Annotated in this window: 52 protein-coding genes and 1 riboswitch (1 of these 53 only partly in view); of the genes, 21 read left to right on the forward strand and 31 right to left on the reverse strand. The window is 71.5% G+C overall.

Annotated features, from left to right (window positions below):
- On the reverse strand, positions 1-436 hold a 436-nt coding region (locus ACWER9_RS16620; protein ID WP_452302645.1), incomplete at its 3' end, for a Phenylacetic acid catabolic protein.
- A 372-nt stretch (positions 437-808) separates the two neighbouring features.
- Here ACWER9_RS16620 and ACWER9_RS16625 point away from each other — a divergent pair.
- On the forward strand, positions 809-1,798 hold the full coding sequence (locus ACWER9_RS16625; RefSeq protein WP_452302646.1) for a hypothetical protein: 990 nt from the start codon (positions 809-811) through the stop codon (positions 1,796-1,798).
- The gene (locus tag ACWER9_RS16630; RefSeq protein WP_452302647.1) at positions 1,798-2,760 is read left to right on the forward strand and encodes a hypothetical protein; all 963 of its coding nucleotides are present in this window, start codon (positions 1,798-1,800) and stop codon (positions 2,758-2,760) included. The genes ACWER9_RS16625 and ACWER9_RS16630 overlap by 1 nt, the downstream gene beginning before the upstream one ends.
- Before the next feature lie 40 nt (positions 2,761-2,800).
- On the opposite strand, the gene ACWER9_RS16635 is transcribed toward ACWER9_RS16630, so the two are convergent.
- From ACWER9_RS16635 to ACWER9_RS16645, 3 genes are read right to left on the reverse strand one after another with little or no spacing between them, the layout of a single operon-like run.
- On the reverse strand, positions 2,801-3,652 hold the full coding sequence (locus ACWER9_RS16635; RefSeq protein WP_452302648.1) for a menaquinone biosynthetic enzyme MqnA/MqnD family protein: 852 nt from the start codon (positions 3,650-3,652) through the stop codon (positions 2,801-2,803).
- Positions 3,604-4,995, reverse strand: a complete 1,392-nt coding sequence (locus ACWER9_RS16640) for an MFS transporter (protein ID WP_452302649.1) — start codon at positions 4,993-4,995, stop codon at positions 3,604-3,606. Before ACWER9_RS16640 ends, ACWER9_RS16635 begins: the two co-directional genes overlap by 49 nt.
- A 42-nt stretch (positions 4,996-5,037) precedes the next feature.
- Entirely contained in the window at positions 5,038-5,622 is a 585-nt protein-coding gene (locus ACWER9_RS16645) for an ArsR/SmtB family transcription factor (RefSeq protein ID WP_452302650.1), read from the reverse strand.
- Positions 5,623-6,087: 465 nt separating this feature from the next.
- On the opposite strand from ACWER9_RS16645, the gene ACWER9_RS16650 reads away from it, so the two are divergent.
- Complete coding sequence (locus tag ACWER9_RS16650; protein WP_452302651.1) at positions 6,088-8,229, forward strand: HelD family protein; 2,142 nt, start codon at positions 6,088-6,090, stop codon at positions 8,227-8,229.
- On the opposite strand, the gene ACWER9_RS16655 is transcribed toward ACWER9_RS16650, so the two are convergent.
- Genes ACWER9_RS16655 through ACWER9_RS16670 form a run of 4 tightly spaced genes read right to left on the reverse strand, consistent with a single transcriptional unit; the run spans position 8,218 to position 10,501 of the window.
- Positions 8,218-8,829 carry a hypothetical protein gene (locus ACWER9_RS16655; protein ID WP_452302652.1) on the reverse strand — a complete coding sequence of 204 codons (612 nt, stop codon included), beginning with the start codon at positions 8,827-8,829 and terminating at the stop codon, positions 8,218-8,220. The two genes, ACWER9_RS16650 and ACWER9_RS16655, sit on opposite strands and share 12 nt — an antisense overlap.
- Complete coding sequence (locus ACWER9_RS16660; protein ID WP_452302653.1) at positions 8,826-9,173, reverse strand: YbaB/EbfC family nucleoid-associated protein; 348 nt, start codon at positions 9,171-9,173, stop codon at positions 8,826-8,828. Before ACWER9_RS16660 ends, ACWER9_RS16655 begins: the two co-directional genes overlap by 4 nt.
- Before the next feature lie 9 nt (positions 9,174-9,182).
- Positions 9,183-10,109: a WXG100 family type VII secretion target gene (locus tag ACWER9_RS16665; protein ID WP_452302654.1), complete on the reverse strand. Its 927-nt coding sequence runs from the start codon at positions 10,107-10,109 to the stop codon at positions 9,183-9,185.
- Positions 10,106-10,501, reverse strand: a complete 396-nt coding sequence (locus ACWER9_RS16670; protein ID WP_452302655.1) for a type VII secretion target — start codon at positions 10,499-10,501, stop codon at positions 10,106-10,108. The genes ACWER9_RS16665 and ACWER9_RS16670 overlap by 4 nt, the downstream gene beginning before the upstream one ends.
- A 134-nt stretch (positions 10,502-10,635) precedes the next feature.
- Between ACWER9_RS16670 and ACWER9_RS16675 the strand changes: the two genes are divergently transcribed.
- The 5 genes from ACWER9_RS16675 to ACWER9_RS16695 all read left to right on the forward strand — a co-directional run bounded on the left by ACWER9_RS16675 (position 10,636) and on the right by ACWER9_RS16695 (position 14,126).
- Complete coding sequence (locus ACWER9_RS16675) at positions 10,636-11,274, forward strand: transporter (RefSeq protein WP_452302656.1); 639 nt, start codon at positions 10,636-10,638, stop codon at positions 11,272-11,274.
- Entirely contained in the window at positions 11,271-11,582 is a 312-nt protein-coding gene (locus ACWER9_RS16680; RefSeq protein ID WP_452302657.1) for a transcriptional regulator, read from the forward strand. Before ACWER9_RS16675 ends, ACWER9_RS16680 begins: the two co-directional genes overlap by 4 nt.
- Complete coding sequence (locus tag ACWER9_RS16685; RefSeq protein ID WP_452302658.1) at positions 11,579-12,520, forward strand: ABC transporter ATP-binding protein; 942 nt, start codon at positions 11,579-11,581, stop codon at positions 12,518-12,520. Before ACWER9_RS16680 ends, ACWER9_RS16685 begins: the two co-directional genes overlap by 4 nt.
- A gap of 10 nt (positions 12,521-12,530) precedes the next feature.
- Positions 12,531-13,268 (forward strand): ABC transporter permease, encoded by a 738-nt coding sequence (locus ACWER9_RS16690; protein WP_452302659.1) that lies wholly within the window; start codon positions 12,531-12,533, stop codon positions 13,266-13,268.
- Positions 13,269-13,361: 93 nt separating this feature from the next.
- Positions 13,362-14,126, forward strand: coding sequence for a VOC family protein (locus ACWER9_RS16695; protein ID WP_452302660.1), 765 nt, complete (start codon positions 13,362-13,364; stop codon positions 14,124-14,126).
- A 70-nt stretch (positions 14,127-14,196) separates the two neighbouring features.
- On the opposite strand, the gene ACWER9_RS16700 is transcribed toward ACWER9_RS16695, so the two are convergent.
- The 4 genes from ACWER9_RS16700 to ACWER9_RS16715 form a co-directional block, all read right to left on the reverse strand.
- The gene (locus ACWER9_RS16700) at positions 14,197-15,030 is read right to left on the reverse strand and encodes an ABC transporter ATP-binding protein (protein WP_452302661.1); all 834 of its coding nucleotides are present in this window, start codon (positions 15,028-15,030) and stop codon (positions 14,197-14,199) included.
- A complete protein-coding gene (locus ACWER9_RS16705) occupies positions 15,027-16,055 on the reverse strand; it encodes a FecCD family ABC transporter permease (RefSeq protein WP_452302713.1) in 1,029 nt (342 codons plus the stop codon). The genes ACWER9_RS16700 and ACWER9_RS16705 overlap by 4 nt, the downstream gene beginning before the upstream one ends.
- A 154-nt stretch (positions 16,056-16,209) precedes the next feature.
- The gene (locus ACWER9_RS16710; protein ID WP_452302662.1) at positions 16,210-17,139 is read right to left on the reverse strand and encodes an ABC transporter substrate-binding protein; all 930 of its coding nucleotides are present in this window, start codon (positions 17,137-17,139) and stop codon (positions 16,210-16,212) included.
- A gap of 90 nt (positions 17,140-17,229) precedes the next feature.
- Positions 17,230-17,371, reverse strand: a riboswitch (cobalamin riboswitch).
- 122 nt (positions 17,372-17,493) lie between these two features.
- Positions 17,494-19,374: a M14 family metallopeptidase gene (locus ACWER9_RS16715; RefSeq protein ID WP_452302663.1), complete on the reverse strand. Its 1,881-nt coding sequence runs from the start codon at positions 19,372-19,374 to the stop codon at positions 17,494-17,496.
- A 210-nt stretch (positions 19,375-19,584) separates the two neighbouring features.
- Between ACWER9_RS16715 and ACWER9_RS16720 the strand changes: the two genes are divergently transcribed.
- Positions 19,585-20,922, forward strand: coding sequence for a C39 family peptidase (locus tag ACWER9_RS16720; RefSeq protein ID WP_452302664.1), 1,338 nt, complete (start codon positions 19,585-19,587; stop codon positions 20,920-20,922).
- A 108-nt stretch (positions 20,923-21,030) separates the two neighbouring features.
- On the opposite strand, the gene ACWER9_RS16725 is transcribed toward ACWER9_RS16720, so the two are convergent.
- From ACWER9_RS16725 to mqnE, 3 genes are all read right to left on the reverse strand, one after another.
- Entirely contained in the window at positions 21,031-21,312 is a 282-nt protein-coding gene (locus ACWER9_RS16725; protein ID WP_452302665.1) for a DUF4229 domain-containing protein, read from the reverse strand.
- A 73-nt stretch (positions 21,313-21,385) separates the two neighbouring features.
- A complete protein-coding gene (locus ACWER9_RS16730; RefSeq protein WP_452302666.1) occupies positions 21,386-21,823 on the reverse strand; it encodes a hypothetical protein in 438 nt (145 codons plus the stop codon).
- A 23-nt stretch (positions 21,824-21,846) separates the two neighbouring features.
- The gene (mqnE, locus tag ACWER9_RS16735; protein WP_452302667.1) at positions 21,847-23,016 is read right to left on the reverse strand and encodes an aminofutalosine synthase MqnE; all 1,170 of its coding nucleotides are present in this window, start codon (positions 23,014-23,016) and stop codon (positions 21,847-21,849) included.
- Positions 23,017-23,255: 239 nt separating this feature from the next.
- Between mqnE and ACWER9_RS16740 the strand changes: the two genes are divergently transcribed.
- The 4 genes from ACWER9_RS16740 to ACWER9_RS16755 all read left to right on the forward strand — a co-directional run bounded on the left by ACWER9_RS16740 (position 23,256) and on the right by ACWER9_RS16755 (position 29,544).
- Positions 23,256-24,839, forward strand: a complete 1,584-nt coding sequence (locus ACWER9_RS16740) for an NlpC/P60 family protein (RefSeq protein WP_452302668.1) — start codon at positions 23,256-23,258, stop codon at positions 24,837-24,839.
- A 114-nt stretch (positions 24,840-24,953) separates the two neighbouring features.
- Positions 24,954-26,576, forward strand: a complete 1,623-nt coding sequence (locus ACWER9_RS16745) for a hypothetical protein (RefSeq protein WP_452302669.1) — start codon at positions 24,954-24,956, stop codon at positions 26,574-26,576.
- Between the two features lie 187 nt (positions 26,577-26,763).
- Entirely contained in the window at positions 26,764-28,821 is a 2,058-nt protein-coding gene (locus ACWER9_RS16750; protein ID WP_452302670.1) for a DEAD/DEAH box helicase, read from the forward strand.
- Positions 28,822-28,923: 102 nt separating this feature from the next.
- Positions 28,924-29,544: a putative glycolipid-binding domain-containing protein gene (locus ACWER9_RS16755; RefSeq protein ID WP_452302714.1), complete on the forward strand. Its 621-nt coding sequence runs from the start codon at positions 28,924-28,926 to the stop codon at positions 29,542-29,544.
- Between the two features lie 7 nt (positions 29,545-29,551).
- On the opposite strand, the gene ACWER9_RS16760 is transcribed toward ACWER9_RS16755, so the two are convergent.
- The 3 genes from ACWER9_RS16760 to ACWER9_RS16770 are packed head-to-tail and all read right to left on the reverse strand — an operon-like array spanning position 29,552 to position 32,006.
- On the reverse strand, positions 29,552-30,643 hold the full coding sequence (locus ACWER9_RS16760; RefSeq protein ID WP_452302671.1) for a PLP-dependent cysteine synthase family protein: 1,092 nt from the start codon (positions 30,641-30,643) through the stop codon (positions 29,552-29,554).
- A gap of 22 nt (positions 30,644-30,665) precedes the next feature.
- Positions 30,666-31,493, reverse strand: coding sequence for an SDR family NAD(P)-dependent oxidoreductase (locus ACWER9_RS16765; protein WP_452302672.1), 828 nt, complete (start codon positions 31,491-31,493; stop codon positions 30,666-30,668).
- A 54-nt stretch (positions 31,494-31,547) separates the two neighbouring features.
- Positions 31,548-32,006, reverse strand: a complete 459-nt coding sequence (locus ACWER9_RS16770) for an Lrp/AsnC family transcriptional regulator (RefSeq protein WP_452302673.1) — start codon at positions 32,004-32,006, stop codon at positions 31,548-31,550.
- Positions 32,007-32,276: 270 nt separating this feature from the next.
- Between ACWER9_RS16770 and ACWER9_RS16775 the strand changes: the two genes are divergently transcribed.
- Positions 32,277-32,543 carry a BldC family transcriptional regulator gene (locus tag ACWER9_RS16775; RefSeq protein ID WP_007454516.1) on the forward strand — a complete coding sequence of 89 codons (267 nt, stop codon included), beginning with the start codon at positions 32,277-32,279 and terminating at the stop codon, positions 32,541-32,543.
- 133 nt (positions 32,544-32,676) lie between these two features.
- Here the strand turns inward: ACWER9_RS16775 and ACWER9_RS16780 are convergent, their stop codons facing one another.
- Positions 32,677-33,306 (reverse strand): UbiX family flavin prenyltransferase, encoded by a 630-nt coding sequence (locus tag ACWER9_RS16780; RefSeq protein WP_452302674.1) that lies wholly within the window; start codon positions 33,304-33,306, stop codon positions 32,677-32,679.
- Positions 33,307-33,457: 151 nt separating this feature from the next.
- Here ACWER9_RS16780 and ACWER9_RS16785 point away from each other — a divergent pair, with 151 nt between their 5' ends.
- Positions 33,458-34,441 (forward strand): terpene synthase family protein, encoded by a 984-nt coding sequence (locus ACWER9_RS16785; RefSeq protein ID WP_452302675.1) that lies wholly within the window; start codon positions 33,458-33,460, stop codon positions 34,439-34,441.
- Here the strand turns inward: ACWER9_RS16785 and mqnP are convergent.
- Positions 34,430-35,341, reverse strand: a complete 912-nt coding sequence (gene mqnP, locus ACWER9_RS16790; RefSeq protein ID WP_452302676.1) for a menaquinone biosynthesis prenyltransferase MqnP — start codon at positions 35,339-35,341, stop codon at positions 34,430-34,432. The two genes, ACWER9_RS16785 and mqnP, sit on opposite strands and share 12 nt — an antisense overlap.
- Complete coding sequence (locus ACWER9_RS16795; RefSeq protein ID WP_452302677.1) at positions 35,341-36,801, reverse strand: menaquinone biosynthesis decarboxylase; 1,461 nt, start codon at positions 36,799-36,801, stop codon at positions 35,341-35,343. The genes mqnP and ACWER9_RS16795 overlap by 1 nt, the downstream gene beginning before the upstream one ends.
- Positions 36,802-37,076: 275 nt before the next feature.
- Here ACWER9_RS16795 and ACWER9_RS16800 point away from each other — a divergent pair, with 275 nt between their 5' ends.
- Entirely contained in the window at positions 37,077-37,952 is an 876-nt protein-coding gene (locus ACWER9_RS16800) for an alpha/beta fold hydrolase (protein ID WP_452302678.1), read from the forward strand.
- Between the two features lie 25 nt (positions 37,953-37,977).
- Here ACWER9_RS16800 and ACWER9_RS16805 read toward each other — a convergent pair whose 3' ends face one another.
- Complete coding sequence (locus ACWER9_RS16805; RefSeq protein ID WP_452302679.1) at positions 37,978-38,532, reverse strand: carboxymuconolactone decarboxylase family protein; 555 nt, start codon at positions 38,530-38,532, stop codon at positions 37,978-37,980.
- A gap of 82 nt (positions 38,533-38,614) precedes the next feature.
- Between ACWER9_RS16805 and ACWER9_RS16810 the strand changes: the two genes are divergently transcribed.
- Entirely contained in the window at positions 38,615-39,091 is a 477-nt protein-coding gene (locus tag ACWER9_RS16810; protein ID WP_452302715.1) for a MarR family winged helix-turn-helix transcriptional regulator, read from the forward strand.
- 121 nt (positions 39,092-39,212) lie between these two features.
- On the opposite strand, the gene ccsB is transcribed toward ACWER9_RS16810, so the two are convergent.
- The 6 genes from ccsB to hemL all read right to left on the reverse strand — a co-directional run bounded on the left by ccsB (position 39,213) and on the right by hemL (position 45,244).
- Positions 39,213-40,184, reverse strand: a complete 972-nt coding sequence (gene ccsB, locus ACWER9_RS16815) for a c-type cytochrome biogenesis protein CcsB (protein ID WP_452302680.1) — start codon at positions 40,182-40,184, stop codon at positions 39,213-39,215.
- The gene (resB, locus tag ACWER9_RS16820) at positions 40,184-41,809 is read right to left on the reverse strand and encodes a cytochrome c biogenesis protein ResB (RefSeq protein ID WP_452302681.1); all 1,626 of its coding nucleotides are present in this window, start codon (positions 41,807-41,809) and stop codon (positions 40,184-40,186) included. Before resB ends, ccsB begins: the two co-directional genes overlap by 1 nt.
- Positions 41,809-42,627: a cytochrome c biogenesis CcdA family protein gene (locus tag ACWER9_RS16825; RefSeq protein ID WP_452302682.1), complete on the reverse strand. Its 819-nt coding sequence runs from the start codon at positions 42,625-42,627 to the stop codon at positions 41,809-41,811. Before ACWER9_RS16825 ends, resB begins: the two co-directional genes overlap by 1 nt.
- On the reverse strand, positions 42,627-43,196 hold the full coding sequence (locus ACWER9_RS16830; protein WP_452302683.1) for a TlpA family protein disulfide reductase: 570 nt from the start codon (positions 43,194-43,196) through the stop codon (positions 42,627-42,629). The genes ACWER9_RS16825 and ACWER9_RS16830 overlap by 1 nt, the downstream gene beginning before the upstream one ends.
- Positions 43,196-43,843, reverse strand: coding sequence for a histidine phosphatase family protein (locus tag ACWER9_RS16835; RefSeq protein ID WP_357555879.1), 648 nt, complete (start codon positions 43,841-43,843; stop codon positions 43,196-43,198). Before ACWER9_RS16835 ends, ACWER9_RS16830 begins: the two co-directional genes overlap by 1 nt.
- A gap of 63 nt (positions 43,844-43,906) precedes the next feature.
- A complete protein-coding gene (gene hemL, locus ACWER9_RS16840; protein ID WP_452302684.1) occupies positions 43,907-45,244 on the reverse strand; it encodes a glutamate-1-semialdehyde 2,1-aminomutase in 1,338 nt (445 codons plus the stop codon).
- Positions 45,245-45,424: 180 nt separating this feature from the next.
- Here hemL and ACWER9_RS16845 point away from each other — a divergent pair, with 180 nt between their 5' ends.
- Positions 45,425-45,760: an STAS domain-containing protein gene (locus ACWER9_RS16845; protein ID WP_053652159.1), complete on the forward strand. Its 336-nt coding sequence runs from the start codon at positions 45,425-45,427 to the stop codon at positions 45,758-45,760.
- A gap of 14 nt (positions 45,761-45,774) precedes the next feature.
- Here the strand turns inward: ACWER9_RS16845 and ACWER9_RS16850 are convergent, their stop codons facing one another.
- Both ACWER9_RS16850 and ACWER9_RS16855 read right to left on the reverse strand, forming a co-directional pair.
- On the reverse strand, positions 45,775-46,329 hold the full coding sequence (locus ACWER9_RS16850) for a response regulator (protein WP_452302685.1): 555 nt from the start codon (positions 46,327-46,329) through the stop codon (positions 45,775-45,777).
- Entirely contained in the window at positions 46,326-50,693 is a 4,368-nt protein-coding gene (locus ACWER9_RS16855) for a HAMP domain-containing protein (protein ID WP_452302686.1), read from the reverse strand. The genes ACWER9_RS16850 and ACWER9_RS16855 overlap by 4 nt, the downstream gene beginning before the upstream one ends.
- Positions 50,694-50,977: 284 nt before the next feature.
- Here ACWER9_RS16855 and ACWER9_RS16860 point away from each other — a divergent pair, with 284 nt between their 5' ends.
- Complete coding sequence (locus ACWER9_RS16860) at positions 50,978-53,044, forward strand: SpoIIE family protein phosphatase (RefSeq protein WP_452302687.1); 2,067 nt, start codon at positions 50,978-50,980, stop codon at positions 53,042-53,044.
- A 242-nt stretch (positions 53,045-53,286) separates the two neighbouring features.
- On the forward strand, positions 53,287-53,721 hold the full coding sequence (locus ACWER9_RS16865; protein WP_452302688.1) for a hypothetical protein: 435 nt from the start codon (positions 53,287-53,289) through the stop codon (positions 53,719-53,721).
- Between the two features lie 11 nt (positions 53,722-53,732).
- On the opposite strand, the gene ACWER9_RS16870 is transcribed toward ACWER9_RS16865, so the two are convergent.
- On the reverse strand, positions 53,733-55,091 hold the full coding sequence (locus ACWER9_RS16870) for an FAD-binding oxidoreductase (protein ID WP_452302689.1): 1,359 nt from the start codon (positions 55,089-55,091) through the stop codon (positions 53,733-53,735).
- A 96-nt stretch (positions 55,092-55,187) separates the two neighbouring features.
- Between ACWER9_RS16870 and ACWER9_RS16875 the strand changes: the two genes are divergently transcribed.
- Positions 55,188-56,790, forward strand: partial view of a S9 family peptidase gene (locus tag ACWER9_RS16875; RefSeq protein WP_452302690.1) — the 5' portion only. The gene runs 494 nt beyond the window's last position; only the first 1,603 of its 2,097 coding nucleotides appear in the window; the start codon lies at positions 55,188-55,190; the stop codon falls past the right edge of the window.

Raw genomic sequence — 56,790 nt, forward strand, 5'->3', positions numbered from 1 at the left:
CCGACTGCGGTTCACCCCGGCCAGCCCGGCCGCAGCCGACAGCCTGGCCCCCGCGTACCGGCCGTCGAGTGTGCCGCTGACCCGGGTGCACCTTGGCCAGCAGGATGGCCTTGCGCTTGAGCGACGGCGCCCGACTGATCCAGTTGCCCTCCGGCTGCATGCCGATGATCTCGGAGTGGGCGTGCTGGGCGATCTGCCGGATCAGCGTCCGCCGGTACGCGTCGGGCATCCAGTCGCGGGGCTCGATCTTCTGCTCGGCGTCGACCACCGCAGTGAAGTAGGCCGCCAGGTCTTCGTCCGGCGCGGGCCCGCCACGCCGCCCGCGCGCTGCGGCTGCCCGCAGCTCGGCCTCGGCGGCCTCGACCTCACCCAGCAGGCCGCCGCCGGGCGTCTCGTCCGGAGCGCCGTTCGGGGCGGAGAAGTCGTTGCCATACATGAGGCTAAGTGTTACAGCTTGCGCCACGTTGCGCCAGGGGGTGTAACAGGAATCCGCGCATCCCATCCGTAGTCGATTGACTGCTTTGTGCCACCTGGGCGTCGGTACGTCGGCGTGACATGGGCCACGAAACAAAGATGAATGCCTGCAAAAACCTCATACCGGCCCCATATCCCGCCTTTATCGCAGGTTGCCTAGTGTCGAACCCTGGCGGGTCGCCGGTCCGGACGTAGACTTCTGCCGGACAACCGATCGGCTGCCAAACATCGACATCTCCACAGAGGCCACCTCCCCCGGCCTCGGCGATCGCACCCGATCAGTCCCGACGACAAGCCGGTCCCCCCGGCCCTGACACCTGGAGTTCACCCACTCATGCGATCTCGCGTGACCCTGGTGCTCGCCATCACGGCGGTCGTGCTCGGCGGCGTCCTACTGGTCCCCACCGCGTACGCCCGACTCGCAAGTGACGACAGCGGCGGAGGCGGTGGAGGCGCCACGTCGAGCGTCGCCGCGCCGGCACCCACCCCACCACCGCCGCCCACCCTGGCGGCCGGCCCGGTGTCGGTGAGCTTCAAGGGTGAGTTCTTCTCGTGGGCTCTGCTCGACCGGAAGACCGGCAAGATCGCCGGTTCACCGAACATGACCGCGACCAGCTCCACCGAATCGATGATCAAAGCGTGGATCGTCTCCGACTACCTGCGGCAGCTCGGCGACAAGGAGCCGTCCGCAGCGCTCAAGGAGGCGGGTCGAGTCGCCATCATCGACAGCAACGACGGGGCAGCCAACAGGGTCTACGCCGCTGCGGGCGGCTCCTACAAACCCTCGTCCAGCAGCACGCCCGACCCGGTCATCCAGCGCGCGATCAAGATCTGCGGGCTGACCGACACCAAGCGCGGCAACGTCCAGCCGTACACCGGCTTCTGGAGCTTCACCCGGATGTCTCCCCGCGACGCGGTCCGGGTCGGCGACTGCATCGCCGACGGTAAGGCTGCCGGCCCGAAGTGGACCAAGTGGGTGCTGGACCAGATGAGCAAGGTCAGGGGCACCACCGCCACCAAGGACCAGAAACCTTCGTCCGGTGGTGGCCGATGGGGGATCATCGACGGACTACCCAAGTCGATCACCGCCCAGGGCCCGGTCAGCATGAAGAACGGCTGGACCCCCATCTACGGCGACGGCGACTGGCACGTCAACTGCCTCGCCGTCACCAGCAAGTGGAGCCTCGCAGTGATGCTGCGCTACCCGATCAAGACCGGCCTGGACTACGGCGCGAAGGTCTGCGCCAGTGTGGCCACCCAACTGGTCACTCCGCAGCCGGGCGCGGCGCTCAAGGTGCCGCAGCAGCCGGTCGGGAAGCTCTGATGGCCGGCAACCGTCGGGGCGACCGGCGCAACGGCGGCGACGCCTCCCCGCTTCGGCTGATCGCTGTCGCGGTCATCCTGATCGGGCTGGTCCTGGTGTCGCTGCGACTGCTGCCCGGGTCGCCGTTCGAGTCGTCCGCCGCCGCCAAGTGGGGCGACGGCGGCTCCAGCGCGAGCGACCGCCCCACCGGCTCGGGCACCGACCGCAGCGCCCGCCAGCCGTCCGCGCCGTCGCCGAGCCCCAGCCCGTCGCTGGAGCCGCTGCCCTTCGTGGCCAAGAACCTCGACCTCGACATCGAGGGCTGGTATTCGTGGAGCGTCCTCGACCGCCGGACCGGAAAGATCATCGGTTCGAAGAACATGGGCGAGACCAGCACGACCGCCTCGATGATCAAGGCCTGGATCGTCGCCGACTACCTGCGCCGCGCGGCAGATGCCGGCCAGACCCCGAGCGACGCGAAGCTCGCCGACGCGACGCGGATCATCCGGGACAGCGACAACACCCGGGCCGAGCAGTTCTACAACCTCGTCGGCCGGGACGCCTCGATCAGGCGACTGATCTCCATGTGCAAGCTGACCGACAGCAGCGTCGCCCCGGACGGCGGCTGGAGCCGGACGGCGCTCTCCCCCCGGGACACTGCCCGGATGGGCAACTGCATCGTCACCGGCACCGCCGCCGGGCCGAAGTGGACCAAGTGGCTGCTCAACGAGATGAAGCTGGTTCGCGGCGCCGGCGACTTCGGCATCCGCAAGGCCTTCCCCGCCGCCGAGCAGAAGAAGATCGCCATCAAGAACGGGTGGATCGACCGGACCAGGGAGCAGGAGATGCACATCAACTGCCTGGCCATCGGTGACACCTGGACGATGGGCGTGATGGTCAAGTACCCGATCACCATGGGCTACGACTACGGCATGAAGAACTGCCAGAAGATCACCGAAGCGCTGCTCCGGCCCGGCACCTGAGCCGCGCCCCGTGCCAGGGGTCGGCCCGGCGACAGCGGGCTCAGCCGGCGAAGAATTCCGGGCCGTCGTGCGGCAGCGCCGGGGCCTCACCGATGGCGGCGGCCCGCCGGGCCCACTCGCGCAGCCCGGCGACCTGCCGGTCGCCGAGCGAGAAGTCGAGGGTCCGGAAGTACGTGGCAAGCGTCGCCTCGTCGAACGCCTCCCAGCGGGCCGCCGCTTCGGCGACCTGGTCCAGCTCGGCCAGGCAGAGGTCCCGCGAGCGCAGGAAAGCCTCGTGCACCTCCTTGACCAGGCCCGGGTGGGCGGCGGCGAAGTCGCGGCGGACCGCCCAGACGGCGAAGACCATCGGCAGCCCGGTCCAGTCCCGCCACGCCTGGCCGAGGTCGGTGACCGTGAGGCCCTTCTGCGGCGCCTCGTAGTACGCCCGCAGCGCCACGTCCCCGATCAGCACGGCGGCATCGGCCTCCAGCAGCATCTGGGTCAGATCGGGCGGGCAGCGGAAGTATTCGGGCCGCACCCCGTACTGCTCGGCGAGCAGCAGCTGCGCCGTCATCACCCCGGTCCGCGAGGTCGAGCCGAGCGCCACCCGCGCGCCGTCCAACTCGCCGAGGGGCCGGGTGGAGACCATGTTGACCGAGAGCACCGGCCCGTCGCTGCCCACCGCCAGATCCGGCAGGAGCAGCAACTCGTCGGCGTGCTTCAGATACTCCAACAGCGTGATCGGGCCGATGTCGAGGTCGCCGGCGACAAGCGCCGCGCTCAACCGGTCCGGCGAGTCCTTGTGCAGGTCGACGTCGAGCAGGGCACCGGAGCGCATCAGACCCCAGTAGATCGGCAGGCAGTTCAGGAACTGGATGTGCCCGACCCGCGGGCGTGCGATGCGCTCAGCCATGGCCCGACCGTATCCCCGGCGGCCGGCTCCGGCTCGGCGGGCCGGCCCGGAGTGGCCAAGCCCGCACCTGACCCGACTCGTACCGCCCTGGTCACGACCGGCACGAAGACCAGCACCACCACGAGCCCGACCAGCCCGGTCCCGGCGATCAGCGGCCGGGGCGGGACGGCCGCGAGCAACGCCCCGCCGATCAGGAAGCCCGCCATCGAGCCACCCTGCACCGCCGCGCCGTAGCTGGCGTACGCCCGGGCGCGCATCGCCTCCGGCACCCGCCGGGCGGTGAGCAGGTTGGCGAAGACGTTCTCGCCACCGTTCGCCGCACCACCGACAAGCCAGAGCGGCACCAACACCCCCGCCGCCGGCACCGTCGCCGCGAGCAGCACCATCAGGCTGCACACGCCAAGCGTGGCCAGCACTCCACGTACCAACGCCCCGTCGTCGTCGAGCCGCCTGGCGAGTCGCACGGCGAGCCAGCCACCCGGCAGCATGCCGGCCATCCACGCGGCGCTGACCAGGCCGTACGTGGTCGGCGACCCACCCAACGTCTCCCGGATGAAGAAGACCTCGATCACGTTGATGCCGCCGATCGCCGCGATCACCACGGCAGTGCTCACCACCATGACGAGCATCACCGGGTCGCGGCGCAGCCGCCAGCTGGCCTCCGTACCCCCGGGGCTCGCCACAGCGCCCAAGACGGCCGGACTGCTCCCGGCGGCCGGGCTGGCGGCGGCATCGCTACCCGCGACCGACCGGGCGGCGGCGGGCCGACGGCCGCCGCGTCGGGTCCGTAGCAGCAGGCCCGCGACCACAAGTGCCAGGTAGGTCACGGCATCGAGAAGCAGCGGTACGCGGACGCCGAACTGCCCCACCAACAGGCCGGCCAACACCGGGCCGCCGAGCGCACCGAGCGAGACGGCGGTCTGACTGATCGCGCTGGCCCGAGGCAGGTCGGCTGGACGGACCATCGCCGGCAGCAGCGCCGCCAGGCAGGGTTGCGTCACCGCGAGCCCGCAGGCCAGCAGGGTGACGAGCCCTACCACCGCCACCGGTTGCTCGACGACGGCGAGGAGCGCGCAGATCGCGGCCTGCCCGAGCCCGACGGTCACCAGCAGGGTGCGGCTGTCCGTCCGGTCGGCGAGTCGCCCCGCGAGCGGAGCGAGCACCACCAGGGGCAGGGTGGCTGCCAGCAGCAGCCCAGACACGGCCAGCCCACCAGCACCGGCACCCTGCAGGGCCAGCGCCAGGGCGGTCGCCGCAAGGAAGTCACCGCAGATCGTGGTGCCCCGGGCAGCGGCAGCGAGCCAGACGTCCGACCAGCGCGACTCATCAGTTGTGAAGGACATACTTCGAAAATAATCCTTCACAACTGATTCATGCAACCCTGCCTATGCCAACGGCACCGTCCGGTACTGCACAGCAACGGTGCGCGCCCCCGGCGGTGGATCACCCTGCCGCCGTCGCGGGTGGTACGGCCGGAGCAGTGCCAGCACCGCCTCGTTCAACTCGGCCAACTCGTCTGCGGTGAGCAGCACCAGCGTGTCGCTGAACAGGGCCTTGTCGTACCACTCGGCGGGCTCGTCCCCGGCGCGCCGGGACCAGTCCCGAATGCGCTCCATGGCCCGCGCCGCGTGCGCCTCCGTCAACGCCTGCTCGGCAGCACGGGCCGCCGGCCCGGCATCCCGCCCCGCGTCGAACATCCAACTCGCGCTCGGCACCTGCCACACCCGCTCCCGAGCGTCCCCCCGACTCGGCGCCTGTTCGATGAGGCCGAACTTCGCCAGGGCCCGGAGGTGGTAACTGGTCGCGCTCGGCGACAGCCCGACGATCTCCGCGCACTCGGTGGCGGTTGCGCCGCCGTCGCGGCTGTTCAGGTATTCCACGATCGCGATCCGGGCCGGATGAGCCAGAGCCCTCATCACCTGCGGGTCGCTGATCGTCATCCGGCGCGAATCGGGGCGGGCATCGGTCATGGACACCATGATCCCGGCAGGCCACCTCCACCACCAGCGCTGTTGATACGGCCGGACACGCCACGCCATCCAAGGTCGCGATCAGCGGCCGCAGCCAGGCTGCCGGCAACCTCGCTCGCCCCACCTCCCCGAGCCGCGTTTCGGAGATCGACTCGGCTTCACGGCAATCGGGCCATCGAACCGCCCCGGACGCCGCGACTTCACGAAACCCGAGTTGATCACGACGCTGTGGCGCACGGCGGGCACGGCAACGCGTCACTTCGGCTTCCGTACGGATGACACGCCGTCTCGGTCGGGTGGCCGCATCGGTAATTCACTGGATGTGGTGGGGTCAGCGGCGTAGGGTTGCAGGCCGCTTGACGGCCGAGGTGAGCTGCACCGGAACGGACGTCTTCGCGCCGGGCGGCCGGCCATCCGCCCCCGGACACGCGAGCGCGCAGCAGATGTGAACGATGGGACGTCAGCATGCCCGCACTTGACCTCCACACCCAGCTCGACACCGACCTCGACGCGGATCTGGCCGCCGAACGCGCACACCTCAGTACCTCGCGGGCGGCGCTGCGCCGGATGCGGGAGCGGGCCGAGTCTCTCTTCGCCAGCGGTGATCAGGTGGCCGGCGACGCGTACGCGGCCGAGACGCTCGGCCGCACCCTGGCCCGCCGGGTCGCCGAGCTGGCCGATGACCCGACCACGCCGCTCTTCTTCGGCCGCCTCGACTTCGCCGGGGGCGCCACCAGCACCGCCGGCACGGCCACCGACAGCACCGCACACGGCAGGGCAACGAACGACCCCGCCGCACCCGACACCAGCGGCGACCATCACGGGCGGCGCTACCACGTCGGGCGGCGGCACGTCACCGACGAGCGTGGCGAGCCGTTGGTGCTGGACTGGCGGGCACCGGTCTCGCGGTCGTTCTACCGGGCCAGTGTGCGGGATCCGCAGGGGGTGGCGGTCCGGCGGCGGTTCGGGTTCAGCAGTGGCGTGCTGACCAGCTTCGAGGATGAGCGGCTGGATCGGGGGGAGGAACTCGGTACGACAAGTCGGATCCTGACCGCCGAGATCGAGCGGCCGCGCGTCGGGCCGATGCGGGACATCGTCGCCACGATCCAGCCGGAGCAGGACGAGCTGGTCCGGGCCGACCTCGCCGACTCGATCTGCGTGCAGGGCGCGCCGGGCACCGGGAAGACTGCGGTGGGTCTCCACCGGGCCGCGTACCTGCTCTACCTGCACCGGGAGCGGTTGCGGCGCGCGGGTGTGTTGATCGTCGGGCCGAACCGGGCGTTCCTGTCGTACATCGCGGCGGTGCTTCCGGCGCTCGGTGAGGTCGAGGTCGAGCAGGCCACGGTGGAGGAGTTGATCTCCCGGGTGCCGGTTCGGGCGGTCGAGGCGCCGGCGGTGGCCGCGCTCAAACACGACGTACGGATGGCGAGCGTGCTGCGGCGCGCGGTGCAGGCACAGATCGGCGCGCCGACCGAGTCGATCACCGTGTCGGACGGTTCGTTCCGCTGGCGGATCGGCGTGGAGCCGCTGCACCGGATCGTCGAGGAGACCCGCCGGGAGGGGCTGCCGTACGGCACGGGTCGGGAACGCGTCCAGGCCCGAGTGGTGAGTCTGCTGCAACGGCAGGCCGAGGCGCGGCGCGCGGAGTCGCCGAGCGATGCCTGGCTGCGTCGGATGAGCCGCTGCCGTCCGGTGCTCGACTTCCTGGACGCGGTCTGGCCGGCGCTCACCCCGGAAGGGTTGGTGCACAGCCTGTTCTCCGACCCGGTCCGGCTCGCCGCTGCGGCGGACGGGCTGCTCAGCGACGTCGAGCAGGCGCAACTCACCTGGGCCAAGCCGCCCCGTACGCCGAAGGCGACCCGCTGGACCGCCGCCGACGCGGTGCTTGTCGACGAGGCGACCGGGCTGTTGGAACGGCTTCCCGGTTTCGGGCACGTGGTGGTGGACGAGGCGCAGGACCTCTCCCCGATGCAGTGTCGGGCCATCGCTCGGCGCAGCGAGCACGGCTCGGTCACGCTCCTGGGCGACCTCGCCCAGGGCACCGCGCCGTGGGCGGCGACGGACTGGCGGGAATCCCTCGCCCACCTGGGCAAGCCGGACGCGGTGGTGGTGCCGCTGACAGTCGGTTTCCGGGTACCGGCCGCTGTTGTCGCATTCGCGAACCTGCTGCTGCCGGCACTCGCGGTCGACGTACCGGCGGCCGAGTCGCTGCGTCACGACGGCGGCCTGGACGTGCGTACCGTGACCGACCTGACCTCGGCGACGGTGGCCGAGGTGCGCGCGGCGCTCGCGCACGACGGGTCGGTCGGTGTGATCGCCGCGGACGACGCGGTCGACGGCCTGCGCGCGGCGCTGGCCGAGGCCGGTGTCGAGACCGCGACCGCCGACGACGTGGCGGCCGCGGAGCGGGTCACCGTGGTGCCGGCGACCCTGGTCAAGGGCCTTGAGTACGACCATGTGGTGGTGGTCGAGCCGGCCGCGATCGTCGCGGCCGAACCACGCGGGCTGCACCGGCTGTACGTGGTGCTCACGCGGGCGGTGTCCCGCTTGGCGGTGCTGCACGTCGCGCCGCTGCCCGCCCCGCTCGTCGGCGGATCAGCCGGCTGACAGGGCCGCCGCGATCTCCCGCAGTGGGCGGCCGGAGTCGGCAAGCGGCACGTGGAACGACAGCCACGACCCGTCGGCGAAGTCGAGCCGCAGCCGCTTCCAGTTCAACCGGTACCTGCCGAACCGGGCGGTGACGGCCGTGCGCGGCACCGACCCGAGCAGTTCGATGTCGGCCTGCGCCCGTTCGTCCGCCGCCGAACTGGAGAGCAGGCCGACGGGTGCTGTCGCGCCGAGCAGCAACCGCTTGTCGGTGACGCCCAGCACGAGGTTCCGGATGCCGGAGCCCTTCGCCGCCACGGTCAGGGTCTGGTGCAGCACGGATGCCTGGGAGCCTGGCTCGCCTCGGCCTCCGACACCGAAGAAGAGCCAGTCGACGGCATTGTCCGCCCGACCGAAGGTGATGTTCGGTGACAGCACGTTGAGCAGGACACCCAGGAAGCCCGGCCCACCCGTGGCGGGTGGCGCCGACGGCTGCGGGGGCGGCGCCGGGGTCAGCCCTCCACCCGCTCGGACCTGGGCCACCGCGCGCACCTGCTCCCCGACCGGCAACAGTCGGGTGATCCCCTCGACGTACCGGGTCCGAGTGTCTTCGACTGTCATCGGTGCCCCTCGTGGTCGCCGGGTCGGCCTGGAGCGGCGCCCGGCTCGCCGATGACCTCACCGACCAACTCGCGGACCTGGGCCGCGGCTGCCTCCTGCGCCCGGTTGGCGGCAGTGGTGAACTCCTCGGCCAGGGTGTAGGAGTCGAGTCGCATCGCCCGTGCGTTCAGCTCGGTGGAAACGATCTTGCCGTCGGCGGCGGCGGTGACCCGCACCAGGCCGGAGTCGCTGACGCCCTCGGCGCTGCTCTGCTCCAACTCCGCCATCCGGTCGGCGAGTTGCCGCTGCCATCCGTCCAGGTTGCGGGCCAGCGCCTCGATCCGGTCCAGGGCGGGGAAGGTCATGGCTGCCTCTCAGTTCACGATGGAGTCGAAGATATTCTGCACACCCACGGTGTACGGGCCGAGGTCCTCGCGGTACGTGCCGTCCACCAGATAGTTACGGTCCTTCTGCCCGTCGGAGATGTCGTGCAGGCCCACGCCGGTGTCCAGTAGCGCGCCGCCGAAACCGGGGATGTTGACCGGCGAGACCTGATTGATGATGAACCTGCCAGGGAAGAGCGTCTTGAACTTCTCGACCTGGAAGGCACGCCCCTCGGCCGTCCAGCCACCCTTGCTGAGCACCTTGTACTGCTTCTTGCGCTTCTTGAGCTCCATGACGGTGTCCGCGTACTTGCGGAGCTGCGCGGCGACCTTGCCCAAGCGGGCGGCGAGGCGGGTGAGCACCTCGGCGAACCGAGCAACGATCTTGACCATCCGACCCACGGTGGTGGCCAGCCGGGCCAGCACCCGGACCACGGTGGCGGCAAGCGAGACGCCGGCGCTCAGCGCCGCCGCCACCGCCGCGATGATCACCTCGGTGAGGAACCAGAGCAGGAACTCGAGGATCAGCTCGACCAGCAGGTTGAACGCGTCCACCGCCGCGTTCGCCGCTTCGACGAGCACCTCCTTGGTGCCGTCCAGCCCCTGAGCCAGCTCCTCGATCGCCGCCTCCACCGACTCCATCGAGGCGTGGAAGCTCTCGGCGGCGTCGCCCGTCCAGGCACCGCGCAACCGGGCCCGGTCCGCGATCTGGTCACCGGCGATCTCCCGAACCGCGGCGCCGGTGTCCAGACAGAGCTGAGCAGCTCGCATCAGGTCGTCCGGCTCGCCGGCGACCAGCTCGAGCAACTGCTCGAACGGCCAGAGCACGGCGTTGGAGAGCGGCTTGAAGGGGTCGGGCGTGCCCGACACGATCTGCTCGAAGTAGGTCTTGTTGCGCTGCAACGCCTCGGTGCTCACGCGGGCACCGACCCGCTCGGCGTGCCGGTGCCACCCGACCAGGGGCCGGGCGCGATCACGTCGGGAGCTGGCGGTCGGCCGGGCACGAACAGGTCGGTGTTGGCCGCGTCGGTGCCGGTGTAGGCACCGGCGGTGTCGCTGAGCCCCTCCGCGATGTCCGCCATCATCTCGGCGCCGTCGGCGAGCCCCTGCAGGCACGCCTCGAACTGCTCGGTGTACGTCGCCGCGAGGTTGAACGACGCCGGCATCACCCCGAAGGCGTGTCGTGGCACGTGCCCGTCGCCGAAGGCGCGGTGCAGCTCGCCGAAGCGGGCCGCCCGATCCTTGGACCCCGCGGCGAACGCCATCAGAGCCTCCGGCTGGACCTCCAGCTCATTGCCCGGGCTTGACACGGAACCTCCCCTGTGGCCTGTGCGACGAATCAGTCGCCACGACTCCCCACCATAGGCACTGCTCGTCGCGATCGGGGGTCCCGTCGCCGTGGACGGGGCATCGCCGCTCGACTTTGTGTCGTAAAGTAGTTTGCGTGGACCCCGACGATGATTCCCCACCCACCGACGCCGCTGCGGCGCTCCAGCTGATCCAGGACCAGCGGTCGGCGACGGCGCGCCGACTCGACCCCGATGCCCGCCTGCTCTACTGGCCCTGGGGTGTCGCCTGGCTTGTCGGCTTCGGGCTGTTCTTCCTCAGGTTCACCCCCGGCGACCGGGCGCTTGTCGACCTGCCGAGCTGGCTGCCACTGACAGTCCTCTTCGTACTGCTGGTGGCCGCCGCCGTGGTGCAGGCGACAGCCCGGGAGCGGGCCTACGACCAGGTGACAGGTGACTCCGCCCAGCGTGGCCGCTGGTACGGGTACGCCTGGGGCCTCGGCTCGCTGAGCGTCTACGCGGGGCTCGGCCGCATCAGCGGGCACCTGCCTGACGACCTGGAGTCGCTGCTCTGGTCGACGACCTCGGTCGGTCTGATCGGCGCGCTGCAGATGGCCGGCGGGGCGATCTGGCTGAACCGGGACCTGTTCCGCCTGGGCATGTGGATCAGCGCGATCAACGTGGTCGGCGCGTTCGCCGGGCCGGGTTGGCACGCGCTCGTCGTGGCGGTCGCCGGCAGCGGCGGAATCCTGGTGGCCGGCGCGTTCGCCCGGCGGCGGCAGCGGCAGCAGCCGTGACCGAACTGGACCCGGTCATCCACGCGCAGGCCCGACTGCGGGTGGTCGCCAGCCTCTCCGCCCTCGGCGACGGCGACAGGATCGCATTCCCCCGCCTACAGGAACTGCTCGCGATGACGGCCGGCAACCTCTCGGTGCACCTGCGCAAACTCGAGGACGCCGGCTACGTGGAGATCAGCAAGACCCACCGCGGACGCACCCCGGCGACCCTGGTCCGGCTCAGCCGGCGCGGCCGGTTGGCGTTCGAGGAGTACACCGAGGCGATCCGCGCCCTGCTCGACCCCACCTCGCCGAAGGAGCTGTCATGACGCTCGCCCGCGCCGACCAGGCCAGCCGCCGGTACGGCGACGTCCTCGCCCTCGACCGCGTCGACCTGGAAGTCCAGGCCGGCGAGCTGGTCGGCCTGCTCGGGCCGAACGGTGCCGGCAAGAGCACGCTGATGAACCTGCTGACGGGCCTGCGCCGTCCCAGCTCGGGGCGGGTCGAGCTGAACGGCCGCGACCCCCGCGACCCGGCCAGCCGGCGGCAGATCGGGGTCACCCCGCAGGAGACAGGTCTGCCCGGCACGCTGCGCGTCGGCGAGGTCGTCGACTTCGTCGCCGCGCACTACCCGGACCCGGTGCCCCGGGCGGAGCTGCTCGACCGCTTCGGCCTCGCCGACCTCAGCCGACGGCAGACCGGCGGTCTCTCCGGCGGGCAGCGCCGCCGGCTGGCAGTGGCGTTGGCGTTCGTCGGACGACCCCGGTTGGTGCTGCTCGACGAGCCGACAACCGGCCTGGACGTGGCCGCCCGGCACACACTGTGGGACGCGATCCGGGCATTCCACGACGACGGTGGCACCGTGCTGTTGAGCAGCCACTACCTGGAAGAGGTGGAGGCACTCGCCCACCGGGTGGTGGTCATCGGGCAGGGGCGGGTGCTTGCCGACGACACCGTGCACGCGGTGCGCGGCATCGTGGGCGTACGCCGGGTCAGCCTCGTCGCCGACCACCTGCCCGACCTGCCCGGGGTGGTCCGCAGCGAACGGGTCGACGGTCGGCTGCACCTGCTCACCACCGACGCCGACGAACTGGTCCGAGCGCTTGTCACGGCCCAGACGCCGTTCACCGACCTGGAGGTACGGCCGACCTCGTTGGAGGAGGCCTTCCTCGCCCTCACCAGCGGTGAAGTGCCCAGCGGGGACGCGTCCGCAGGCACCGGCCGACCCACCACCGCCGCTGCCGGCGGCCGACCCACCACCGCCTGAGGAGGCGACCGTGCAGCTCGCCCTGGTCCACGCCCGCTACCAACTGCTGGAGATCATCCGCATCCCGGTGGCCGTCTTCGGCAGCGCCTTCTTCCCGGCCGCCGCCATGATCTTCTTCGTGGTGCCGTTCGCCGGCGACGATCCGGTCGGCGCCACCTACGCCACCGCGTCGATGGTCACCTTCTCGGTGATGAGCGCCAACATCTTCCAGTACGGCGTCGGCGTCGCCGAGGACCGCGACCAGCCCTGGAACCCGTACACCCGGACCCTGCCGGCCGGCCCGGCACCGCGGTTCGCGGGCCGCGTGCTTGCCGGCCTGGCGCTCACCTACCTCTCGCTGATCCCGGTCGTGGTGATCGGCGCGACGCTTACCGCCGCGCAGCTCACCCCGGCGGCGTTCCTGCTGGCCCTCGGCACCGTGGCCGTCATCTCGGTGCCGTTCACGCTGATGGGGCTCGCCATCGGCTACTCGCTGCCGAGCAAGGCGGCGATCGTGGTCGCGCAGGTGGTGTTCCTGCCGTTGGCGTTCGGCGGCGGTCTGCTCTCCGCGCCGGGGGACGCGCCCGGGTTCATCGAGACGATCGCGCCGTACCTGCCCACCCGGGGCGCGGCCGAACTGATGTGGGCGGCGGTGGGCGACTACGCGGTGGAGCCGCTGGCACTGATCATGCTCGGCGTCTGGGTGGTGCTGCTCGCCACGCTCGCCGGTTGGGCGTACCGGCGGGACGAAGGTCGCCGGTTCAGCTGACGATTCGTCCGTTTCCGCCCCGGGCCGCGGCGGGACGGTGCCAGGATTCCGGCAGGGGGCCGCCGTGGCCGCCCGGGCGAGAGGGGTCTTGACGTGAGCACCGTCCCGCCGGGTACGCCCTGCTGGGCCGACCTGGCCACTCCGGACCTGACCGACGCCCGGCGCTTCTACCCGGAGCTGTTCGGCTGGACCGGCCAGGTCACCCCGGAGCCGGAGGCGGGCGGCTACACGGTCTTCCTGCTCGACGGCAAGCCGGTGGCCGGCGCCGGCCCGCCCGCGATCCCGGACCAGATCCCGATCTGGTCGACGTACCTCGCCACCGACGACGCCGAACTGGTCGCCGGCCGCGTCGAACGGGCCGGCGGGCAGGTCGTCGTACCACCATTCGAGGTCTTCGACCGGGGCTGGATGGCGGTCTTCGCCGACCCGGCCGGCGCCACGTTCAGCGTCTGGCAGCCGCTGACCATGGCCGGCGCCGAGGTGTTCAACGTGCCGGGCGCGATGAGCTGGAACGAGCTGGTCACCCCCGACCCCGAGGGCGCGAAGGTCTTCTACGAGCTGGTGTTCGGCTGGCAGCCCGACGACCAGGAGGTGGGCGCCATGACGTACACCGGGTGGCGGCTCGGGACGCAGATCGTCGCCGGGATGATGCCACCGCTGGCCGACGACTTCCCGGCCGACCTCCCCGCGTACTGGACGGTGTACTTCGCGGTCGCCGACGCGGACGCCGCCGCAGCCCGCGCCTCCGAGCTGGGCGGAACGATCCTGGTCCCGCCCCGCGACATCCCGGCGGGCCGCTTCGCCGCCCTCCGCGACCCCCAGGGCGCCCTCTTCTCCGTCATCGACCTGGGCCCCTGACCCACGCGCGCAACTGTTCGCCGGCGTGCCAACGACAGCGGTGCCCCACGCCCCGGGCCCGGCCGGGCGGCTACGGGCGGGTGGGGCGGACGGGGACCACCAGGGGGCCGTGGGCGCCGGGGACCACCCGCACGCTGGCCCGGTAGTGGGTGGCGAGCAGCTGCTCGGTCAGCACCTCGGGCGGTGTCCCGGCAGCAACCACCTGACCGCCGGCGAGCATCACCATCCGGTCGGCGTACTCACCGGCAAGCGAGAGGTCGTGCATCGTGGCCAGGACGGTCAGGCCGTGCTCGCGGCGCAGCTGGTCGACGAGTTCGAGCACGTCCTGCTGGTGGCCGATGTCGAGCGCGCTCGTCGGCTCGTCGAGCAGGAGCAGCGTCGCGCCCTGGGCGAGCGCGCGGGCGAGGAACACGCGCTGCCGTTCGCCTCCGGAGAGGGTGGCCAGTTCGCGACGGTGGAAGCCGGTGAGGTCCAACCGCCCCAGTACCTCGTGCACGGCATCGACGTCGGCGGTCGACTCCCGGCCCAGGGCCGGGATGTACGGGGTACGGCCGAGCAGCACGTAGTCCAGCACCGACATGCCGGGTGGCACCACCGGGGACTGTGCCACCGTGGCCACCACCCGGGCGCGGTCCCGACGGCGGAGCGCCGCGCTCGGCGTACCGAAGAGGGTGATCGCCCCCGGCGCGGGCAGCAGGCCGCCGACGGCGCGCAACAGGGTCGACTTGCCGGCGCCGTTCGGGCCGATCACGGTGACCCACTCGCCGACGGCGACGCTGAGGTCGACGCCGGTCAGGATCGGCGTGCCGCCCAGGTCGACCTGCAGTCCGCGTACCTCAACGGCCGGCGCACCAGCGGCCGAGACGCCAACCGCCGGCGCACCGGCGGCGGGTTCGCGGCTCACGTCAGCGCTCGCCGGGCGGTGCGCAGCACGAGGACGAAGAACGGGCCACCCAGTAGGGCGGTCACCACGCCGATCGGCAGCTCGGACGGAGCGGCCACGGTGCGGGCCACCACATCGGTCAGCGCCAGGAACGCACCGCCGAACAGCAGTGACATCGGCAGGATCACCCGGTAGCTGGATCCGGCGATCAGCCGGACGGTGTGCGGCACGATGATGCCGACGAAGCCGATCAGCCCTGTCGCGGAGACCGCCGCCGCGGTACCGAGGGAGGCGGCGGCGATCAACAGGTAGCGGGTGCGTTGCGGGTGCAGGCCCAGACTCCTCGCCTCGTCGTCACCGACCGCGAGGACGTCCAGTTCGCGGCGGTGCAGGAGCACCACCACGGTGGTGAGCGCGGCGTACGGCAGCACCAGCAGCACGTCGTGCCAGCCGGCGGTGGCCAGCCGGCCGAGCAGCCAGGAGTAGACCGGCTGGATGCTGTCGGCGTCGCGTTGCAGGAGGTACGTCTGCCCGGCGGAGAGGAACGCGGAGACCGCCACCCCGGCCAGGATCAGCATGGCCGGTGACCCGCGTCGCCCGCCGGCCGCGCCGAGCACGTAGGTCATCGTCACGGCGAGCAGCGAACCAGCGAACGCGGCGAGCGGAATGGTCATCGGCAGCCCGGAGAGGGTGCCCTGCCGGCCGGCGCCGCCGAGGGCGATCGCCGCCGTGACCGCGAGGCCAGCGCCGGCAGCCACCCCGAGCAGGTACGGGTCGGCCAGCGGGTTACGGAACACGCCCTGGTAGCAACCGCCGGCGAGGGCGAGCAGACCCCCGACGAGCAGGCCCAGCACGACGCGGGGCAGGCGCAGCTCGGTGACGATCGCGATCTCGCGCTCGGTCAGTCCGCTGTCGAGGTGCACCCCGGGGAGCAGGTTGAGCAGCTCGGCGGCGACGCTGCCCGGGGGCAGGCTCACCGGGCCGAGCGACACCCCGGCAACGAGCGCGACGAGTACCGCGAACAGCCCTGCGACCAGCCACCGCATGCGCAGCCCGGCGGGCCGGGCCACGGACAGCAGCCCGGCAGGCCGAGCTGCGGTGTGCGGCTCGGCCCGCTCGGACGACGGCGGGGTTTCGGTCGGCCGATCGGTCGGCGTCGGATCGGACACCTGTCGCGGCCCGGTCACCGACGGACGACGCTCACGCGGGCACCTTGGCGACCGCGTCGATGATGACCCGGAGCAGGTCCACGACCCGCGGGCCCCAGCGGGAGGCGATGTCGTCGTCCAGGGCGATGACCTGGTTGTTCTTCACCGCGGTGAGCCCGGCCCAGCCGCTGCGGGCCTTGACCGTGTCGGCGCTCTGCTGGCAGCACTTGGCGTCGGCCAGGAAGACGAAGTCCGGGTCGGCCTTGACGATGACCTCCTGGGACAGCTGCGGGTAGCCGGCGTTCTTGCCGTCCGCGTCGGCCGGGTCGGCGATGTTGGTCAGGCCGACCTGGCTGTACAGCGAGCCGATGAAGGTCTTGCTGGTGGCGCTGTACAGCTCCGGGCCCAGCTCGTGGAAGTAGGTGAGCTTCTCGGCACGCTGCGGCAGGTCCTTGACCAGCTTGGCGATGTCGTCCTTCATCCGGGTCACGACGTCGGTGGCCTGGTCGGCGTGCCCGGTCAGCGTGCCCAGCTCGGTGATCTGCCGGTACGAGTCGTCGAGGGTGGTCGCCGCCGGGGTCTGGTACACGGGGATCTTCAGCTTGCCGAGCTGCTCGACGACCTTGTTGCGGTCGTCGGAGAGCACCACGAGGTCGGGGTTCTTACCGGCGATCGCCTCGGCGTTCGGCTGGAAGGCGGAGAGGTCGGTCTTGGGCGCGTCGGTCGGGTAGTTCGACTGGTCGTCGACGGCGGTCACCTGCGGGCCAGCACCGATCGCGAAGAGCATCTCGGTGGCGGTGGGCGACAGCACGACGATCTTCTCGGGACGCTTGTCGAGGGTGAGCGCGCCGACCGTGACCGGGTAGGCGGCGGCGGCCGTGCCGGTGCTCGGCTTGTCGTCGGCCTTCTCGGCGCAGGCGCCGAGGGCGAGCGCGGCGACCGCGAGGGACGCCGCGAAGAGCCGAGGGGTACGTCTGAACATGGGGGCCTCCTGTCGGTCGAGGAGTGTGGTGCTTCGCCGACAGGGACTTTCGTACGCCCGCCCACGAGGCGCCCTTCCTCGAGAGCGCGTTTCGCGACCGATCCGTAGGCGACCTGGCTCGTCCCCACCGTCGGGTGGGGCATCACAGTTGCGGGACAGCGCCGGGATGAGCACCGGCTTCGCTGCGGACTGGTCGCTAAGACGGTAGCGCACCCCCGGGACGTGCCGGATCGATCAAGGGTCGATCAGCGGCTGTCGATCACCGGAGGCGTGGCGCACGAGGGATATGTCCCGGATCTGGAGGCTCGGAGCGGGTGGTGGGGCCCCGTCGGGGCGGGACGGGGCCCCACCCGATCAGGAGGACGTGATGGTGACGTTGTCCACAGCCGCCTCTACCAGGCTGGCCCCGGACGCGTCCGCCGCCTCGACGAGTACGCGGACCGACTGGCCGGCGTACGGGGTGAGGTTGAGGTTGGCGACGGCCCAGCTCCCGTTGCGGTTGCTTGCCGCACCGGCCTGGGTGAGCAGCGCCGTGGTGCCACCGTTGTGCACCACGCTCACCCGCAGGTAGTCAGCCGACGAGGCGTTCGAGCCGTGCGCCAGGTACCAGGCGAGCGAGAGGGTGAGCGTGCCGGACGACGGCAGGGTCACCGCCGGGGACCTGGCGCTCGTCACGCCGCCGTCGACGTCGTAGTCACCGGCTGCCGAGCCGGCCAGCCGGCCGGTGACCAGGTCGTTGGACCCGGCGTACGGGGTGAGCTGCTTGGCTCCGGAGGAGTTGGTCGCCTGGGCAGCGCCCCGCTCGAACGCGCCGACGGTCGCGGTGTCGGTGCCGGACGGGTTGATGGTCCAGCCGGTGGCGGTCTCGAAGGTGTCCGACCAGACCGTGGTGCCGCCACCACCGCCGCAGTACTGGGCCTGCTTGCCGATGGCCCGGTACGGGCAGTCGGCGTACTCGCTGAGGATCAGCACCGCCTCCCGGTTGCGCGAGGTCTGCGCTCCGATCACCTCGTCGGGCGGGTAGAAACCGCCGCCTCCGGACGAGCCGGGGTACATCTCGAAGGTGTACGCCCAGATGTTGTGGGTGGCCCACATCCAGTCGAGGCTGTCTCCGTCGGTGATGTAGAGGTCGCTGGACTGTTCCGGGGTGTAGTTGTTGGTGGCCGCCATCTGCTGTCCGATGGTGGCGAAGGTGTTGTACTGGTCCGCGTTCATCCCGGTCGCGGTGTTCGCCGTGGTGTAGCCGTACGGCCAGAGCACCAGCTCCGAGTACGTGTGGAAGTCGATGTTGGCTTTGATCTGCTGCACACCACCGACCACCCGGCCGTTGACGAAGTTGCGCAGCGCCTGCGTCTCGGGTGCGGAGAACGCCGACGGCCCCCGGTAGGTCTCCGACGAGGTGCTTCCGGACGACCCACCGCAGCAACCCCAGTTGTAGGACCAGTTGCGGTTCAGGTCCGTGCCGACGTTCGACGAGCCGCTGTTGGGCTGCCGGTTCTTGCGCCAGGAGCGGTACGAGCCGGTGGCGATGTCGTACTCGCTGCCGTCCGGGTTGACAGTCGGCACGATCCAGAGCTCCCGGCCGTTGACGATGTTGGTGATCCGGGAGTCACTGCCGTAGTTGTCGGTGAAGAGGTTGAGCAGGTAGATCGCCATCTCGACGGTCAGGTGCTCGCGGGCGTGCTGCTGGGAGTTGAACAGGATCTCCGGCTCGTTCTCGTCGGTGCCGACGTTGTCGGAGATCTTCACCGCCATCAGGTCGCGGCCCTCGTACGACGAACCGATGCTGATCTTGCGGGCGATCGCCGGATGGTCGGCGACGACCTGGTTCACGACGGCGGTCAACTCCGCGTAGTCGTGGTAGTTGGAGTCGGCCGGCGGGAAGGCCTGCGTACCGAAGTCGTCGGCGCCGCGCTCGGCGTTCGGCGGCGGGGCGAGCGGTTCCAGCCGGAAGCCGAGCTTGCCGATCGCGGCGGCCTCGGCCGCGGTGGCCGAGATGTGCAGCACGCCGTGTTCGGAGTAGTCGATGGCGGCTCCGGTGCGGGCCACCGCGTTGCGGTCGGCGAGGGTCCGGGGCCCGAGCACCCGGTAGCCGGCGGCGGCGGCCGGCTCGGTGGTGCGGTCCGGTGCCGGTCGGGCGGCGACCGGACCGGCGGCGACGGTGACGATGCCCAGCCCGGTGACGACAGCGAGCACCAGGACGCGGCGGAGGGGGTTGGGTGGGCGGAGGGCCATGGACTACCTCCTCGATGGGCGGGAGATCCCGCTCGGTGAAGGACACTTCACCACCTGTCACATGGTCATATCAACATTGATCGCTTCCTTTGCCATCCCAGGCGGATCATCACGGCGGCAATGATTTTCCACCTATCAACATCTGGCGAAACTTCCCTCCAAGCGGAAAACTGACAAGCGACGATGCCCCCTCGACACCGCGGAGCACCCATGGCCAGATCCCGCCTGCGCGCGGCCGCCCTCGCCGGCGTCACCACGCTCACCCTGCTCGCCAGCGCCGCGCCCGCGCTGGCGGCGCACCCGCCGGCCCCCGCTCACGACGAGCAGATCACCTACCAGGACTGGTCCGGGCCCGCCGACTGGCACCGGGGCAGCCGGGCTGGCACCCGCGTCGTGCCTGGCGCCCGAGCGGGCGTCACCCTGGCCCGCCCGGCCGGCACCATGGAGTACGCGGACCCGCACACCGGCGCCACCCGCACCTGGGAGTACGGCACCTGGACCTCGCCGGTGACCCGGATCGGGTTCGACGCCACCGAGCTGATCGCCTCCTGGAACGCGGAGACCCCGGCCGGCACCTGGATCCAGGTGGAGATGCAGGGCAACTACACGAGCGGCGACCAGACCCCGTGGTACGTGCTGGGTCGCTGGGCGTCCGGCGACGCCGACATCAAGCGGACAAGCGTCGACCGGCAGGGCGACCCCTGGTCGTCGATCTGGACCGACACGTTCAGCATCGACGACGCCGCGGCCGGGGTGCTGCTGCGGTCGTACCAGCTCAAGCTCACCCTCTACCGGGCGCCCGGCCAGACCGCCGCGCCGGTGGTCCGGATGCTCGGGGCGATGAGCTCCACCGTGCCGGACCGGTTCACCGTGCCGCCGAGCGCCGGGCACATCGCCTGGGGCGTCGAGCTGCCGGTGCCGCGTTACTCGCAGAACGTGCACGCCGGGCACTACCCCGAGTACGACGGCGGCGGCGAGGCGTGGTGCTCACCCACCTCGACGGAGATGGTGGTGGAGTACTGGGGTCGAAAGCCCTCGACGGCCGACACCTCCTGGGTGGACCCGACCTACCCCGACCCGACGGTCAACCACGCCGCCCGGATGACCTACGACTACGCGTACGACGGCGCGGGCAACTGGCCGTTCAACACCGCGTACGCGGCGAGCTTCCCCGGGCTGGAGGGTCGGGTGACCCGGCTGCACTCGCTTGACGAGCTGGAGCGCTTCATCGCCGCCGGCATCCCCGTCGTGACCAGCCAGTCCTTCCTCGCCAGCGAGCTGGACGGGGCTAACTACGGCACGTCCGGGCACCTCTTCGTGGTGGTCGGCTTCACCGTCGACGGCGACGTGATCGTCAACGACCCCGCCTCGTCGAGCAACGACGTGGTGCGCAACGTCTACAAGCGTGCGCAGTTCGAGCAGATCTGGCTGCGGACCAAGCGCACGAACGCCAGCGGCGGCGTCTCCGGTGGCTCCGGCGGCATCGCGTACCTGATCAAGCCCACCTCAAAGCCCTGGCCCAAACTCCCCAGCTCCACCAACTGGTAACCCCACCCAACCCCAACCCCAACCCACCCCCACCCCCAACCCAACCTCAGACGGGTGATCAAGAGGTTTGCGTCACCGGAAGCCCGTTTCGTGACGCAAACCTCTTGATCAACGCGAGGGCTGGTCGGGGGTTTGGGTGGGGGGTTGGTCTTCGCCGGCCAGGGCGGAGCGGAGGCGTTCCTTCTCCGCGCGGCGGCGCTCGGTCGCCTCGGCGATCTCCCCGGCCATCTCGTCCCGCCAGCCACGCAGCAGGAAGAAGGAGAGCGCGGCGGAGAACACCAACGCCAACATCAGCTTCAGGAACACGTTCATGTCGACAAGCCAGAGGCCCGCCAACACGGCGACGAACAGCCCGATCCGGCCCAGCGTGTACTTGAGCGCGGCGCTCACCTGCACCACTCCGTTCTCTCCGTCGCCCGCCACTGCCGGCGGAAGGATCGAGCCGCCCGGCGGGCGGTCGCGGTCAGCCGGTCCGGCGGGCCAGCCAGCGGACGCCCGGGAACCAGAGGGCCGCGTACGCCACGGTGAACGCGCCCGCCGCCAACGCGCCGGAGAGCAGCGGCGGCAACCCCGCACCCAGACCGGCGATCAGTAGCCCGGCGAACACCCCGACGGCAGCGGCGACCACCGCCGCCACCACCCGGGCCGCGCCGAACTCCCAGGCCCGGAAGTCGTCCCAGAACAGCCAGGCCGGCAGGATCACCGCCAGCCAACCGTTGGTGTGCCCGAAGTCACCGGCGCCCATCGAGGCGAACGCCCAGTCGAACAGCACCAACGCGAGCACGCCGATGACCAGGCCGGCCAGGCACACCCCGAGAAGGTCGCCCAGGGTACGGATGTGCCCCTCGGCGTCCCGGCGGGGAAACCCGCCCTGCTGCTCAGGTCCTCGTTGCTCGGTCATCGACTGCGAGGGTACGTGGTGACTCAGGCCCAGACCTGCTGTGGCTCGGCGCGCCGCTGCGCCAGCGACGGCGCCTTGTCGTACTCCCGGACCACGTTGTAGCGGGTGTCCCGCTCGACGGGCTGGAAGCCGGCGTCCCAGATCAGGTGCAACAGGTCGTCGCGGTGCATGGTGTTCGGGGTGCCGTACGAGTCGGCGTCGTGCGTGATCTTGTATTCGACGACGGAGCCGTCCAGGTCGTCCACGCCGAAGTTCAGCGAGAGCTGCGCCACCGACAGCCCGTGCATCACCCAGAAGTTCTTCAGGTGCGGCACGTTGTCGAAGAGCAGCCTGGACACGGCGAACGTCTTCAGCGACTCGGCCGGCGAGGCCATCGTGGTGCGCGCCTGGATCCGGTTGCGGATCTTGCCGTCCGCCGAGTCGACGAAGTCGTGCTGGTAGCGCAGCGGGATGAAGACCGCGAAGCCGCCGGTCTCGTCCTGCAACTCGCGCAGCCGCAGCACGTGGTCGACGCGGTGCCGGGGCTCCTCGATGTGGCCGTACAGCATGGTTGCCGGGGTCTTCATGCCCTTGCTGTGCGCCAGGGCGTGGATGCGCGACCAGTCCTCCCAGTGGCAGGCGTGGTCCACGATGTGCTGCCGGACCTCCCAGTCGAAGATCTCCGCGCCACCACCGGTGAGCGACTCCAGGCCGGCGTCCATCAGCTCGTCGAGGATCTCGTCGGCGCTCAGGCCGCTGATCTTCTCGAACCACTGCACCTCGGTCGCCGTGAAGCACTTGAGCTTCACCGTCGGCAGCGCCGCCTTCAGCTCGCGCAGCACCTTCGGGTAGTAACGCCAGGGCAGCGTCGGGTGCAGGCCGTTGACGATGTGCAACTCGGTGAGCTGCTCGTCCTCCATCTCCTTGGCCTTGCGGACCGCCTCGTCGATGCGCATCGTGTACGCGTCCTTCTCGCCCGGCTTGCGCTGGAACGAGCAGTACGCACAGGAGGCCGAACAGACATTCGTCAGGTTGAGGTGCCGGTTGACGTTGAACATCACCCGCTCGCCGTTCAGCTCGGTGCGCTTGTGGTGCGCCAGCCGCCCCAGCCAGGTCAGGTCGTCACTCTCGTAGAGGGCGACCCCGTCCTCCCGGGTCAGCCGCTCACCGGCGTACACCTTCGCTTCGAGCTCACGCTTGAGTCCGGCGTCCATGGCACGTCCCTTCCACCTGCGGTCCGGATCGAGCGTACGTCGCGACGCCGACAGGGCCGGCGGCACGGTCGGCGGCAGCGACCCACTTCACCAGACTCTCAGGCTCCCGTAACCCGACAACGCATCGACATGAGTGGCGAGGTGCGGTAGTAACAAGGTGGGGCGGAACACACACACTGGTACCGTCCCGACGGTCGCGCCCACCGAGCGCGGCGACGAGCAGTCGGACGGGGAGCGGCATGGTCTACAGCGGGCGCGGGCGACGGATGCGACGACGGAGCCCGGTGATCTCGCCGGTCCTGCGTCCGAAGCTCTGGGCCGCTCTGCTCGGCGCGATCGCCGCAGCCGTGCTCGCCACCCCCGCGTACGCCGAGCCGGGCGTCCCGACCACCGTGCCGGACACCGGCTCGCGGCCGGCGGTCACCGGCTCGATCCAGCTCCCCGGCGGCCCTCCGGTCGCCGGCGTGCCCGCCCCGCCGGTGGTCAACATCGGCAACGGCCCGCTGGCCGCCGCGATCTCCGCTGGCGAGGTCCAGGTCGGCGCGCTCGGCGAGGCGTTGCTGGTGAGCCGGCAGAAACGCGTCGACGCGCAGGCACAGGTCACCGCGGCCGGCAAGGCGCTTGCAACCGCGCAGGACGCCCTGCTCCGGGCCCAGCAGACGGCCGACACCGCCGCCGGCGAGGCCATCAAGGAAGCCGCCGCCCTGCCGCCGGGCGACCTCGCCCAGGACATCCGTGGGCTGAGCCGCCTCCAGCAGATCACCCGCGGCGAGAAGGTCGACGGCGGCACCACGGGCGTGGCCGGCGAGCTGTCCCGGGCCCGCGCCGGTGAGCAGGCCGCGTACCAGGGGCACAGCCAGGCCAAGGAGCTGCTCGCCGCCGCCGAGACCGAGTTCACCACGGGTGAGACGGCGCTGCGCACCGCCGAGGCGAGCCTGCTCAAGCTGCGCCGGGACAACGCCGCCGCACTGATCCAGATCGAGCGTCAGCAGGAGGCCGCCGAGCAGCAGGTCGGCGCCGGCTACGTCTCCAACCAGAACATCAGCGGCATGGCCGCGCACCCGCGGGCACTGGCCGCGGTCCGGTACGCGCTCGCCCAGCTCGGCGACCCGTACAAGTGGTCCGAGGAGGGGCCGGACCAGTTCGACTGCTCCGGCCTGATGTGGGCGGCGTACCGGTCCCCCGGTGCCGACTACTTCGACCTGCCCCGGGTGTCCCGCGACCAGTACGCCGCCACCCGTGGCCGTACCGTTCCGCAGAGCGCGCTGCTCCCCGGCGACCTGCTCTTCTTCGCCTCGGGCAGCAGCTGGACGACGATCCACCACGTCGGCATGTACATCGGCAACGGCAAGATGGTGCAGGCGCCCACCACCGGCGACGTCGTCAAGATCTCGGTTGTCCGCTGGACCAGGCTGTACGCCGCCACCCGGGTGATCGGCGCGGTCCCGGCACCGGTCGTGACCAACCCGACCCCGCCCGTCTCGACCCCGAAGCCGCCGCCGTCACCGACGCCGTCACCGACGAAGACCACCAAGCCGACGCCCACGCCGACGCCCACACAGACCACCAAGCCCACGCCGACGCCGACGCCGACGAAGACCACCAACCCGACGTCGCCGCCGACGCTGACGACCAGCCCGACGCCCACGCCGACCAAGAGCGGCACGCCGAAGCCGTCGGACGACCCGGGCAACACTCCGACGACCCTGCCCTCGGCGCCGACCAGCGCGCCGAGCAGCATGTCTCCGACGACCACACCGAAGGCCAGCACCAGCGCGACGGGCAGTGGCAGCGCGACGGGCAGCCCCAGCACCGCGGGCTGATCCGCCACGACCGACTCCGGCTGTCCGCTCGGGAAGATCTGTGGCACCGTGACAACCAGGCACATCCGACTCGACGTCACGGGTCCGGGTGCGAGCATGGCGCGGAGGGCGGAAATGGCCGAGCAGAGAGATCCGGCGGAGACTGTCGACCCCGTGGTCGACCAGGCCGGCCCACCAGGGCCGGACACCGCCGACCCGGTGGCCACCAGCGACACGAGCCCGGCCGACGCCAGCCCGGCGGGCTCCAGTGTGACCGCCAGCGACGCCAGCCCCGCCGACCCGAGCCCGGCCAACACCAGCCCGGCCGACGCGAGCCCCGCCGACACCGGTTCCGCTGACGGCGACGCCGGCCCGTCGGGCACCGGCTCCGCGCGGGTTGTCGCGGACGCCTCGACCGACGCCGACGACGACGTACCGGCCGGCGACGACGCGTCCGCCGGTGTCGACGCCGCATCCGACGACAAGGCCGCAGCCGCGTCCGATGACAAGGCCGCTGACGTGTCCGGGGCCTCCGTCGGGACGTCGGCCGCGGGCGACGCTGGTCCGGTTCAGGCCGCCGCACCGGTACGCGCACGCGCCAGCGTCGTGACCGCCGGGGCTCTCCGCAGCGACCTGCCGGCAAGCGCTCCGGTCACCGCGACCACCTACCGTGCGACCGGCTCGGCAAGCCCCGCCGACGTGTCGTTGCCGGGGCAGCGGAACGACTCCCCCGCACCGGCCCGGGCCAGCGCCACGGTGCCGAGCAGCAGCCGCAGCACGGCCGGTGCCCTGGGCACGCCGGATCTTCCCGAGAGCACACCCGCCGTCTACCGGGCTGCCCCGGTAGGTGCCGAGCCGGCCCAGCCCTCGACTCCGGAGCCCACGCCACCCGGTCCCGGGCCGACCGAGCCACCGCCACCGGAGCCGGAGCCCGCGCCGGCCCCGGGTCCGTACCCGCCCGGTCCGGCGCCGACGCCGGGCCCCCGACCCGCGCCGCAGCCCGGTCCGGTCCCGCCCGTTCCGGGGCCGCCCAGCCCACCACCCTCACCGGTGCCGCCCATGCCCGGCCCGCCGTCGCCACCCGTGCCGAGCCCGCCGCTGCCACCGCCCGGTCCGCCGGTGCCGGCACCACCGGCTCCGCCCGGCCCGATGCCGGCACCGCCGTTTCCGCCGCCGCCGGCGATGACCGACACGCCCGGCGTACGGGCCACCGCTTCGGTCTCCGCACCACCGGCCGGGTGGCCGTCGCCCGGCGGGGCGACCCGCCCGACGTCAGGTGCCGGCTGGACCGGAACGGCAGCCGCCGCACCGCCGGTGGTGCCCGCGCCAGCCCTGCCGAGCTGGCCACCCTCAACCACCGGGAGCGCGTCGTCGACCCGGAACAGCACCGGAAACTCCCGAACGACCACGCCGCCGAGCAACCCGGGAGTCGGCTCCGCCGGACGGGAAGCGACCGGCGCCCGTGGTGGACGACACGACGGCGGCACCGACCTGGCCGGCACCGTCTACGGCAACGGCGAGGGGGCCGGCTTCACCACGATCGCGATACCCGCCAACGCGGTGGAGACGTCCGGCTCGTTGACCGGGCACATCCTGGCCCAGGGCTGGTCGGACACGACGGCCGAGCGGTCCAGCAACGCCCGGGCGATGATCGTCCTGGCCGCTGCCCTGGGGCTGCTGGTGGCGATCAGCGTCCTGGTCGTCCTGCTTGCCGGTGACGCCCTGGACGGTCTGGTGGGCAGCGTGCTCAACGGGTGAGGCGGCGATGGTGAGTCCGCCCACTACCCTCGGTCAACCGACTGGCGGCTGTGGCGGACCGCCGTACACTGGTTGAGATCACTGACCCGGCGCGCGTGGTGCGCGCCCCTGGGCGATCTTGCGGGCGATCCGGCGGTACAGCCGCGGCGGGCCATCGCGAAGATGCGCCCCGCTCGAAAGGTTTTTTTTGACCACCTCTGCTGACCCCAGCACCGTTCCGTCCGTTTTCAACTCAGTCTCCGCGACCGACGTCGCGCGGGAGCAGTTCGACGTCGTCCCCGGCGAGGCCGGCACCGAGCAGGCCGAGCCGACGGTGACCGTCGAGCCGATCAGCTTCGCCTCCCTCGGCCTGCCCGAGCCGGTGGTCCGCGCGCTGGCACAGCAGGGCATCACCAGCCCGTTCGAGATCCAGCGGGCCACCGTTCCGGACGCGCTCGCCGGTCGTGACGTGCTGGGCCGCGGGCAGACCGGCTCGGGCAAGACGCTCGCTTTCGGCCTGCCGGTGATCGCCCGGCTGTCGAACCGCAACCGGGCCCGGCCGATGCGTCCGCGCGCCCTGATCCTGGTGCCCACCCGCGAGCTGGCCATGCAGGTCAACGACGCCCTGGTGCCGCTTGGCAAGGCCGTCGGCATCTTCCTCAAGACCGCCGTCGGCGGTGTTCCGTACGACCGCCAGATCGACGCGCTGCGCCGTGGCGTGGAGATCATCGTGGCCACCCCGGGCCGGCTCGGCGACCTCATCGAGCGGGGCATCTGCCAGCTCGACGACGTCGAGATCACGGTGCTCGACGAGGCCGACCAGATGGCCGACATGGGCTTCCTGCCCGAGGTGACCGAGCTGCTGGCGAAGACACCCGCGGACGGTCAGCGGCTGCTCTTCTCGGCCACTCTGGACGGTGACGTCGACGCGTTGGTCAAGCGGTTCATGACCGACCCGGTCACCCACTCCACCGCGCCGTCTACCGCCTCGGTGTCCACCATGGACCATCACATGCTGTTGATCCCGCCGCACGAGAAGTTCCCGGTGGCGGCCTCGATCGCTGCCCGGGACGGCCGGACCATGGTCTTCGCCCGTACCCAGCTCGGGGTGGACCGGCTGGTCGAGCAGCTCGCGGCCGTCGGCGTACGCGCCGGTGGGCTGCACGGCGGTAAGACCCAGCGAATGCGCACCAAGACGCTCGCCGAGTTCCGTGAGGGCCGGATGAACGTGCTCGTCGCCACGGACGTGGCGGCCCGGGGCATCCACGTCGACGGGGTCACCCTCGTGCTGCACGTCGACCCGCCGAAGGATCCCAAGGACTACCTGCACCGGGCGGGGCGTACCGCCCGGGCCGGCGAGTCGGGCGCGGTCGCCACGCTGGTGCTGCCCAAGCAGCGCCGCACCACCCTGGCGATGATGGAGAAGGCCGGCGTCGCGCCGGCCGAGACCCGCGTCCGGGTCGGCGACGCGGCGTTGGCCGAGCTGGTCGGCGCTCGGGAGCCCAGTGGCGTCCCGGTCCGCGTCGAGGCGGAGCCGCGGGGCTACGGCGACCGCTCCGGCGGCCCGCGCCGGTTCGACGACCGCTCCGGCGGCCCGCGTCGGTTCGGTGACCGCACCGGGGGCGAGCGCCGCTACGGCGACCGCCCGCAGGGTGACCGGCGCTTCGGCGACCGGCCCACCGGCGAGCGCCGCTACGGGGACCGCCCGCAGGGTGACCGCCAGTACGGCGACCGCCCGACCGGCGAGCGCCGCTACGGCGACCGGCCCGAGGGTGAGCGCCGCTACGGTGACCGCCCGCAGGGCGACCGCCAGTACGGCGACCGCCCCCAGGGCGAGCGCCGCTACGGTGACCGCCCCCAGGGCGAGCGCCGCTACGGTGACCGCCCGCAGGGCGACCGCCAGTACGGCGACCGCCCGCAGGGCGAGCGCCGGTACGGTGACCGACCCACCGGCGAGCGGCGTTACGCCGATCGGGACACCCGGGGCTACGGCGACCGGCCGCAGGGCGAGCGCCGGTTCGGTGACCGGCCGCAGTTCGGCGACCGGGACGGCCGACCGGGCGGTGAACGGCGCTTCGGCGACCGGGACGGGCGGGGTGACCGTCCGACCGGCGAGCGGCGCTTCGGTGACCGCGACGCTCGGGGTGGTTTCCGCTCGGAGAGCCGGGTCCGGGACGATCGCCCCCGCGACGACCGGCCCCGCGAGGACCGCCCGCGCGACGACCGGCGCGGTTTCGGCGGGCGACCGCCGGCGCGTACCCACTGATTGATCCACCGAACGCCGTCGCGAAGCCCAGGCTTCGCGGCGGCGTTCGCGCATGTCCTGCCGATGTCGACACGGTCGCGTAACGTCCGCCTCATGCCGACCATGCCGAAGACGATCTTCTGGTCCCGGACGGACACCGCCGGCAGCGAGCAGGTGCTGCTCGACGACGGCCGCGGCTTGGCGGCCCGGGGCACCCTGCTCGCCGTGGACCCGATCCCGTGGACCGCCCGCTACCACCTGAGCACCACGCCGGACTGGGCCACCACCCGCGTCGAGGTCGAGGCCGAGGGTCTCGGCTGGCTGCGCCGGGTGACCCTGGAACGGGCCGCCGACCGGTGGCGGGTGACCACCGCAGAGCAGGGCGACCTGGACGCGGCCCTGGTCGCGGCCGGTCACCCCCGGGCCGGTCTGCCCGGAACCGACGACCCGGACCGGCTGGCCGACGCCCTCGACGTCGACCTGAGTGGCTCGCCGCTGTTCAATACCCTGCCGGTCCACCGGCTCGGGATTCCGGCCGAGCCGGCAGACGTGGCACACCGGATCACCGTCGCCTGGGTGCTGCTGCCCGGCCTGGAGGTGGTGCCGGCCGAGCAGATCTACACCGGGCTCGGGCCGGGTCGGGTGCGCTTCGCCAGCGGCACCTTCACCGCAGACATCGACCTGGACGACGGCGGCTACGTGGTGCGTTACCCCGGGCTGGCCGAACGGATCGACCCACGCTGACCGGCGCTCAGACGGGCCAGGCCCCGCTGGCCAGGAAGCGGTCGATCGTGGCCAGGTGCGGGGTCAGGTCGAGGCCCTGGGCGGCCACCCAGTCGTCGGCGTAGTACGTGTCGGCGTACCTGTCGCCCGGGTCGCAGATCAGGGTGACCACCGAGCCGGTCCGACCCTCGGCGAGCATCGCGGCGATCAGCCCGAACGCACCCCACAGGTTGGTGCCGGTGGACCCGCCCACCCGGCGGCCGAGCAGCGCCGAGCCGGCGCGCATGGCGGCGAGCGACGCCGCGTCCGGCACCTGGACCATCCGGTCCACGACCGAGGGCACGAACGACGCCTCCACGGTGGGGCGGCCGATCCCCTCGATGCGGGAGCCCTTGCCGGTCCGCACCGACCAGTCGGCCGCCTGCCAGGCCGGGTAGAACGCGGAGTTCTCCGGGTCGACCACGCAGAGTTTCGTGGCGAGCCGGCGGTACCTGGCGTACCGCCCGATCGTCGCGCTGGTGCCGCCGGTGCCGGCGCCCACCACCACCCAGGCGGGGATGGGGTGCCGCTCCAGCTCCAACTGCGCGTAGATCGACTCGGCGATGTTGTTGTTGCCCCGCCAGTCGGTCGCCCGCTCGGCGTAGGTGAACTGGTCCATGAAGTGCCCGCCGGAGTCCTCGGCGAGCCACCGGGCCTCGACCACCACGCCTGCCGGGTCGTCGACCAGATGGCAGCGGCCGCCCTGGAACTCGATCTGCGCGATCTTCTCCGGCGAGGTGGAGGCGGGCATCACCGCGATGAACGGCAGGCCGAGCATCCGGGCGAAGTACGCCTCGGAGACCGCCGTGGAACCCGACGACGCCTCGACGATCGTGGTGCGCGGCCCGATCCAGCCGTTGCAGAGCCCGTAGAGGAACAGCGAGCGGGCCAGCCGGTGCTTCAGCGAGCCGGTGGGGTGCGACGACTCGTCCTTGAGGTAGAGGTCGATCCCCCACTGCCGGGGCAGCGGGAACGGCAACAGGTGGGTGTCGGCCGACCGGTTCGCGTCCGCCTCGACGGCGGCGATCGCCTCGGTCACCCAGGTCCGGCTGGCCTCGTCGCACCTGTCGAGATGAGTCACGTTCGAGAACCTAGCAAGCAGGTCAGGGGTGGTCAGCGCCGGTCCGACGGCGTTGGCGGCGCTGACCTGCTCGGCCGGCGGCGCGGACGAGCGGGGTGAGCGCGACGGCCAACCTGGGCAACGCGTCCAACAGCCGCACCTGCGCTCCCCGCCAGCGGGGCAGGCTGACCACCGGACGTGGCCGGCGGGCCAACCGGACCGCCCGGGCCGCCACCCGCTGCGCGGTGAGCATCGACCCGGTGAACGAGGCCACCGCCCCCGGGTCGTCAAGCCGGTCGTGCAGCATCGGGGTCCAGATGCCGTCCGGGCAGAGACAGGAGACGTGCACCCGCCGGTATCCGGCCATCCGCAGGTCGGACAGGGTGCCGAGGCTGAACGCCAGCAGGGCGTGCTTGCTCGCCGCGTACACCGTCTCGCCCGGCGCGGCGACCAGACCGGCCAGCGAGACGACGTTGAGCACGTGGCCGTGGCCCTGCACACGCATCACGGTGAGCGCGGCGAGGGTGCCGTTGACGGCCCCGAGGGCGTTCACGTCGAACACCCGGCGGCGGGTCGGGGCGTCCTGCTCCCACGACGCCCCGGTGACCAGGATGCCGGCGTTGTTGACCCAGAGGGCCAGGTCGCCCCGGCTCGCCGCCAGCGCGGCGACGGCGGCGCAGGCGTCCTCGTCCCGGACGTCCAGGGCGGTCCACCAACCGCCGAGCGGCGCCGCGGCGGTCCGCACCGCCGCCGGGTCGAGGTCGGTGAGCAGCACGGACCAGCCGTCGGCGTGCAGCGCGGTGGCGATGGCGCGGCCCAGGCCGCCGGCAGCGCCGGTCACCACGGCCACCTGACGCACCGGCGGGGTCATCGGCGCACGCTACCGCCGGCCGCCCGGCCGACACCAGGGGTACGCGGCCGGCCGTCAGGCCGTGGGCTGGCCGACCGGCTGGGGGCGGTTCTCCCACTTCGTGGAGAGCGCGATGGCGGTCCGGGTGGAGGCGACCCCCGGTGTCCGGTTCAACCGCACGATCAACTGCTCCAGCTCGGCGATCGTGCCGACCCGCGCCTTGAGGAGGAAGGACTCCACGCCGGCCATGAAGTAGCAGGACTCGATCTCGGGCAGCACCCGCAACGACTCGAGCATGTCGTCGCTGTCGGCGCCGGAGTCCTCGACGATGCCGATCAGCGCGGTGACGCCCAACCCGATCGACTCCGGGGCCACGTCCGCCCGGTAGCCCCGGACCACCCCACTGCTCTCCAACTTGCCGACCCGTTCGTGCACGGCCGGGGCGGAGAGGCCCACCTGCCGGGCCAACTCGGCGTACGAGAGGCGCGCGTTGCCGCGCAGCAGGTCGACGAGGCTCAGGTCGATGGCATCCACAGAGAGTGACCCTAACTGCTCAGGCGTAACGCGAGACCCTTGGTACCCGTTGGACTGAGCGGTGAGTCACTGTTCGCAAACCGCCGGTCAGGGCTGAGGTAGCACCAGTAACATTACTAACTCCCCACTCAGTGCATTTTTCGCGTTTGGGCGGACAGGCCATGTCCCTGGTGCTGTAATTGCCATACGTCCCTCATGACGGCTCTGGGCTACGCACCAGCCGGGGGCAGTGTGTTCAGCCGGGGGCTTCGTCGACGCGAGGAGGGGGCTGTGGACACTGGAGATCGCCTGCTGACACCGGGTGAGGTCGCCGCGCTGTTTCGGGTAGACCCGAAAACTGTGACGAGATGGGCGGCGGCCGGCCGGATAGGAAGCATCCGGACTCCAGGCGGGCATCGCCGGTTTCGGGAATCCGAGGTGCGAGCCCTGCTTGAGGGGGAGGGCATGCTGGACGAGGTGGATGAGGTCGGAAAGCCACGCAATGTGGGGCCGGCAGCGTCCACGGGGCCGGGTCCGGCCAACGCCGGCATGTACTGAACTGGTGCGGACAACGCCACGCGGACCGGGCGCCAGTCCGGTCCGCGTCCCGCTTCGGCCAACCGCCGGGCGGCAGCACCGCAGGTGCTGAGCCGGCCTATGGTGCTCGGCACGCGCGGACGGCGCAGACGGCTCAGTCTCGTGCGGCACCGAGCTGGCCGGACCACCGCCGGAACAGGGTGTGCGGGACTCCTAGTGCGTCAAGCACCTTGCCGGCGACGAAGTCGACCAACTGTTGGGCGCTGGCCGCCGCACCGGCACCGTAGAAGCCGGGGCTGGCCGGCAACACCACCGCGCCCGCGTCGTGCAGCGCGATGAGGTGCTCCAGGTGGCTGCGGGTCACCGGGGTCTCCCGGGGAACCATCACCACGGGACGGCGCTCCTTGAGGTTGACCTCGGCGGCGCGCTGCAACAGGTCCTTGGAGAGCCCGATCGCGACGCCCGCGCAGGCTGCCGTGCTGGCGGGGACCACTGCCATCCCGCGTACCCGGTAGGAGCCGCTGCTCGGCCCGGCGGCCAGGTCGCCTGCGGGCCAGTGCCGCACATCCGCTGCGGCCAGGTCCCGGTCGAGCCAGGCGGCGAGGTCGTCGGCCCAGTGCCCGTCCCGAAAGGGTCGGCCGGTCTCGTCGAGCACGGTGAGTCGCGCCGCCCGGGAGACGATCAGGTCCACCGGCTCGCCCGCGTCGAGTAGTCCGCCGATGACGGCCGCCGCGTACGGCGTACCGGAGGCACCGGAGACGCCGACCACCCATGGTTCCCGCATGCCCCCAGCCTGCCTGGTCGGACCGGTCGGCGGTTGGGCACCCCCGGGGATGATCCGATCCGACATCCCCCGCGGGTAGCTGCGCATCCGGCCGTCCTGAGATGCTGCCGCTGGCGACCCGCACCGGAACGATCTCGTAGAGGAGGCATCGGTGACGACCGGCGAGACCCTCCGGACGCTGCGCGCCGAATGTCCGATCCCGCCCCGGCTCGCGCCACACGCCGACCGTGTGCAGGACTGGTTGCTCGGTCTGCTGCCCGAACTCGGCCTTCGACTTGACGACGCCGCGCTGCACCGGCTGTCCCGGGGAGCCTTTGCCCGGTACGCCGGGCGGCTCTACCCGGAGGCGACCGAGGCCGACCTGCGGGTACTTGCCGCGCTGTTCACCTGGTTCTTCCTCGTCGACGACGCCTGCGACGGGCCGGACCGGTTGTCCCCGGAGCAGATCCGGGCGCTGCGCGACGGCACGCTCGCGTTGCTGCGCGACGGCACCCGGCTGCGGCACCCCGGGCTGACCGGCCCGCTGCGGCGACTGCTGGTACTGGCCTGGCGGGAGCCCCGCCGCCGGATGCCGGCCCGGTGGCGGCAGCGTTTCGCCGACGCGGTGGCCCGACACCTCGACGGCACCTGGCAGGAGGCCGCCAACAAGGAGGCTGGCCGCCGTCTCAGCGTCGACGAGTACGTCGAGCTGCGTCGGTCGACGTCGGCAGCAGAGGTGTCGTACCCGCTCGTGGAGTTCGTCAGCGGGCGGCCGTTGCCCGACCCGGTCTACCGCCATCCCCTGCTGCGTCAGATCGCCCGCACCGGCAACGACCTGCTCTCCTGGTACAACGACCTGGGCTCGCTGGAACGGGACCGGGCGACCGCCGGCGGGCACAACCTGGTCCTCGCCATCGAGGCCGAGCTGGCCGTGTCGGAGGCGGAGGCGGTCGAACGGGCGGCCGAGCGCTGGCGAGCGGCGATGCGACGCTTCGTCGCGCTGCGCGCCGCGGTGCCGTCGTTCGGCCCGGCGTTGGACGAGGCGGTCGCCGACCACCTCGACGGGATCGCGTACGCCGTGCGCGGGACGGTCGACTGGACCTTCGAGAGCGCCCGCTACCCCGTCAGCGCCACCTCACCAGCCTCACGGCCGTAGGCCGAGCCGGATCGCCAGGTCGAGCAGGGCGAAGAGGAACAGCGCGATGCCGACGAACCCGTTGGCGGTGAAGAAGGCCCGGTTGACCTTGCTGAGGTCGGTGGGGGTGACCACCAGGTGCTGGTAGCCGAACGCCACGGCGGTCAACGCCAACCCGATCCACCAGAGCCAGCCGAGACCGATCAGCGCGCCGAACCAGATGAACAGCGCGAAGGTCACCACGTGCGCGACAGTTGAGGCGTGCAGCGCGAAGCGTCGACCGTACCGGGCGGGCACGCTGTGCACGCCGATCTCCTGATCGATCTCGGAGTCCTGGCAGGCGTAGATCAGGTCGAACCCGCCGATCCACAGCCCCACCGCCGCGCCGAGCACCCAGGCCGGCCCGGAGCCGTTCAGGGTGCCGGTGACCGCCAGCCAGGCACCGACCGGGCCGACCGCCTGGGCGATCCCGAGGATGGCGTGCGGCCAGTTGGTGAACCGCTTGCCGTAGGGGTAGACGACAAGCGGCACCACCGCGAGCGGCGCGAGCATCAGGCAGAGCGGGTTGAGCAGGGCGGCAGCGACGAGGAAGACCACGAGCGCGACGGCCGCGCCGGTCCAGGCCGTCCGCACGCTCACCGCTCCGGTGACCAGTTCCCGACCGGCGGTACGCGGGTTCCGCGCGTCGATCTTGCGGTCGAGGATCCGGTTGGCGGCCATCGCGAACGTCCGCGCCCCGACCATCGCGACGGTGATCAGCAGCAGGTCGAGCCAGCGGACCCGCCCGCCGTCGACCTGCATCGCGGCCAGCGCCGAGAGGAACGCGAACGGCAGCGCGAACACGGAGTGCTCGACGGCGACGAGCTTCAGGAAGGATCTGGTTCGGCCCGGCTTCACCGCCGGTGCGTCGAGGACGGCCATCAGATCCCGTACTCCTTCCAGCGCTTGTCGACCAGGGCGGTGACCTCCGGGCTCATGCTCATCTCCTCCGGCCAACCGCGGGTGTAGCCCTCGGTGGGCAGCTTGCGGGTCGCGTCGACGCCCGCCTTGCCGCCCCAGAACTGCTGGTACGACGAGTGGTCGAGGTGGTCCACCGGACCCTCGGTCAGCAGCAGGTCCCGCGCGTAGTCGACATTGCCGAAGGCCCGGAAGGCCACCTCGTTGTAGTCGTGCACGTCGCAGTCCTCGTCGACGATCACGATCAGCTTGGTCAGCGACATCAGGTGCGCGCCCCAGATCGCGTTCATCACCTTCTGCGCGTGCTTCGGGTAGCGCTTGCGGATGGAGACGATCGCGCAGTTGTGGAAGACCCCAGCGGCCGGCAGGTCGTAGTCGACGATGTCCGGGATCATCAGCCTGAGCAGCGGCTGGAAGATCCGCTCGGTGGCCTTGCCGAGGCCGTGGTCCTCCTGCGGCGGCTTCGAGGTGACGATCGAGTGGTAGACCGGCTTGCGCTGCATGGTCATCGCCTCGATGTGCAGCACGGGGAACGGCTCGACAGGCGTGTAGAAGCCGGTGTGGTCGCCGAACGGCCCCTCGGGCAGCCGCTCGCCCGGCTCCAGGTAGCCCTCGAGCACGATCTGCGCGTGCGCCGGCACCTGCAACGGCACGGTGAGGCAGTCGACCATCTCCACCCGCTCGCCGCGCAGGAACCCGGCGAACAGGTACTCGTCGATGTCGCTCGGCAGCGGCGCGCTCGCCGCGTACGAGACGACCGGGTCGCAGCCGATCGCGACCGCGACCGGCAGGCGCTGCCCGAGCCGCTCGGCGACGGCGTGGTGGGCCGTCGAGTCCTTGTGGATCTGCCAGTGCATGCCCAGGGTGTTGCGGCCGTGCTGCTGGAGTCGGTACAGGCCGAGGTTGCGCTTGCCGGTCTCCGGGTGCTTGGTGTGGGTCAGCCCGTAGTTGTGGAAGATCCCGCCGTCGTCGGGCCAGACCTGCAACCCCGGCAGCCGGTTGAGGTCGACGTCGTCACCCCGGTAGACGACCTCCTGGCAGGGGGCGGTCTTCACCTTGCGCGGCGGCACCGACTTGAGCTGCATGACCTTGCCGAGGCCCTCCCGGATGCCCGACCAGCCGACCGGCAGCTCCGGCTTGACCAGCGCGCCGATCCGGGCGCCGACCTCGTCGAGCGAGTCGACGCCGAGGGCCATCGCCATCCGCTTCTCGGTGCCGAACAGGTTGATCGCCACCGGCATCTCACCCCGGGTCGGACGCTCGAAGAGCAGCGCCGGGCCGCCGGCCCGCACCGTGCGGGTGACCACCTCGCTGATCTCCAGGGTCGGGTCGACCGGGACGTCGATCCGGCGCAACTCCCCCGCGCGCTCGAGCGCCGCGAGGAAGTCCTTGAGATCGGTGTACGGGAAGCCACGAGCAGCCATGTCACCAAGTCTCCCGCACCGGCTCCCGGACGACCCAAGCCGGGTGCTGTGACGCTCGCCGGATCCAGATCAACTCGGCCTTCAGAAAGTCGCGGTGTCCCAGGCTGCCGGACACCGCGACGTCAAGGAAGGCGAGTGGATCAATGGACAGGCCCGCACCTGGCGGGGCATGGCGGGCGGTTGAGCGGGTAGCCGGGCAGGCGGCGAGTGGCAGAGGACCGGCGTGCACGAACCGCGCAGGTCGAGCGCGGGCGCGACGGCGGACGGAGGCGGCGATGGGCGAGGAACGGGTGCCGAGCGGGTTCACCGAGCAACGGGCGCGGGTCGGCCAGATCACCATGAACTACGTCCGGGGCGGCACCGGCCCACCGCTGGTGCTGCTGCACGGGTATCCGCAGTGCTGGTACATGTGGCGGCACCTGCTGCCCGAGTTGGGGCGCTCCTTCGACGTGGTCGCGCCCGACCTGCGCGGCTTCGGGGCTAGCGACGCCCCGGACGGCGGGTACGACAAGAAGACCGTGGCCGCCGACCTGCACGGGCTGCTCGACCACCTCGGCCTGGTCAGTGACCTCCGGCTGGTCGGACATGACCTGGGGACCATGGTGGCGTACGCGTACGCGGCCGCCCATCCACAGCGGGTGAGTCGGCTGGCGCTCACCGAGGCGCCGATCCCCGACGAGAGCATCTACACGTACCCCGCGCTGACCGCGGCCGGGCCCGGGGTGTGGAACTTCGGCTACTTCTCCCTCGGCAACGGGCTCCCGGAAGAACTGGTGAGCGGGCGCGAGTCGCTCTGGGTGGAGCGGTTCACCGACGCCCTGATGGTGCGCAAGGGAAGCATCGCCGCGCCCGACATCGAGGAGTTCGCCAGCCATCTGCGCGACCCGGCGCATCTGCGGGCCAGCTTCGCCTACTTCCGGGCGTTCCAGCAGGACATCGCGGACAACGCGGCGTATGCGGGCACCAAGCTGACGATGCCGGTGCTGGCCGTCGGCGCGGCGGCAAGCCTCGGCGGGCAGATCGCCGAGCAGGTCCGTCGGTACGCCGACACGGTCCGCGGCGAGGTGATCGGGGACTGCGGGCACTGGCTCTACGAGGAGCGCCCGGACGAGATGCTCGCCCTGCTTCGCGACTTCCTCGGTGCGGCCTGAGGCGCTGCCTGCGGGGCGTGTCCGGTCAGGCTGCGGGCGTCCAGGCGTGAGCGGCCAGCGGCGGGTCCAGCGGTGCCCGGGTGAGCCGGTTGGCGAAGGTGGAGATGGTGTACGCGCCGACCCCGAGCACCACGTCAAGCGCGTGTCGGGGCTGGTAGCCGGCGGCCAGGAAGTCGTTCAACCCGTCGTCGGGCACCGCGCCCCGGTGGTCGAGCACCGCCAGCGTGAACCGGCGCAGTGCCTCCAGTCGTGGCTCGGGCAGCGCCGAGCCGGCCCGCAGAGCGGTGATCAGCTCGGTGGTCGCCCCGAGCCGGGTGAGCGTGCCGGTGTGCAGGGCGACGCAGACGTGGCACTCGTTGGTGGTGGCGACGGCGAGGACGACCACCTCGCGTTCCAGTGGCGTGAGGTCGGTCTGCTCGAAGCCCGCATTCGCGGTGAGGAAGCCGGCGAGCAACTGCGGTGATTCGGCCATCAGCGCCACCGGTGTGGGCAGCCAGCCGAACTGGCGGCGTACTCCCTCGATGGCCCGTTGTGCGGGGGCGGGCGCGGTCTCGGTGGTGTGGGTGGTGAAGACGGGCACGGTTACCTGCTTTCCGCGGCCAGGGTCGGGGACCGTAAGATAGTCAACGTGGTTGACGATATAGTAAACGTGGTTGTCGAACGTGGCAACCGCTGATCCCGCGCGTCCGGGTTTCGCGCTGCCGCTGCTGCTGTTGGCCGGCTTCCGGACGCTCATCGACGACCTGCACGCCGAGCTGGCCCGGGAGGGCCACCCGGAGCTGCGGCCACTGCACGGCTTCGTGCTCCAGGCCGTCGGCGCGGGCGGCACCACCGCCACCGAACTGGGCCAACGGTTGGGCATCTCGAAGCAGGCCGCCGGCAAGACAGTCGACCGGCTGGTCGCCGTCGGCTACCTGGAGCGGGTCGACGACCCCTCCGACGCCCGACGCCGGCTGGTCCGGGTGACCGCGCGCGGCGCCGATGGGCTGCGCCGCTCGGCCGAGATCTTCGACCGACTACGCGAGCGGTGGGCCGGCACGCTCGGCCCAGAACGGGTCACCGCCATCGAGGACGACCTGCGCACGATGGCCTCGGCCAACTGGTTCCGACTCGACGTGCCGGGCTGGTTCGGCGGCTGATCGACCAGCACTCCAACGAGCGTGACCCACTCGGCAGGCTTGATCCACTCGGCTTTCAGGAAACCGCGGTTTCCAGGCCGCCGGGACACCCCGGTTTCCGGGAAACCGAGTGGATCAACGGTCAGTCCAGCCCGCCGTACGAGTGCAGGCCGGTGAAGAAGATGTTCACGCCGAACAGGTTCATCAGCATGGTGAGGAAGCCGAGCACCGCGATCCAGGTGGCCACGTTGCGCTTGACGCTCGGCGTCGCGCGGGCGTGCAGGTAGCCGGCGTACACCACCCAGGAGATGAACGCCCAGGTCTCCTTCGGGTCCCAGCCCCACGGGCGACCCCAGGCCGCCTCGGCCCAGATGGCACCGGCGATCACCGCGAAGGTGAAGATCGGGAACGCGAAGGCGTGCAGCGCGAAGGTCAGCCGCTCCAGGCCGACCGCGCCGGGCAGCCGCTTGGCCAGGGTGTACGGGAAGCTCCGCTTGCCCTGCTCGTACCCGTTGCGCATCAGGAAGCCGACCGCCGGCACCACGCCGAGCAGGAAGATGCCGGACGCGAAGACGATCGTCGAGACGTGGATGATGAACCAGTACGAGTTGAGCGCCGGCACCAGCGGCACGATCGGCACGTACAGCACCAGCTCGGCGGTGGCGACCAGCAGCACCATCACCAGGGTGAGGAAGAGCCCGAGCTTGCGCAGTGACTGCCGCTTCCAGAGCACCACGAGCCAGGCGGCGACCCCGATGAACGTCACCGTGAGCACGAACTCGTACATGTTGCCCCAGGGCATCCGGTCTGCGGCGAGCCCGCGTGTGACAAGTGCCGCCAGGTGCAACGCAGCGGCGACCGCGGTGGCCGCCACCCCGATCAGTCCCGCGAGCCGGGCACGCCCGGCGCTGCGGTCGGCCGTCGGCGGCGACGCGACCGGCGCGGGCGGCGTCGGGGAGACACCGCCGCCGGCGGTCACCAACTCCCGCACCGGCGCTGCCGTGGCGACCCGGGTACGCACGTTGCCAAGCGCGTACTCCACGGCGTGACCGATCATCGCGATCAGGTACGCCAGGATCGCGAAGGTCACCAGATTGTCGGAGAGTGCGGACATCACTCGGCTCCTTCTCGCACGCCGGCCCGTTCGGCCGCTGGCTCGTCGCCCTTGACCGCGGCGACGAGTTGGGCGAACTCCTCGGCGAACCCGGGATAGTCGGTACGCGGCAACCCGCCGACCTCCATCAAGCTACTACCGCTTGTCGGAGATCCTTTTCCGGGGTCGCCCGGCACCACCCGGAAGAACACCCGGCGACGCCGCCCGAACAGCGAACCCATCAGCCCGACCAGCAGGACAGCACAACTGATCAGCAGCGGCGTCGCGCCGGGGTCGTGCCGGATGGAGAGGGTGACGTACCGCTTGGTGCCCAGGAACTCGACGGTTGCCCCGTCGTCGAGCGTCCAGGTCTCGCCCTTTCGCAGCAGCTTGGTGCCGACCTCCTTGACCTTGCCGGTCCGTACCTGCCGCTGGTCGAGCTGGTAGATCGAGCCGGGGATGCCGGCGTCCCGGCCGAGGTTGCCCCGGTAGGCGACGAGGTTCAGTGCCGGGTTGCGCTCGGTCGGGTACAGCGAACGGGCGAACGGCCCCTTGTCGGGTGCCGTGGGCAGGTAGATGCCGGTGAAAGCCATCTGCTGGTCCGGCACTCGCTGCCCGGTGGCCGGGTCGACGTTGGCGTCCGGGAAGGCCGCCAACCCCTCGCTGGTCAGGCCCATGTCGCCGGTGGTCAGGAACGGATCGTCGCTGATCTGGCTGCTGCCGAACCGGTCGGTGTAGCGGATCACCGGGGCGTACCCGTGGCCGAGCAGGTAGACGCTCGCGTCCTTCAGGCGCAGCGGCGAGTTCACCGAGAAGTTCGCGCTGCGGGTGGGCTCGTCCGGGCCGTCGACAGTCACCTTCGCGTTGAAGAAGTCCGGCTGACCGCTCTCCAGGAAGCGGGCCTCGAAGTCGTCCAGCCGCAGGCAGAAGCGGGGCAGGTCGGTGCTGTCCACCCGGGGGCCGAGTTTCGCCTCGGCGTACTGCTGGCGGGTGTTGCAGAACGCCTTGTCCTCGCCCGCCACCAGCAGCCGGTTGCCGCTCCAGCCGTACCAGGAACCGAGCGCCACGCCGATCAGCACCGCGATGAGCGAGGTGTGGAACAGCAGGTTGCCGGTCTCCTTGAGGTAGCCCTTCTCGGCGGAGACCTCGTCGCCCCGCACCTGCACCCGCCAGCGGCGCCTGCGCAGCACCTCGGCCACGGCCTCCGCCCCACCGGGTGGGGCGGGCAGCACGGTGTGCTGCGGCAGTCGGGCCATCCGCTTCGGCGCGGCCGGCGGCCGGGAGCGCAGGGCCCGGATGTGGTCGCGCAGGCGGGGCGTGATGCAGCCGATCAGAGAGGTGAACAGCAGCAGGTAGATCGCGGAGAACCAGACCGAGCCGAAGACCTCGAACGCGCCGATCCGGTCCAGCCGGGGGGCCCAGTCCGGGTGGTCGACGAAGTACTCGTTGACCTTCTCCGGGCTGACTCCGCGCTGCGGCAGCACCGAGCCGGGGATTGCGGCGATGGCGAGCAGGAAGAGCAGGATCAGAGCCGTACGCATGCTGGTGAGCTGCCGCCACGAGTTGCGCAGCAGGGCCAGCAGCCGGTTGGGCCGGCGGCGGGGCGCGGGCGCCACGGTCTCCGGCCGATCGTCGACGACCGTCATCAGATGCTCACCTCGCCCACCCCGACGGTGGTCTGCAACCAGATCACGAAGCTCTGCCATCCGCCGGTGACAAGCGCCAGGCCGATCAGGATGAGCAGAGCACCGCCGACCCGGGTGACCCAGCGGCTGTTGCGCCGGACGGCGCGGAAGACCCCGAGCAGGCGTTCGAAGCCCAGCCCGAAGACGACGAACGGTATCCCCAGCCCGAGGCAGTACGCCACCGCGAGCACCACGGCGCGGTCGCTCTGGCCGCTCGCGGTGGCCATGCCCATCACCGCGCCGAGGGTCGGGCCGGTGCAGGGCACCCAACTGAGCGCGAAGACCGCCCCGAAGACCGGCGCACCGAGCAGCCCGGCCGACGGCAGCCGGGAGATCCGGAACTCCCGTTGCAGGGCGGGGATCATCCCGAGGTAGCTCAACCCCGCCACGATGATCAGCAGGCCAACGACGATCTGTAGTTCGCGCTCGTAGTCGAAGAAGACCCGACCGATGCCGGCGAAGAGGATCGCGGTGGCAACGAACACGACGGTGAAGCCGCCGATGAAGAGCAGCGTCCCGGCGAGCACCCGACCCTTGACTGCCGCTGTCGCGGTCCGCTCCTTTACCGCGACACCGCCGGCGCCGCCGGTTGCCGGGTCCGCCGGAGCCCGCCGGCCCTCCAGGTCGGCCCCGGCCAGGCCTGTCACGTACGACAGGTAACCGGGGACGAGCGGGAGCACGCACGGGGACAGGAAGCTGACCAGGCCGGCGAGCGCCGCCGCGCCGATGGCGAGCAGCAGTGGCCCGCTCAGCGCCAGATTCCGGAAGGTCTCGCCCATCAGTTCGACGCCGGTTTCTCGGCGGCGATCCGTTCGACGATCGGTTGCAGGCCCTCCTGCTTGACGGCCGCGCGGATCACCGCGGCGATCCGGCCCTCCCGGTCCAGCACCACTGTCGCCGGGACGGTGTTCGGCGGGATGTCCAGGTCGAGCGCCAGCCGGCTGGCCGGGTCGAAGAGGCTCGGATAGGTGACCCGGCCCTGCTCGAACGCCTTGGCCTTGTCCCGCTGGTCCTGGACGTTGATGCCGAGGAAGCTCACCCCGGAACCCTTGGTGGCCTGGTAGACGGCTTCCAGGTCGTCCGCCTCGGCGCGGCACGGCGCGCACCAGGAACCCCAGAAGTTGACCACGACCACCTGCCCGCGAGCCTGGCTCACGTCGTAGCTGCCGCCGAGGAGCAGCTCACCGGCGAGTTTCGGTGGTGCGGAGCGCTGGTCGGGGGCGCACTCGAAGATCCCGTCGGTGGTCGTCGTACAGGTCTTCTCCTGCCCCTTCGACGACGTGCAGCCGACGAGGGCCGCCGCGGCGACGGCGGCGAGAAGACCGGCGGTCCACCTCCGGGCGTTCATCAGGCCCCCTTGGCCGTCCGGGCTGTCGCGGAGAGAGCGATCAGGTGCGCGGCCGGCTCGCTGTAGCCGATGCCCACCACCTTCGCGCCGTCGAAGTGGAACGAGGTGAGGCTCGCCAGCCCGCACTGCCGCTTACGTGGGTCGTGCCAGAGCCGCTTGCGCTCGACGTGACGGCGCAGTGTCCAGATCGGGAGCTGGTGCGACACCAGCACCGCCTCGCGCCCCTCGGCGGCGACCCGGGCGGCGTGCACGGCGGCGAACATCCGCTCGGCGATCACCCGGTACGCCTCACCCCAGGACGGCGTCACCGGGTCGCGCAGCACCCACCAGTTGCGCGGGTCGCGAAACGACCCGTCCCCCGGGGAGACCTTCTTGCCCTCGAACCAGTTGGCGCTCTCGATGAGCCGCTCGTCCACCCCGACCGGCAGCCCGAACTGGGCGGCGATCGGCTCGGCGGTCTGCTGGGCGCGCTCCAGCGGACTGGCCACCACGTGCACGATCTCCCGCTCGGCCAGGCCCTCCGCCGCGGCCTTGGCCATCTGCACGCCCAGCTCGGACAGGCGGAAACCGGGCAGCCGGCCGTAGAGGATCTGGTCCGGGTTGTGCACCTCACCGTGCCGCAGCACGTGAACCACCGTCTTGCTCAAGACCTCGCCCCCTTTGTTCCCGACTGCGGGGCTCGCAAGATCGGCTCACTCCTCGCGCTCACGCTAACCCCCGTGACTAGCTGCCGCCGCCGCGTTCGCCGCCGTGGGCAGCGCGGCCGCGATGTGCTCCAGAGCGGCGTCGTCGAGCGCCGCCGACACGAACCACGACTCGAACGCGCTCGGCGGCAGGTACACCCCGGCGGCGAGCATCGCGTGGAAGAACGCCTTGAACGCCGGCACCTGCTGGGTGCGCGCGCTGTCGTAGTCGACCACGTCGGCGTCGGTGAAGAAGATCGAGAACATGCTGCCCGCGTACGACAGTCGGTGCGGGACCCCGGCGGCGGCCAACGCGTCGGACGCCAGCTTGCCCACGACGGCGGCCGTGTCGTCGAGGCGCTGGTAGAGCGCGTCGTCGGCGAGCCGCAGGGTCGCCAGGCCGGCGGCGCAGGCCAGCGGGTTACCGGAGAGGGTGCCGGCCTGGTAGATCGGGCCGGCCGGCGCGAGCCGCGCCATGATGTCCGCCCGCCCGCCGAACGCCGCGGCGGGCAGGCCACCACCCATGACCTTGCCGTACGTCCACAGGTCGGCGTCGGAGGCGTCGAGGCCGTGCCACCCGGAGCGGGAGACCCGGAACCCGGTCATCACCTCGTCCACCACCAGCAGCGCGCCGTGCGCGTGGGCGATCCGGGCGAGCTGCTGGTTGAAGCCGTCGCGGGGAGCCACCACGCCCATGTTGCCGGCGGCGGCCTCGGTGATCACCGCGGCGATGTGCGGGCCCTCGGCGGCGAACGCCTCCTCGACGGCCCGGATGTCGTTGTACGGCAGGACGATCGTCTCGCTGGCCGCCGCGCCGGTGACGCCTGGCGAGTCGGGCAGGCCCAGGGTGGCCACGCCGGAGCCGGCGGCGGCGAGCAGAGCGTCGACGTGGCCGTGGTAGCAGCCGGCGAACTTGACGACCTTCGAACGGCCGGTGAAGCCGCGGGCCAGCCGGATCGCCGACATGGTCGCCTCGGTGCCGGAGTTGACCAGGCGGACCTGCTCGACCGGGGTCCGGGCGACGATCTCGGCGGCCAGCTCCACCTCGCCAGGGGTGGGCGTGCCGAAGCTGGTGCCCCGGGCCGCCGCGGCCTGGACGGCCTCCACCACCTCCGGGTGGGCGTGCCCGAGGATCAGCGGACCCCAGGAGCAGACCAGGTCGACGTAGCGGCGACCGTCGGCGTCGTACAGCCACGGGCCCTCGCCACGGACCATGAAACGCGGGGTGCCGCCGACCGCCTGGAAGGCGCGCACAGGGGAGTTCACCCCGCCCGGCACGATGGCGCGGGCGCGGTCGAACAGGGCCTCGGAGGCCGGCGCATCGGCTGGGTAGCGGCCGGATCCGGCGGGAAAGATGTCGGTCACGATGCCGCCATTGTGACAGCGCCGGACGGTCAACCAGCAGCCACCCCGTGGTCGGGTTACCCGGCTCACCCCATCAACCCGCGCCGGTCAGCGGCACCGGCCCGGGGCCCCTGTGGCCTGGACGGCGACGGCTCACGGCCTCGACAGGCCAGGTCGGTCGGATCGCGCTAGGCTGACCGGGTGGATCGTGCCGAACTGTCCATCACGCTACACCGGACGGGCGACGAAGCAGTCTTGCGCCTGGCCGGTGAGATCGACATGCTCACGGCGGCGCAGCTCTCCACCGTCGTCAACGAGGTGCTGGCCGACCCGCCCCCTCGCATCGTGCTCGACCTCGGCGGCGTCACCTTCTGCGACTCGCAGGGGCTTGGCACCCTTGTCGTGCTCAGCCGCAAGGCCAGTCACGCGCAGAGCCTGCTGATGCTGACGCACGTGGGCGACTTCCTGATCCGGGTGCTCGACATCACCGGCCTCCGCAGCGCCCTGATGATCCGCAACGACCAGCCCGCCGGCTGAGCCGCCCCGCCCCGTCAGGCGGTGTTGCCCCAGCGGGCCTGTTCGAGCAGTCCTACCGCTCGGTCGCGGACCTCCGGGTCGTCCGAGCGGAGCAGCGCGGTCGCCTCGTCGACCGCGTCGGTGAGCCGACGCCACTGGGTGTCGCGCTCCCGGACCAGGTCCGACTGGGTGGCCAACTGCCGGGTCTTCACCCACAGCTCGACGAAGACCGACACCTTGGCCCGCAGCACCCACGGGTCGAACGGCTTGGTGAGGTAGTCCACCGCGCCCACCTGGTAGCCGCGGAGGGCGAGCTGGGCGTCGCGGTCGGCGGCCGTGAGGAAGATGATCGGCACGTGCCGGGTCCGTTCGCGGCGCTTGATGTGGCTCGCCGTCTCGAAGCCGTCCATGTCCGGCATCTGCGCGTCCAGCAGGATCACCGCGAAGTCGTCCACCAACAGCTGCTTGAGCGCCGCCTCGCCGCTCTCCACCGCCACGGACTGGACCGGCAGGCCCTGGAGGATGGCCTCCAGGGCCGTCAGATTCTGCCGCCGGTCGTCCACGAGCAGCGCTTTGGCCATCTGGGTCACGAAGTCTCCTCGGTCCGGCTGCCGTTGATCCAGGACGACATCAACTCGATCAGGTCGTCCAGGTCGACCGGCTTGGTGATGTAGTCGCTGCCCCCGGCGGCGAGCGCCGACTCGCGGTCGCCAGGCATCGCCTTCGCGGTCAGGAAGACCACCGGAAGGTCGGCGAACCGGTGGTTGCGGCGAATCTGGCGGGTGGTCTCGTAACCGTCCTGGTCCGGCATCATGGCGTCCATCAGCACGATGTCCACCTCCGGGTGCTCGGCCAGCAGGCGGACACCGTCCGCCCCGTTGTCCGAGTACAGCACGGTCATCCCGTGCAGCTCCAACGCGCTGGTCAAGGCGAAGACGTTGCGAACGTCGTCGTCCACGATCAGCACCGTGGCGCCGTCCAGTTGACGGGTGGCCGGTGCCTCCGGCCGCTCCGGCAGCAGCTCCAGTGGCGGCATCAAGAGCGACGACGGCAGGCCAGCGCGCTGTGGGGACGGCGTCTGCGGCGCGACCACGGCGTCCGGGGCCAGCACCTGCGGCACGAACAGGGTGAAGGTCGAGCCCTGGCCGGGCGCGGACGAGACGGTGATGGTGCCGCCGATCAGACGGGCCAGGTCACGGCTGATCGACAGGCCCAGGCCGGTGCCGCCGTACCGGCGACTGGTCGTGCCGTCGGCCTGCTGGAACGCCTCGAAGATGATCGACAGCTTGTCGTCGGAGATGCCGATCCCGGTGTCGATCACGGTGAACGCGATCACCTGCTGGGCGTTGGTCAGCGCCGGGACGTCGAAGACCGCGTTGTCGGCGGCCGGGGCGATCCGCAGCGTCACCGCACCGTTGTCGGTGAACTTCACCGCGTTGGAGAGCAGGTTGCGCAGGATCTGCTGCAACCGCTGCGCGTCGGTCACCAACGCCGGCGGCAGCTCCTTGCTCACCCGCACCTGGAAGTCCAGGTTCTTCTCCTCAGCCTGCGGCGCGAACGCCTGCTCGACGAAGCCGCGCAGCTCGGTGAAGCGGATCTCGGTCGGCTCGACGTCCATCCGACCCGCCTCGATCTTGGACAGGTCGAGGATGTCGTCGATCAGGCGCAGCAGGTCGGAGCCGGAGCCGTGGATGGTACGGGCGAACTCGATCTGCTTCGGGCTGAGGTTCTGCTCCGAGTTCTCGGCAAGCAGGCGGGCCAGCAGCAGCAGCGAGTTCAGTGGGGTCCGCAGCTCGTGGCTCATGTTGGCCAGGAACTCCGACTTGTACGCCGACGCCCGGGTCAACTGCTGCGCCTTCTCCTCGAGGCCCAGCCGCGCCAGCTCGATCTCCCGGTTCTTCGTCTCGATGTTGCCCTTCTGCTCGGACAGCAGCGTGGCCTTCTCCTCCAGCTCGGCGTTGGTGCGCTGCAACTCCGCCGACTGCTCCTGCATCTCGTGCGCCAACCGCTGCGACTGGGCCAGCAGCTCCTCCGTACGCCTGTTGGCCTGGATCGTGTTGACCGCGATGCCGATGGTGAGCACCAGCCGCTCCAGGAACGACAGGTGCAGCTCGGAGAAGGCCGACACACTCGCGAACTCGATCACCCCGAGCAGCTCGCCCTCGAACAGCACGGGGAGCACCACCAGGTCGGACGGCGGTGTCTCGGCCAGCCCGGAGCGCAGGGTGAGCCGGCTGTTCGGGGAGGCGCTGACCCGGATCGTGCGCCGGGACAGCGCGGTCTGCCCGACCAGCCCCTCACCCGGCCCGAAGGTCACGTCGTGCCCGCGCGCCACGTACCCGTACGAGGAGGTCAACCTCAGCCGCATGCTGCCGTCGGTGTCGTCGGCCAGGAAGAAGGCGCCGAGCTGGGCGTCGACGAGCGGAGTCACCTCCGTCATGATCATGCGGCAGACCTCGCCGAGGTCACGTTGGCCCTGCAACAGGCCGCCGATCCGGGCCAGGTTGGAGTCCAGCCAACCCTGCTCGGCGTTCTTCTTGGTCGTCTCCCGGAGGGTGACGATCATCTGGTTGATGTTGTCCTTCAGTTCGGCGACCTCGCCCTGCGCCTTGACCGCGATCCGCTGGGTCAGGTCGCCGCGGGTCACCGAGGTGGACACCTGGGCGATGGCCCGCAACTGCGTGGTAAGCGTCGAGGCGAGCTGGTTGACGTTCTCGGTGAGGTCCCGCCAGGTGCCGGAGACACCCTTCACCTGCGCCTGACCACCGAGCTTGCCCTCGATACCTACCTCGCGGGCCACCCGCGTCACTTCGTCGGCGAACGACGACAACTGGTCCACCATCGTGTTGACGGTCGACTTCAGCTCCAGGATCTCGCCCTGGGCGTCCACGGTGATCTTCTGCGACAGGTCGCCCTTCGCCACGGCGGTGGTCACCGAGGCGATGTTGCGAACCTGGCTGGTCAGGTTGGAGGCCATCGAGTTCACGTTGTCGGTGAGGTCGCGCCAGGTGCCGGAGACGCCCTTCACCTGCGCCTGACCACCGAGCTTGCCCTCGGTGCCCACCTCGCGGGCCACCCGGGTCACCTCGTCGGCGAACGACGACAACTGGTCCACCATCGTGTTGACGGTCGACTTCAGCTCCAGGATCTCGCCCCGCGCGTCCACCGTGATCTTCTGCGAGAGGTCACCCTTCGCCACCGCCGTGGAGACCTGGGCGATGTTCCGCACCTGGGCGGTCAGGTTGGAGGCCATCGAGTTCACGTTGTCGGTCAGGTCGCGCCAGGTGCCGGCGACCCCGCGGACCTGCGCCTGCCCGCCCAACTTGCCCTCGGTGCCCACCTCACGGGCCACCCGGGTCACCTCGTCGGCGAACGACGACAACTGGTCCACCATCGTGTTGACAGTCGACTTCAGCTCCAGGATCTCGCCCCGCGCGTCCACCGTGATCTTCTGCGACAGGTCACCCTTCGCCACCGCCGTGGTCACCGAGGCGATGTTCCGGACCTGGCTGGTCAGGTTCGACGCCATCGAGTTCACGTTGTCGGTCAGGTCCCGCCACGTACCGCTGACGCCCTTGACCTGCGCCTGACCGCCCAGGTTGCCCTCGGTGCCCACCTCACGGGCCACCCGGGTCACCTCGTCGGCGAACGACGACAACTGGTCCACCATCGTGTTGACGGTGTTCTTCAGCTCCAGGATCTCGCCCTGGGCGTCCACGGTGATCTTCTGCGACAGGTCGCCCTTGGCCACCGCGGTCGAGACCTGGGAGATGTTGCGGACCTGGCTGGTCAGGTTGCCGGCCAACTGGTTGACGTTCTCGGTGAGGTCACGCCAGGTGCCGGAGACGCCGCGCACCTGGGCCTGGCCGCCGAGCTTGCCCTCGATGCCCACCTCACGGGCCACCCGCGTCACCTCGTCGGCGAACGACGACAACTGGTCCACCATCGTGTTGACGGTGTCCTTCAGCTCCAGGATCTCGCCCTGCGCCGCCACCGTGATCTTCTGCGACAGGTCGCCGCGCGCCACCGCCGTCGAGACCTGCGCGATGTTGCGGACCTGGGCGGTCAGGTTCGACGCCATCGAGTTGACGCTGTCGGTCAGGTCCTTCCAGGTGCCCGCCACGTTCGGCACCTCGGCCTGCCCGCCCAGCTTGCCCTCGGTGCCCACCTCACGGGCCACCCGGGTCACCTGCTCGGCGAAGAGCCGCAGCGTGTCGGTGAGGTAGTTCATCGTGGCGGCCAGCTCGGCCACCTCACCACGCGCACTGACCGTGATCTTCTGCGACAGGTCGCCCTTGGCCACCGCCGTCGCGACCTGCGAGATCGACCGCACCTGGCCGGTCAGGTTCGACGCCATCGTGTTGACCGAGTCGGTGAGGTCCTTCCAGGTGCCGGCGACGCCCCGCACGTCGGCCTGGCCACCAAGCTTGCCCTCGGTGCCCACCTCACGGGCCACCCGGGTGACCTCGTTGGAGAACGACGACAGCTGGTCGACCATCGTGTTCACCGTGCGGCCGATGCGCAGATACTCACCGCGCAGCGGCCGACCGTCGATCTCCAGCGCCATGTGCTGGGACAGGTCACCGTCGGCGACCGCCACGATCACCCGGGCGATCTCGGTGGTGGGTCGACCCAGGTCGTCGATGAGCGAGTTGATGGCCCGCTGCCCCTCCGCCCAGGAGCCGTCCAGCCCCTCGTCGTCGAGCCGTTCGGTGAGCCGGCCGTCGCGACCGACGATCCGGCTGATCCGCCGCAGGTCGAGGTACTGCCGCTCCTGGAGCGAGACCACCTCGTTGAAGGCGTCCGCCACCTCACCGGCCGCGCCCGCGCGGCGGGGAAGCCGGACCTTCAGGTCGCCGCGACCGATCCGTCGCAGTGCCTCGGTCAGCTCGCCGAGGAGCGCCTCGTGGTCGGGCGCGGACGGATCCGCCACCGACTGCTTCGCCGTGGTCATCATTCCTCGCTCAACTCGGGGGGCGCCGGTCCGTGCGGACACACCGGCACCCCATATTGTGCCCGCGCGCGCCGTGGTGCCAGGGTGCGCGACCCGCCAGGTGGCATCGATCGCTCCCTCGACCCGCCCGATCGGCGTCGATCCGGCACGGCGCACCGCAAACCTCGCGCGGCTCCCGCGCCTGTCGTTTCGACCCGTCGACCGTTACGCCGCTGAGCGACGCGACAGCCCGCGATCGGGTGATCGGCTTGGCACCCGGCCGGGCGACGGTGGAGGATACGGGGGTGTCAGCCGAGGCGGGGCCCGCGACGGCCGGGGCCCGGGACGGGGCCGTCCGGCGTGTCCGGCTGCCCGCCGACCGCCGTACGCCGGCCGCCGCCCGCGCCGTGGTCCGCTCGGTGTTGACCGAGTCACACCTGGACGAGCTGGCCAACGAGGCGCTCCTGCTCACCACCGAGTTGACCACCAACGCGGTCGAGCATGCCCGCACCGAGTTGGACATCGAGGTCGTCGCGGACGAGATCGGGCTGACCGTCACCGTCTCCGACTTCGCCCCCGGCTCCGGCGACGAGCTGACCGTCGGCGACCGCAACGACTCCGCCGAGATCAACGAGGTGTCGGTACGGGGTCGGGGCCTGCTGCTCGTCGACCACTTCGCCAGCCGCTGGGGCACCACGTACCTGCCCACCGGAAAGGGCGTCTGGTTCCGGCTGGACCGCCCCGGCGCCGACCCGCCCGACACCGCCGGCGGGTCGACACCGGCGAGCGCCGGCCCGCAGACCAGCACCGATCAATCCGCGCCGAGCGCCAGCGCGATGAGCGAACTCATGCAGACCACCCCCGACCTGTACGGGGACGACCCGCTGCCCGACTTCGCCACAAGTCTGCTCAGCCGGGTCGCCGAGTTGGTGGGCGCGGCCGGCGGCACGATCCGCCTGGACCGGGGCGACGGGCAGGGCCGCCGGGTGCTGGCCCGCTTCGGCCGACCGCCGCGCCCCGACAGTGAGCTGCTGCGGGTACCGCTGACCGTGCACCGCCCGTACGCCGGGGAGTTGGAGTTGGACGCCGCGCCGTCGGCGTACGCCCAACCGTTGGCGGTGCTCACCGCCGAGCGGCTCTCGCTGCACCTGGAGAACGACCGGCTGCGCCGAGCTGACCTCCGCCGGCAGGTGTGGCTGACGTTCCTGGCCGAGGCGAGCGAGTTGTTGGCCCAGTCGTTGGACGTCGACCTGACCATGGCGCTGGTGCCGCAGCTGGTGGTGCCGCGACTCGGTCAGTGGTGCGCGGTGCACACCACCGACGAGTGGGGCCGGCTGCGGCTGGCGGCGGCCAGCCACGCCGACGAGTCGATGCTTCCGCAGCTGCACAAGGTGCTTGCCGAGACCGGGCCGGATTCGGTCCAGGCCCGGCTGCGTGAGGCGTCCCGCAGCGCGGCGCAGATCCCGCTCGGCGGGCCGATGGAGGGTTTCGCGGTTCCGCTGATCGCCCGCGGGCAGCGGCTCGGCACCCTGGCGGTGGGTCGGCATCAGCGGCACCGGCACGACCCGGACGAGGTCGCCGTGTTGGAGGACGTCGCCCGACGGGCCGCGTTGGCCATCGAGAACGCCCGGATCCACGCCGAACGCCGCCGTGTGGCGCAGACGCTCCAGCAGTCGCTGCTGCCGCCGGTGCTGCCGGTCGTGGACGGGATCGGGTTCGCCGCCGAGTACGTCCCGACCGGTGACGACGCCGAGGTGGGCGGCGACTTCTACGACGTGGTGCCGCTGCCCGACGGGCGCTGGTTGGTGGTGATCGGCGACGTCTCCGGCAAGGGTGTCCAGGCCGCTGCGGTGACCGGGCTGGTCCGGGACGTGATCCGGGTGCTTGTCGGCGACGGCAAACCGTTGCCGGAGGCGCTGGCGCGGCTCAACGAGACGCTTGTCGAGCGCGGTGGCGGTCGTTACTGCACGCTGGCGCTGGCGGCGGTCGGGCCGGGCCAGGGCAACCAGTTGGACGTGTCGCTGCACCTCGCCGGGCACGACCGGCCGGTGCTGTTGGCCGGGGCGGGCGGCGCCGGGTTCGTCGGCACCGGCGGCACCGCGCTCGGCCTGCTCGACACGATCACCTCGCCGGCCGCGCAGATCGCGCTAGCACCTGGCGACTCGCTGATCTTCTACACCGATGGCGTCACCGAGCGGCGGCGCGGCCGGGAGCTGTTCGGCACCGACCGGCTACGGGACGCCGCCGCGCCGCTGGCCGGCTACTCGGCCGACGTGGTGGCCGCCCGGCTGCGCGCCGCGGCGATCAACTTCTCGGTCGAGCCACCCCGGGACGACATCGCCGTGCTGGTGCTCCGCAACGACGCGACCTGACCGCCGCGCCGTCTCCGGGTCTCGGGTCGCCTCGGCGGCGGTGAGCCACCGTTGATCCTGACTCGACGAGCCGTACGGGTGGCCCGCCACGTCGGTGTGCTGTTGAGCGATATACCTCAGAGGTATGAATATGACTCTGAGGTATATCGCTCACTACCGAATCCGCCTCTACGGAGGGGAACGCGGTGGGCACCTTCCCACCGGGCCGCCAATTCTCGGGTGTCCTCGGTAGATTGACGTCCATGTCGAGCGTCGCGCAGGTCTCGTCGTACTACTCGCGGCCGGTGGTCCGGGCGGTGATAGTGGCGCAGCTCGCGACCATCGGCGCGTTCCTCGCCGTGCTTCTGCTGTACCTGGGCCGGATGGCGACCGCCGGTGTCGGCCCGGCCGAGATGCTGACCGGCGCGTACGACCCGAAGGACGTGATCCCGTTCGGGATGGCTGGGCTGATCCCGTTTTTCTGGCTCTATGCCGTGGTCGGGATGCTCTACGTGGCGGGTGCGGTGCTCGCGCTGCCGTTGGCGATCGTCGCTGGAGCACTTGCCGCCCGGGAGCGCGCTTCCCTGCCCCGCGCGACGAGGACGCTGCTCCTGGTCGGCGCGGTTGGCGGCCTGCTGGTGCTGGTGGCGCGCTTCACCCCGCCACTGATCGACATGCACAGGTGGTGGATGGACTGACCGGGCCGGCCTCACAGGCCGCCGGGGAGCCGCCCGGGGGCAAGTCGATGCTCCGGGTCCAGGTGTCGCTTCGCGGCCCGCAGTTGGGCCAGACCGGCCAGCTCGCCCCAGAGGTCGACGGCCTGGCGGACCGCCGCCGGAGCGGAGACCACCACGCAGCGGCCCTGCCGGGCCAGCAGCACGCCACGCACGGCGGCCAGGATGGACGCCACCCGCTCGGGTTCCAGTGCCCCGGGCAGCGCCGCGTGCACCGTGCCCAGCCCGGCGGACCCGCGCACCGGCACCGGCGCGCCGGCCGCGTCGCGGAGCGCGTAGACGGCGGCGTGCAGGTCGCCGATCGGGACCTCCAGACGCAGCGCCGTGTCTCCTGGCGCGAACGGGTAGCGCCGCCACCACGTCGGCGCGGAGTGCGCGATCGTCGCCTCCCCGTGCAGCAGGCCGACAAGCCGCTCGGCGCGCTCGTTCACCTCGGCGGGGCCGCCCTCCAGCAGCACCACCAGACTGCCCGCCCGGGACGGGGCACCGGCTCGGCCGGACATCGATGGATGACGCTCCCGGGCGGTGGCCGCCGGGTGACCGGGCGGGAACGGAGTGCGGGGGCGCGGCGTGCCGCCGGGCAGGTCCAGCTCGATTGCCGACGGCTCCAGCCGGGCGGCGAGAATCGTCCGGACCAGGTCGTGCACCTCCAACGGCGTCCACACCGGGCGGGACACCCAGAGGCGGCTCGCCGGCACCGGCTGCACCCGCAGACTCGCCGAGACCAGCACACCGAGCCCGCCCTGCGAGCCGCAGAGCAGGCGGGCCAGGTCGAGACCGGGCGCGCCGCCGCCGACGCTCACCAGCTCGCCGTCGGCGGCGAGGTAGCGCACACCGAGCAGTTGGTCGCAGGGGCTGCCGTGGCGGTGGCGCAGCGGGCCGGCCTCGCCGGCGGCGAGCACGCCGCCCAGGGTCGCGCCGGGTGAGGGGGCGTCCATCGCGAGCCGTTGCCCGGTGCGCTCCAGGGTGGCCTGCACCGCCCGCAGCGGGGTGCCGGCCCCGACGTCGGTCACCAGCGAGTCGACCGGGTCGTGACCGATGCCGGCCAGCCGGCCGGTGTCGAGCAGGATGTCGACCTGGACGGGAGCGGCACCCCAGTCGATCTTCGTGCCCGCGCCTCGGGGCACCACCGCCAGGTCGTGCACGGCGGCCAGCCGCAGCACCTCGGCGGCGGCGTGCGGGCCGCCCGGGACGGCCACCCAGCGCGCCGGTCGCCCGGCCACCTCGTCGGCCGGCCCGGCGAGCCGTGAGAAGGGTGGGCCGCAGATCGCCGCCAACCGCCGGGTGATCTCGAGGGCTCCGGACCGGCCGAGGGAACTCGCTGCTGCCGCCATGCCGGCCATCGTACATGTGTTCGAAAGCGGTGGTGGCGAGTATCGGGATGCCGCTGGTACGGCGCACGGCGGTCGCCGGCCGGTAACGTGGCCGCCGTGACCACCGAGACTGCCCCGCCCGCGGCGAAGCGGGTGCCAAGCGAGCGCACCCACCACGGCGACACCGTCGTCGACGAGTACGCCTGGCTCGCCGCCAAGGACGACCCGGAGACGATCGCCTACCTGACCGCCGAGAACGAGTACACCGACGTGCGGACGGCACACCTCGCCGACCTGCGCGCCGCCCTGTTCGAGGAGACTCGCCGACGCACCCAGGAGACCGACCTGTCCGTGCCGACCCGTAAGGGCGGGCACTGGTACTACACCCGGACGGTCGAGGGACAACAGTACGGAGTGCAGTGCCGTCGGGCGGTCCGCGACGGCGAGACCGACCCGCCGGTCAGCGCCGACGGCGCTCCGCTCGACGGCGAAGAGGTGTTGCTCGACGGCAACCAGCTGGCCGAGGGGCACGACTTCTTCTCGCTCGGCGCGTTCGACGTCAGCCCGGACGGCCGCTGGCTGGCCTACTCCACCGACTTCTCCGGTGACGAGCGGTTCACCCTGCGCGTCAAGGACCTGAGCACCGGCGAGCTGCTGCCGGACGAGGTGCCCGACACGTTCTACGGCACCGCCTGGTCGGCCGACGCCTCGGTGCTGTTCTACGTCACTGTGGACGACGCGTGGCGGCCGAACCGGGTCTGGCGGCACACCGTCGGCTCGGCCGCCGCCGACGACGTGGTGGTCCACCAGGAGGACGACGAGCGGTTCTGGGTGGGCGTGGAGCTCACCCGCTCGGAGAAGTTCATCCTCATCGACGTGCACAGCAAGGTGACGAGCGAGGTGCTGGTGATCCCCGCCGGCAACCCGACCGGCGCGCCGGCCGTGATCGCGCCCCGCCGGCAGGGCATCGAATACACGGTGGAGCACCACGGCCACCGTTTCCTGATCCTGCACAACGACGGCGCGGAGGACTTCGCGCTGGCGTTCACCTCGGCCGACGTACCCGGTGACTGGGTGCCGCTGATCGAGCACACCCCCGGCACCCGACTGGAGGCCGTCGACGCCTTCGCCAACCACCTGGTGGTGTCGCTGCGCACCGACGGGCTCACCGGGCTGCGGGTCCTACCGGTGGGCAGCGACGACGGGTACGACATCGACTTCCCCGAGCCGCTGTACAGCGTCGGCTTGGACGCCAACCCGGAGTACCGCACCGGCCAGGTCCGGCTGCGCTACTCCTCCCTGATCACCCCCGACTCGGTGTACGACTACGACCTCGTCACCCGGCAGATGGTGCTGCTCAAGCAGAAGCCGGTGCTGCCCGGCCCCGACGGGCGACCGTACGACCCGGCCGAGTACGAGCAGCACCGCGACTGGGCGCTCGCCGACGACGGCACCCGGGTGCCGATCTCGGTGGTCTGCCGCGTCGGCACCCCCCGGGACGGCTCGGCACCCTGCGAGCTGTACGGCTACGGCTCCTACGAGGCAAGCATGGACCCGTGGTTCTCGGTGGCCCGACTGTCCCTGTTGGACCGCGGTGTGGTCTTCGCGGTGGCGCACATCCGGGGCGGCGGTGAGCTGGGCCGACGGTGGTACGACCAGGGCAAGCTGCTGGCCAAGAAGAACACCTTCACCGACTTCGTGGCGTGCGCCCGGCACCTCG

Source organism: Micromonospora sp. NPDC003944, from assembly GCF_053605225.1.

What these genes read in the sequence shown, in the direction of transcription:
- ACWER9_RS16795 (WP_452302677.1), bottom strand. Translation starts at nt 36,801, where the DNA reads ATGGCTGCTCGTGGCTTCCCGTACACCGATCTCAAGGACTTCCTCGCG.
- ACWER9_RS16865 (WP_452302688.1), top strand. Translation starts at nt 53,287, where the DNA reads ATGTCGAGCGTCGCGCAGGTCTCGTCGTACTACTCGCGGCCGGTGGTC.
- ACWER9_RS16745 (WP_452302669.1), top strand. Translation starts at nt 24,954, where the DNA reads ATGGCCGAGCAGAGAGATCCGGCGGAGACTGTCGACCCCGTGGTCGAC.
- resB (WP_452302681.1), bottom strand. Translation starts at nt 41,809, where the DNA reads ATGACGGTCGTCGACGATCGGCCGGAGACCGTGGCGCCCGCGCCCCGC.
- ACWER9_RS16755 (WP_452302714.1), top strand. Translation starts at nt 28,924, where the DNA reads ATGCCGAAGACGATCTTCTGGTCCCGGACGGACACCGCCGGCAGCGAG.
- ACWER9_RS16705 (WP_452302713.1), bottom strand. Translation starts at nt 16,055, where the DNA reads ATGCGGTGGCTGGTCGCAGGGCTGTTCGCGGTACTCGTCGCGCTCGTT.
- ACWER9_RS16730 (WP_452302666.1), bottom strand. Translation starts at nt 21,823, where the DNA reads ATGACCGAGCAACGAGGACCTGAGCAGCAGGGCGGGTTTCCCCGCCGG.
- mqnE (WP_452302667.1), bottom strand. Translation starts at nt 23,016, where the DNA reads ATGGACGCCGGACTCAAGCGTGAGCTCGAAGCGAAGGTGTACGCCGGT.
- ACWER9_RS16645 (WP_452302650.1), bottom strand. Translation starts at nt 5,622, where the DNA reads ATGACCGATGCCCGCCCCGATTCGCGCCGGATGACGATCAGCGACCCG.
- ACWER9_RS16715 (WP_452302663.1), bottom strand. Translation starts at nt 19,374, where the DNA reads ATGGCCCTCCGCCCACCCAACCCCCTCCGCCGCGTCCTGGTGCTCGCT.
- ACWER9_RS16765 (WP_452302672.1), bottom strand. Translation starts at nt 31,493, where the DNA reads ATGACCCCGCCGGTGCGTCAGGTGGCCGTGGTGACCGGCGCTGCCGGC.
- ccsB (WP_452302680.1), bottom strand. Translation starts at nt 40,184, where the DNA reads ATGTCCGCACTCTCCGACAATCTGGTGACCTTCGCGATCCTGGCGTAC.
- ACWER9_RS16660 (WP_452302653.1), bottom strand. Translation starts at nt 9,173, where the DNA reads ATGACCTTCCCCGCCCTGGACCGGATCGAGGCGCTGGCCCGCAACCTG.
- ACWER9_RS16635 (WP_452302648.1), bottom strand. Translation starts at nt 3,652, where the DNA reads ATGGCTGAGCGCATCGCACGCCCGCGGGTCGGGCACATCCAGTTCCTG.
- ACWER9_RS16830 (WP_452302683.1), bottom strand. Translation starts at nt 43,196, where the DNA reads ATGAACGCCCGGAGGTGGACCGCCGGTCTTCTCGCCGCCGTCGCCGCG.
- ACWER9_RS16720 (WP_452302664.1), top strand. Translation starts at nt 19,585, where the DNA reads ATGGCCAGATCCCGCCTGCGCGCGGCCGCCCTCGCCGGCGTCACCACG.
- ACWER9_RS16740 (WP_452302668.1), top strand. Translation starts at nt 23,256, where the DNA reads ATGGTCTACAGCGGGCGCGGGCGACGGATGCGACGACGGAGCCCGGTG.
- ACWER9_RS16870 (WP_452302689.1), bottom strand. Translation starts at nt 55,091, where the DNA reads ATGGCGGCAGCAGCGAGTTCCCTCGGCCGGTCCGGAGCCCTCGAGATC.
- ACWER9_RS16855 (WP_452302686.1), bottom strand. Translation starts at nt 50,693, where the DNA reads ATGACCACGGCGAAGCAGTCGGTGGCGGATCCGTCCGCGCCCGACCAC.
- ACWER9_RS16630 (WP_452302647.1), top strand. Translation starts at nt 1,798, where the DNA reads ATGGCCGGCAACCGTCGGGGCGACCGGCGCAACGGCGGCGACGCCTCC.
- ACWER9_RS16825 (WP_452302682.1), bottom strand. Translation starts at nt 42,627, where the DNA reads ATGGGCGAGACCTTCCGGAATCTGGCGCTGAGCGGGCCACTGCTGCTC.
- ACWER9_RS16685 (WP_452302658.1), top strand. Translation starts at nt 11,579, where the DNA reads ATGACGCTCGCCCGCGCCGACCAGGCCAGCCGCCGGTACGGCGACGTC.
- ACWER9_RS16800 (WP_452302678.1), top strand. Translation starts at nt 37,077, where the DNA reads ATGGGCGAGGAACGGGTGCCGAGCGGGTTCACCGAGCAACGGGCGCGG.
- ACWER9_RS16650 (WP_452302651.1), top strand. Translation starts at nt 6,088, where the DNA reads ATGCCCGCACTTGACCTCCACACCCAGCTCGACACCGACCTCGACGCG.
- ACWER9_RS16640 (WP_452302649.1), bottom strand. Translation starts at nt 4,995, where the DNA reads ATGTCCTTCACAACTGATGAGTCGCGCTGGTCGGACGTCTGGCTCGCT.
- ACWER9_RS16710 (WP_452302662.1), bottom strand. Translation starts at nt 17,139, where the DNA reads ATGTTCAGACGTACCCCTCGGCTCTTCGCGGCGTCCCTCGCGGTCGCC.
- mqnP (WP_452302676.1), bottom strand. Translation starts at nt 35,341, where the DNA reads ATGGCCGTCCTCGACGCACCGGCGGTGAAGCCGGGCCGAACCAGATCC.
- ACWER9_RS16625 (WP_452302646.1), top strand. Translation starts at nt 809, where the DNA reads ATGCGATCTCGCGTGACCCTGGTGCTCGCCATCACGGCGGTCGTGCTC.
- ACWER9_RS16780 (WP_452302674.1), bottom strand. Translation starts at nt 33,306, where the DNA reads ATGCGGGAACCATGGGTGGTCGGCGTCTCCGGTGCCTCCGGTACGCCG.
- ACWER9_RS16655 (WP_452302652.1), bottom strand. Translation starts at nt 8,829, where the DNA reads ATGACAGTCGAAGACACTCGGACCCGGTACGTCGAGGGGATCACCCGA.